Below are 57,671 nucleotides of genomic sequence, written 5' to 3' on the forward strand. Positions count from 1 at the left end.
GGGTACTGGTCTCTATTGTCGTATCCGGGAGCTAATCCGGAACGTGATACTTCCGGATCGGTTCCTTTGTATCCGGTAATCGTAAGTGTGTTCAGGCTCGATACATAGAAGCGACAGGTTTGCAGGTATTTGATGCCTGTATTCCGTAGCGTGTAACCTAATGTGATGTTATCGATCTTCCAATGGTCGCCGTTTTCCACATAATAACTGTTAAACTCTCCCGGAATGGAGGAGTCGAGCGGACGTTTGCCGAATACCTTGTCGGCTGCCGACTTCAGACGGTTCCAGTCTTGGCGATTGTTGTTCTCGTAGAACATGCGAGCCGAGTTGATGATCTGATAGTCGAAGGCTCCGCGCATGGTGATGAACAAATCGAAGTTCTTATATGTAAAGCTGTTGTTCCAGCCGGCATAATACTTAGGAAGTCCGTTTCCGATTACTTTCTTGTCTTCAAAGGAGTGGGAGAAGTCGTCGTAAGCTACGGCATTGCCGTCACGATCTTCATAGACCCACTTGCCATCGTCGCTAATGTCGATCACTTTATATCCGTAGAACTGACCAATGGGCTCGCCAACCTTTACAATATGCGACTCCACTTTGACGGGTTCTTGTATCCAACCGGTCATGATATAGTCGGTAGAGGTCTGGTAGAGCTCATTCGATAAACTCTTCAGCTTATTGGTATTGGTGGAGAAGGTAACGGTAGAGGACCAGTTGAAATCCTTGTTGCGAACCGGTACGAAGTTCAACAACACTTCCACACCCTTGTTGCTCATCTCGCCCACATTAGCGTGTGTTCTATTGAATACGTTGGGAGGAGATGGTACAGCGTAGTCGTACAACAGACCATCGATGTTGCGCACATAATAGTCGATGCTACCACCAATGCGTCCTTTCAGGATGCTGAAGTCTAAACCGACGTTCGTTTCTTTCTTTTCTTCCCATCTCAGATTGGGATTAGGGTTCCGCGAAGGAGATAAAGACTGTATCCATTTACCGTCGGAATAATAGTAGCTTCCGTAGCTCAATGTCGACACACCGAGGAATGAATTGCTGGGGAGACTACCCGTAACTCCGTAACCGGCACGGAACTTCAGGTCGTTGAAGATATCCTGTCCTTGCATGAATTCTTCTTCAGTAATTCTCCATCCTACGGATACAGAAGGGAATGTACCCCAGGGATTCTTTGTATTTACCAGCTGACTTCCTGCCTCGTGACGAAGGCTGGCCATCAAAAGATAGCGATTCTTATAAGCATAGGACAGACGTCCGAAGAAACCGATCAGATTGCTTTCCAAACGGTAGCTGTACATGGTACCCAAGCCGTCTTTCTGTGCATTTCCCATACCGATGTTGTTATAACTGTAGATATCGGTTGGGAAGTCATAGTTTCTCTCGTACTGATTGCTGTAATCTTTTCCCTGGTAGCTGTAACCGGCCAGGACGGAGAAGTTATGTCCGCTGATTTCTTTCTGATACTGAGCTGTCAGCTCCATTAGCTTCGTCATGTCGGTAGAGGCACCTATTGCGGCATATCCATTCCTTCCGTCGCGCAAGTTGGAGGCATGTTGTTTGGTTTCGTAATATCCTCCGTAACTGTGTTTCTTGTCGTAAGAGAAGAGAGCCTTCAATGTTAGGTCGTTGATCGGATTATAAGTGATATTTCCGGTGAAACGAGTCTGGGAAATATCCTGTTTTCCGTCTGTTTCGTACAACTGACTCATGGGGTTTTCATACTCGAAGATCCCTACGTTCTGATACCAGGTTCCGTCTTGCTTCTTGACGGGCTCTGTTGGATTGTGTATCAGTGACTGACGGTAGATGTAGTTGTTGAAGGAACCACCATCGGCAGTGGAGGTATAATCAGTCTGGTTGCCGATGATTGCTACGTTGAGCTTCAACTTGTTGTCGAACATGTTATGGTTCACTTCAGCTCTTCCCTGGAATACATTGTAGTCGGATTTCTTGAAGATACCCTGCATAGAGCGGTAGTTGAGGTTTACAATGTAGTTTGTTTCCATGTTTCCACCTTTCAGGCTGATGTTGTGAACGTGGCTGAAAGGGGTACGTGTAATTTCGTCTAACCAATCGGTGGTGGCTCCCAGATCCCAGGCTGCGTCGCGTGTGCCATCGGCAATTTGCTGACGATAGTCGGCGGCATCACACATTTCCAGCTTTTTGGCAATCGTAGATGTGCTTATGTAGCCGCTGTATTCTACTTGGTTGATTTTATCACCTTTAGCCTTTTTTGTGGTGATCATGATAACACCGTTCGTACCGCGTGTACCGTAGATAGCAGCAGCCGAGCCGTCTTTCAGAACGTCTATGCTTTCGATGTCTTCCGGCGCTACAGTTTTGAAGTCGCCCGGTACACCGTCTATTAAGATCAGCGGATTGGCACTGGTTCCTGCGATTGTTGTGTTACCGCGTAACAAGATTTCCGTGTCTCCGGCCGGATTACCGTTCGGGTTGGTAATCGTCAGACCGGCTACCTGTCCCATGATCAGCTGTCCGGCATCTTTTACGGCACCTTTCAGGAAGCTCTCCTGTTTTACCGATCCTACGGAGCTGGTAACATCGCCCTTGCGCTGCGTACCATAGCCAATCACCACTACTTCGTCGAGTCGTTGATTGTCTTCTTCCAGGGTAACGGACAGGTTGCTTTGATTGCCTACTGCCACCTCTTTGCTCTGATATCCGATATACGAAATAATAAGCACGGCACCAGGTGTAGAAGTGATGCTGAATCCTCCGTCCATATCGGTTATCGTACCGGTGGTAGAGCCTTTCACCATTACGGTAGCTCCGATAAGGGGTTCTCCGAACTGATCAGACACAATACCCGTGATGGTACGTGTGTTCTGCTGGGCGATCATCGCGTTGGGAATAAGGATGATGTTCTTATTCTCTACCTTGTAGGTACAATTCGGCAGCATTTCCGACAATACGTCTTTTATCTGCTTGTTGTTTGCTTTGATGTTTACCCGGCGGTTCATATCCATACTTTCGTCGTTATAGAAGAAAGTAAATTCGCTGTTGTTCTCAATCTCTTTTAAGACTTCCTTTACGGTGGCATTACTCATGTCGAGATTGATACGTGTACTTTGCGCATTCGTTTCAACGGCTGAAACTTTTAACAGCGCGATCGTTAGCAGTAATACAGTGAGTCTCATAACTCGGATGTGTTTTTCGGTTAAGAAATGGCATAGTGTACCATTCCTATAAAAAAAATTCATACTTTTACGTGGGTTTTAAATTAGTATTGTATCTCATTTTTTGCAGAAAATGAGATCGTTAATTGAATCTCCGAATAGGTGGGTGTTGCAGCATCCGCCTATTTTCTTTTTGCTTATCTCTTGTGTTTCATGCAGTATTGTTTTGTAGGGTTAATAAATCACGTACTTATTTTTAGGTATAATTTTCACATTTTCAGGGGTTATTTCATACCGGATGGGTATGATGAGGCTCATGGCATTTAGTATTTCGTCTATGCTTTCACCTCTGATGGTGAACGACATGCGAGTTTTCTCGGCAAAAGTTTTCGGGCAATCAATCGTCAGGTTGTACCATCCCCCCATACTGATCAGGATATCGGATAAGCGGTCGTTGTCAAAGACCAGGCGTTCCTTTATCCAATCTACGTGCAGCCGGGCAGTTGTCTGAGATATGGTAGCTTTGTTACTGCTTCTGTCGTATTCAAATATCTGATCGGGTTTCAGGATAATATCTTTATTGAAGCGCTCTCCGCTCAGCTTTACGCTTCCGTTTAGCAAGACCGTTTCAACCAGGTTTTGCGAGGGGTAGTTAGATATATCAAAGGCTGTACCCAGTACCTCTACGTCAATCAGTCCGGCCTGTACGATAAAGGGTTTTTCTTTGTTTTCGGTTACTTCAAAATAACCTTCTCCTTCTAGTGTAACCAGGCGTTTGTCTTTTCTAAAGGTTTCCGGGTAGGTAAGTTTGCTCTCGGAGTTCAGCCATACAATGCTCCCATCGGGCAATGTGAAGCGTCCTTTGCTTCCTTTGGCAGTGATTAGTTGGTATTGTGTTACAACTTCAGTAGCAGGCGAGAAGCGGGTAGAGAACCAATATCCCATACCTAATAATACCAACAGAACGGCTGCCGCTTGATACCAGCTATTCCATTTACGTTTGGGAGATTTGGAGAGTTTATACTCCTTAAGTATCCGGCTACGCAGACGCTCCAGGGCGATTTCTATGTCGAGTTCATTTTCGGCTACAGCCTCGTAAGAAGAAAGCCAAAGATCCCGTGTGTCGGTAAAATCATTTCTGTTTTCTTCCGAATATTTGAGCCATTGAAGAAGGATAGCTTTCTCCTCCAATGTAGCCGATCCATCCAGATAATGAATGATAATGAGGTTTATATCTGTCGTATTATAATTTTCCATGGTACACTTATCTAATAGTAATACAAAACAAAAAGTGTTTACCCTACCTCTTATTCGATTTTTTTTGAGAAAAAGATTTCAAAAGGAGGGATGATACAGGGGTAGTTATTGTATTTTATTTCTGTTTTTTTAAGCGGAAGTCACAAAGAGGAATTCGTGATGAAAATCAGTAGATTAGATATGTCTTCAAAAAGCACCCATGCGATTTTAGAAAAGTACCCATGCGTTTCATGGATCGCATGCATGCGTTTTAGCAAAAGCATGAGTGCAATTTTGAGGGCTTATTTCTTGTTGTAAAAAATGATGTAAAAAGTATTTTATGGTGTGTAGCACCATCATGTCAATAGGCAGGCGGCGCCAGCCCCTGCGTCCGTGTCGTTTAATATAACAATTCATTATTAGCCCCGATAGGGGGCGACATGTGCGATAATTATGTTATTTTTGCTGCGGAAAGATTTTAAAACCTATAACTATGGCAAATACGTATACTCAAATTTACGTTCAACTTGTATTTACAGTTAAGAATAAGTCTTGTTTGATTAATGAATCATTCAGGGAAGAGGTTCAAAAATATATCAACGGAATTATTGTTGGTAAAAATTGCAAGTTATATGCTATATATGCCAATCCAGATCATGTGCATATTTTGATAAGTATCAAACCGACTACTACAATTTCAGATCTTGTACGAGATATAAAAGCCTGTTCTGCCAAATTTATTAATGAGCGACATTTTATACCCTATCGTTTTCAATGGCAGGAGGGATATGGTTCGTTTTCATATTCACAATCTCAATTAACAAATGTTGTTCATTACATACTTAATCAACCGGAACATCATCGCGAAAAAAGCTTCAAAGAAGAATATCTCCATTTTCTTGAGAAATTCCACATTGACTATGACGAACGTTATCTGTTTGATTGGATTTGTTTATGATACCCAAATACATATCGCTCCTTCGGAGCTAGCATGGGGGCTATGTTGAAATGCAGGGGCTGGCGCCGCCTGCCTATTGACATATAATCGCTATGCGATTTTATAGATAACTATTATATATCTGTTTGGAGAGGAATTATGCAGATAATTGTCTGCAAACAATTATACGCTGGATTGTAGGTAGAGGAGGAAAAGGGTGAGTAATCCTTCTTTGTGGAGGTGGTTTTTTAGTTCGTGGAGGGCTTTGGTGATTTGTTTTTCAACGGCTTTTATGCTGATGCCTAACTGTTCGGCTATTTCTTTGTTTTTGAGCTCGTAACTGCGGCTCAGGATGAAGACTTTCTTGCACTGTGGGGGGAGTGTGTTGATGAATTTGCCGATCTCTGTTTTTAATTCTTTCAGCAATAAGGACTGTTCCTGGTTTTGCATATAGATACTTAGGTAGTCGTCCAGCAAGAGTGATTCGTTGGTGTTTTCTAGGCGTAGCTGTTCCTTTTGTGTCTGATGGCTTAGAGCATTCAAAGAGCGGTTGTAGACAGATTTAAAAAGATAAGACTTAACCACTTCAGGTTTGTCAAAGTAGATGGTATCCCGCTTCGACCATAATTCAAAGAAGACGTCCTGTACAATATCTTCTGCCACCTCTCTGTTATTCACAAAACGAAAGGCATACGCCCTGAGTGGGCGATAATGGCTTCGGAAAAGACTTTCCAAAGCCATTAGCTTATTGGTATCTTCATTTAAGGTCATATAAGGGTTGGACACTTTTTTCAATAAACAAAAGGTGTCATTTTTGCATAAACTTTAAAGTCTTTCACCATGCCGGGGTAGCCGTCTTCCGCGCGTGGCAGGTAACGGAAACCGCTGATTGTTACTTCTTCTCTGAGGTCTATTACTACCTGATGCGGGTATTTATCCTGTCGTGCGGTGCTCCAGTAGGTAGACTCCTGCAGGTCGAATATTTTATCAGCCGTAAAGTTTCCTCCATTTGTTTCTTCGCTGCTGGCATAGGCTATTTGCCAATGCTGACGCGATGAAGGTTTTCCGTTTTCATCCAGCAAGTAGAACTCAGCCAGTGCCGCATTGTTTTTACCGTCTTGTGCATTTAAGCCTTCAAAACAGAAATAGCGGGCTTTGATTGGAGTGTCGAATTTCACTTCTTTCCAGCCATTGCCGGCAGGCAACGTACCCTGAGAAGTTACTTTTTCATGCTGTAGTTTCAAGGCTTGTCCTTCTTTTCGGTGTGTTACCGGTTTCTCTGCCCGAAGCATATCCAGGATCGGTTGGCTAAGCCCTTTGATGCTTGCCTTATTGGGGCCTTTAAGGTCGAGGACGATGATTTCGTTTTCTCCTTCTCTCAGCCAGCAGCCCGGCATGAAGAGTGTTTGCTGAGGACCAATCTCCCAGAAGCGTCCCATGGCTTTTCCGTTTACCCACACCAAGCCTTTTCCCCAGCTTTGCATGTCAAGGAAGGTATCGCCAGTCTTGTCCAGATGGAAGGTGGCACGGTAATAGGCGGGTGCTTCCACCTTGCTTCCGGTAGCGTATTTTTTGTCTTTGGAGAAGGCATAGTCTACCGGGAAGCTGTACACTTTCCAGTTTTTTAGTTCTGTATTTCCGTTTTCGGCTACCAACTCTACTTTTTCGGTAATCCCTTTCCGGTCGTGAATGGCTACATCAAAGTTTACACGTCCCATGGCCTCTACCAGTATATCTAACTGTGTACCCGCTTTCAGCGCCGGAAGTTTCGTACTGTATTCGTCTCGGCGACGGTCCAGACGAGCCAGTAATTTGCCATTGGCATATACCTGAGCCCAATCATGTACCTCTGTAATCCGAAGGCTTGTTCCTTCCTTTACATCAGTTGGTAATGTCGTACGATAGAGAATAGTACCCCATCCCTGATCAAACTGTTCCATCGGTTTGATATCTTCCGACTCTATGGGCTGAGGCAGGTTCTCAAACAAAGGAGCTACCTGTGTAAATGTAATTTCCGGTATTTCAATCACCGGGAGCTGTTCCGGTATCTCGCCCAATGTTTCATCTGCTGAAAGATAGTTGGCCAGCAGCTCGCGGACAGCAAAATACTTGGGAGTTGTCCAGCCGGCTTCGCTGATGGGAGCGTCATAGTCGTATGAGCTACACATGGCAGAGTATGCCGGACTGTTTGCCCCGCCCCAATGGCCGAAGGTTGTTCCTCCATGCGTCATATATAAAGAGAAGGAAATGTTGCGGTCGAGCATATCCCGCATGCCTGTTACCATAGTTTCGGCATCGCGTGTTTCGTGTTTTCTTCCCCAATGGTCGAACCAGCCGCTCCAAAACTCGCTACACATCAGTGGGGTATTGGGGCGAACCTCTTTCAGTTTCTTGAATTGTTCGTCAATGTTGGCTCCTGTACCGAAGTTTACTGTCCATAGCAGGTCGTCCAGGGCATTGTTCAGGAAGTTGGAACTCCAGTCGCATTGGAATAAAGGTACTTCTGTAAAGCCAGCTCCTTTTACGATGTCGCGGATATTGGTTATGTATTCTTTATCAGTGTTATACGAGCCATATTCGTTTTCTACCTGTACCATGATGATATTGCCTCCCCGTGTGATTTGCAGGTCGGCCAACTGTTTGCCGATTTCATTCATAAACAGTTTGGTACGTTCCAGGAAGTAAGGATCGTTGCTACGCAGGGCAATATCTTCTTTTTTAAGCAACCACCAGGGAAGCCCACCCATTTCCCATTCGGAGCAAACGTATGGGCCGGGACGTAGCATAATGTACATATCATATTGCTGCGCCAGGCGGCAGAAAGCGGCAATGTCGTTATTTCCGCTAAAGTTAAACTCACCCGGTTTTTGTTCGTGTATGTTCCAGAAAGCATAGATGCAGATGGTGTTCATACCAAGGGCTTTGCATAGCCGGATACGATGCTCCCAATATTCGGAAGGGATACGTGTATAATGGATTTCTGCCGCTTTAATGACAATAGGTTTCCCGTTTACAAGAAATGTTTTATCCCCGATTTTAAAGCTATTTTCTTTGCCTTGTTTGCTGTTGCATCCGCAGAGTAGAAGGAAGGAAACAAATAAGAAAACTATGGTTTTAACTAAGCGTTTCATAAAGTATAAATTAACAAATGTTAGATTACAGATGTAAAAGTATTAAAAAAACACTTATCTGCGTATAAACATAGATCAATTTTGTACAATTATGTTCTGTTGGGGGGCTAAACCATTAGAAGCGAATGGTTACGTATACTTCTTTGTCGCCGGGTGTCCAGCTGGGACCTTCTTGCACCACACGGATGGCTTCCATATCTACTGTAGGGCAGAGTGATTTTTTTACATCCAGGTTATAAGGCCGTCCTTTGGCGTTGACCTGGAAGGCTACGATTACCTTGCCTTTGGCATTATTGCACTCGTCGAATACGGGATAGAAGATGTTTTCTTCCACATACTCTTCATAGGCTTTTTTACCGGTTACAGGTCGGGGATTTCCGGCTACTTTTATTTCGTTTGTGGGTATGGGTTCGGGAACCGTCAGGGTGCGTGATCTGGCAGACTGTTTAGCCATAGATTGCTCCTGAACGTCCATGTCAGCCGCTTCATTCTCAAACAGAAATTCGTCTGCCGGAGCTTCTTTGGTTACAATATCAATGGTTTGGGCAACCTGGCTTTCTTGTCTGAGAGGGCTGTCTTCCTGTAGCAGAAAATGAGCGCCAAGCCCAATGCAGGCCAGCAGACTGGCTGCTACGCCTATCGTTTGTATGAGTTGGTATTTCTTTTGTGTTTTGCGACTGATCTTTGTCCGGATATCTTCGATACGTTGTGCATGTTTTTCATCCTTTACCTGATCGTAACCTTCCAATGCATCAGCCAGAAAAGGATCTTTCATCGCCTCTTTTTCGATGCGATGTGCCGCTTTCCCTCTACGTTTGCCTTGTATGTAATTCAGAAAATTCATGCTTTATGTTTATCGATACATATCTTTAAATTTCGTTTCCCGTTCTGGATATAACTTTTCACCTGGCTAAGTGTATATCCTGTCACATCGGTGATATCAGCATACGACATTTCATCCATGAAAAAATGTGTAATACTGGTTCGTTGTGCTTCCGGAAGCCTCTCCATACAATGCTTCAAGGCTTCCAGACGCTCTTCATCTTCTTCTTCGCTTAATAGATGCAAAACTTCGTCGGATTCCATAATATTGACTCCAAAATCAACCGTTATTTCCCGACTTTCTTTCCGCAAGATCTGCAGACAGTGGTTTTTAATTACACTGTATATCCAGGTACGAAACAAGCCTATTTCATAATTGGAAACTTTGGGTAGCAGGTCTTCAAAGAGTTGCATAACGGCATCTTGCGACTTATCCGCATCGTGCAAATATTTCAAACAAACTCCGTACAAAAGGGGTATGTATCGATTGTACAACTCACCGAAATAGTCAGTTTTTCCGGAGCTTTTGTAGCTTGCCAGCAGCTCTTCATCGGTTAGTTTCGATATGTTTTTCCTTCCGAACAAGTGTTTGTTTTGAGGCAAATGTAGACAAAATATTCTTATTTCGTCTCCGGATTAACAAAAGCTACTTTCAATAAAGGAAGAAAATCCTTCTTGTTATCGCACTTGAAGAAAGCGCTAAACTCGTCCCGGTCTTCGTTTCCTATTTTGATAACTAATTTGTTCCATCCTTGTAACAGAGGCAACTCTTTGTAGACTATTTCGTTCTTTCCGTCATGAGATACGTTGCTATAGGGCTCATTGTTGATGAACAATTTACGATTCTTTGCTTTCAGCATCAGAGAGAGTTTAGGCATGTTAGGCTCTATCAACAAGTCGTCCAGCGGACGTGGACTGAATACATAGAATTCTAATGCCCATTCCTGGCTGTCTTTTGTCATTTTTTCCTTAGCGGCTACCGGGAAATTCACCTGTTCATCACGTAAGAAGAACACTTCGTTGATGCTGATTTCCGGCTTTTTGTAATTAATTCCTGCGTTTTTCAGAATAGAGCTTAGGGTGTTATACCCTTTCTCCGAATTAGCAAACTCCGTTAATGTGCTCAGGTAGAACGTAGAGGAGCCGTGTTGGTATTTTACAAACACCGGAGTGGCAGCCGTACATTCATATTCGCTACGGATTGTACCGGCAGTTTTGATCTCTTCGGGACGTTTGTTCCATTTGCGCCAATCGGTTTTGCAAGCGTTTAATAACACTTCACCTTCCTCTACTAATAGGCCTTTCAGTGAGTAGTTACAAGCATCCGTTCTTTGAAGTTCGCAGAAATAAAAATCGGAATTATTCAATCCGCGCATCCATGCTTTCTGTACAGGGAGGAAAGACGAACGCTTCAAGGCGTCTAAGGCTACCGGAAGTGGCAGTATTTCATTAAAATCAGCTACAGTTTCCGGCACAAGCCCCCATATCCAGATGTTCGCTCCTTTGCTTATTTGCTTCTGTATTTCCTTTTTAGTGTTTGCAGCTAATGCCTGATTACCATCTACGATATACAGCAAAGAGGCGGGAGTAGTTACTTTAGAGGCGAAGACTACGCCCTGTGCATCCAGAAGTTGTTTTACTTTACTATCCGGATCACCGATAAATACTACTTCTTTATAGTCTTTAGTTGCCGCCGGAGCTTGCTGAGCTTCGTACTGCGCTTTATCAATTACGGCGTAAGGAGACCAGGCAGGTGCTCCCGGAGCATTCACTGCACGTAAGGCAGCGAACATCGGCCATTCCTGATAGAGTGGCAGGGTAGGGTCATAACCTGGATTAAATGTTGTACTGTAAGGCCCCATGCGTTCGGGTTGTACACCTGGGATACCTTCACGATATTCAGCGAAGAAGATACCATCTTTATTGATGTCAGGCGCTTGGGTGATGTCTTTTTTACCGAGTGCTAAGGGCTTCAAAGCATACCATGCCATATTGAAGACTGTACTATATGACGCTCCCATTTTACGTTGTTCGGCTATCAGGTCGTAACTCTCGTTAGCCAAACCCTCCATGCGTCCTTCCTGTGATTCATAAGCACGTTCTCCGTTGTATATAGATACCTGTTCCGGTGTGCCGTAGTACGCCATACTGTGTTCACCGATTCCCCAGGGCTTACCGATGTTAATCCACTCTTTCATAGAGTTGATGTCTCCATAGTGGCCTACTGTTACCGGTAGAATACCGTCGCCATCATCCTCTCCGTCAGAGGAGATCCAGGGGCGGGTAGGGTCATGCAGTTGTACGATATCTCTCCATTCCTCCCATGCCTTTTGTTGGCCGGGTAGTAGGTCCGGACGGTTATATACATGCAGGATAACGGGTTTATTCTCGTTGCTTATACTCCAACCAAAGATGGAAGCATGGTTCCGGTCTCGCAAGACGAAGCGTCTCAAGTGTTCTTTCGATGCTTGCCAGAAGTGTTCAGAGTCTAGTTTCGGCCCACCGTCACTGGCCCAGTTGGCTGTTTCGTTCAGTACACAGATACCCATTTCATCGGCCATGTCCAGATAGAAACGGGGATAAATTTGCGCATGCGGACGTACGGCATTTCCATTCATCTCTTTAATGGCTGTAAACCAAGCCCAGGCGTAACGACGTGTCATTTGCGGAATACCCATGAAGTGCCAGGAGTCGCCATGCAAAGCATAAGGTTTGCCGTTTAGGTATTGTGTAGCCCCCACTAATGTCCATTCGCGCCAGCCAAAGCGTTCGTACTTTGTGTCAACGGTTTGTTTCTTGTCTTTTATAGACAGGAGTAAAGCGTATAGTTTAGGTTGTTCAGGAGTCCAGTATTGCAAGGTGTTTTCATTTACAGCTACCTGTAGCGTTACTTTCTGTGAGGTGTTGGCAGCAACAGATACTTTGGAAGGAGCTATTTGCAATGCTTCCGTGCCGAGCGTCCAGGCTGGAACGGGGGCGGAATGCATGTCGGTTCCTGCGCTATTGATCCATTCACGAACATTCCCTTGCAGTTGTATATCTGCTTTCTGGGCTGTTTTGTTCTGTACAGTTACTTCTATTTCCAATGTATTTTTCGACACCAATGGCTTTATGTATACGTCTTCTATATGTACTTTGGGCATAGCCAGCAGATATACATCCTGCCAGATTCCGTTGATATGGTATCCCCACATAGAACCTGCCGGAACAATGCGGCGGCCAATGGTTGAATTATCTTCAAATAAAGACTGGCAGCGAACACCTACCAGTATTTCTACCGTTTCTCCGGGAGCAACCTTATCCGTAATGTCGAAACTGAAAGGGAGGAACAAATCGAAGTTTTTGCCTATTTTTTCTTTATTTATGTAGACTTCGGAATATCCTGCAACCGCTTCAAAATGAAGCTTAATCTGCTGATCTTTCCAGTTGCCGGGGATAGTGATATTCTTTTTCATCCATGCCATTTTCACTTGTTCCCATTCTTTGGGATAAGAAGGGTAGTTGCGATGGTCGGGGCCTTCCAGATCCCGATTGGCAAAGGAATTTATGTTCCAGGGTGAGGGTATTTTAATGCGTGTCTTATCCCAGTTGCTATCATCCTTCGGCAGTAAGAGTTCGGGAGCTATTCCTTTCCCTCGTTTATAGTCTTTGGGCAAAGAAACGGCTTGGAAATCCCAATAGCCATTCAGGCAAATCTCTTGCCGATGTTCTTTTTCCGTTTTATTTACTAAGCCTTCCTGAGGAGCAAAGGTGTACGGGTAATTCAGTCTCTGATCGTTCGCTACTGTCTGCGCGTTTACCTTTGTAGATTGCAAAGTAAAACCAGCTAGCAGACTGCATAATAGAATTAAATTCTTCTTCATATTTTCAAATTAAAAAACTAGGTTTGTTTATTTCAAATTGCGGTATTATCAAGAGGCAAAGTAAAAAGAACAGTATTAAGAAGGAGGGATAAAAAGGCTTAATCTGGTATTAAAAACGGATTAATAAGTCTTGAAACCCTATTAAAAAGACGTTTTTTGCAGAATTCATGTTGCAGATGTGGAAAAAATATCAGCCGGTTTATGGAATCCGACAGGCAAAGTATATCTATTGGGAAAGGCCTGTTTATTCACATACTAAAAAAATGAATAATTATGAAAACAAGAAAAAATGTAGTATTCCTGCTTGCCTCTGTATTGGCTGTTGTATTGTTTGCCTGTTCGCAAACAAAGTCTGTAAAAACAAATACTCAGACAGAAGAACCTGTCGTGATAGAAGATGAATATCTTATCTCAGAAGATAGGGCAGAACCCTCTATCCAATATCAAAAGGAATTTGCACTAGAAATGGAGGCTCCGGTCTCCGAAGTGCTTTTTTGCATAACTGAGGATCAAGCCTATTATGCCAACACAGAGGAGTATGGCAAGATCGTAGAAAACCGCTTCAAACGGGCAACGGATGAGCCTCTTTCTACCTTCTCTATTGACGTGGATGCAGCTTCCTACAGCAATATGCGGCGCTTTATTAATCAGGGGCAAATGCCTCCGGCTGATGCGATTCGTACCGAGGAGTTAGTCAACTATTTCTCTTATAATTATGCCAAACCAAAGGGGAATGATCCGGTGAAGATATCAGCAGAAGTAGGTGCCTGCCCCTGGAACGAACAACATCGCCTGGTGCATATCGGCATCAAAGCAAAGGAAATAGCGGGAGATGAACTACCTGCCTCTAATCTGGTATTCCTGATTGATGTATCCGGCTCTATGTATGGGCCTACCCGTCTGGAGTTGGTGAAGTCTTCCCTTAAGCTGCTGGTTAATAATCTGCGGGAGCAGGATAGGGTGGCTATCGTAGTATATTCCGGATCGGCGGGAGAAGTATTACCATCTACCTCCGGAAGCGACAAACAAAAGATACGCGAAGCATTGGATAACCTGACAACCGGAGGCTCAACTGCTGGAGGAGCCGGTATTCAACTGGCTTATAAGATTGCCGAAAAGAACTTCATCCCCAAAGGCAATAACCGTATCATCCTGTGTACAGATGGTGATTTTAATGTAGGAGTCTCTTCTAATCAAGGTTTGGAACAACTAATTGAAACAAAGCGCAAATCCGGTGTATTCCTGACGGTCTTAGGCTATGGCATGGGAAACTACAAGGATAGCAAGATGCAAGTATTGGCCGAGAAAGGGAACGGCAATCATGCCTATATTGATAACTTGCAGGAAGCCAATCGGGTATTGGTGTCCGAATTTGGCGGTACGATCTATACAGTAGCCAAAGATGTGAAGCTGCAAATAGAGTTCAACCCTGCTTTTGTACAGGCCTATCGCCTGATAGGATATGAAAGCCGCCTGTTGAACAAAGAAGACTTTAACGACGATACCAAAGATGCCGGAGAAATGGGTGCCGGACACGTAGTAACAGCCTTCTACGAAGTGATACCGGTAGGTGTAAAGAGCAACGTTTCTGGAAGTGTAGACGACCTGAAATACCAGCAACCCTCCAAACCCGTTCAGCCCTTCCTGACTGGTTCAAAAGAGCTACTGACAGTCAAACTCCGCTACAAACAGCCGGACGGTGATGTCAGCAAAAAGATGGAACTTCCCCTCATTGACAATAAAAAGAATGATGTATCCTCGGACTTCCGCTTTGCCTCCTCCGTCGCCATGTTCGGCCAACTGCTCCGTAACTCTGACTACAAAGGCGAAGCCTCCTACGACAAAGTAATCGCTCTGGCGAAAACCGCTCTGGCCGATGACTCTCAAGGCTACCGACACGAGTTCGTCCGCCTGGCAGAAACCACCAAATCTTTAAGCCATTAAGGCTTAAAGATTAATTGCAAATGAGAAGTTGAAAATGAGTTTGAGACAATTCGTTTTCAACTTTCAATCCTTTACGTCTTGCGATTCATTACCCTTTAACATAATACCATCTTTTGCATTGAGAGGAGAAATTGCTTTCTTTCCTGTCTTGGATTCCAATTCAAGTCGTGCGTTGCGGGCGATTTCTCCTCCTTGTTGGGCTATGTTGGCATGATCCTCAAATGTTTCCGGATCGTTAGATTCTGATATTTCTTTTGTAGAGAGTTCAGCAAGCATGCTAAGAATCAGCTCTTTGTTTGTCATGTTATCTCGAAGGTTTTCTTTCTTCAGACCCTTGAACTGTTTGTATTCCTTAGCTGTCATCTCTGACCAACTTTGATAAATGATATCTGTCAATGAGGCGAAATGAATCCCTTCCTGTAATCCCCGTTTCTTCCATTCATCAGTCAGTTCTTTCCTAATTTCAATGGACTTTAGTCGTTGATTAATCCAATTGTCAGAATACCCCAGCCGTTTATAATCCATCATGGCTTGTTTTATAGAAAGTTCCGGGTCTTGAATTTGATCCAAACGCTCACTAGCAACTTTTGCCATCCATAGCTTGAAAGGTTCTGCTTTTGGTGAAGGGATGGATTGGATAAGGCGAAGAAGTTGCTCGGTATCAGCAACATCAGTTGTTCTCATTTTGCCATCCATTGCACGCATTTTTAAACCGTGACAATTTGTCACGGTTTCATTTCCTTCTTCTTTTAGTCGTTGCTTTAACTTTCTCCAATATGCAGTAGGATCAAGGCTTTCTGTTAAAATGGCAACTGCATCAACAATAGAGAAATACCATTTCTCTTGTTCTTCGTCCCATGCAGTACGGATTTTCTTTTCCTCGAAAAATTTAATCGCTTGTTTTTGTGTCATATAGTTAATATTTGGCTTATATAAATATGTAATTCAATATAAAGAGGATAGCGAGAATGTACATGGGAATGCTTATCTCTTTGTATTTGCCACTGAGTAGTTTGACGAGTACGAAACAGAGGAGACCCAGGATCATGCCGTCGGCGATGGAGTAGGTGAGGACCATCATGATGATGGTGACGAAGGCGGGGAGGGCTTCCGATATGTCATCCATGTCTATCTTTTTGATGGAGTCCATCATCAGTACACCTACCAGTACGAGGGCTCCTGTGGTGGCTGCTCCCGGTATCAATAGGAAGATAGGGGCAAAGAACAGGGCGATAAGGAATAGTATACCGGTGGCAAAGGAGGTGAGTCCAGAGCGTCCGCCTTCCGCTATTCCAGAGGCGCTTTCTACATATGTAGTGATGGTAGAACAGCCCAGTACGGCACCAACAGTTGTGCCGATAGCGTCTGACATCATGGCTTCTTTTACCCGGGGGATTTCCCCGTCTTCTTTCATAATACCGGTCTTGGTGGCAAGTCCTACCAGTGTGCCGGCTGTATCAAATATGTTCATGAAAAGAAGCGTAAAGATAATAACTGCCATGTCGAAGGTAAAGAACTCCTTAAAGTCGAACTTCCAGAAGGTAGGCTCCAGCGAGTGAGGCATGGAAACCGGCAGGAAGTTGTCCGGTATCTGGGTTACTCCCAGCGGAATACCAATCAGCGTACAGATAATAATGCTGAAAAACAAAGCGCCTTTTACCTTCTTTATCATCAAGGCTCCGCTTATGATAATCCCGATCATCGCCAATACCGAGGCGGGGGTAAACTCGCCCAGTTGTACGAATGTAGAAGGGTTAGAAGCAATAATACCGGCATTTTTCAGCCCTATAAAGGCTATAAACATCCCGATACCGGCGGATATGGCATAGCGCAGGTTCATCGGGATACTGTTTAATATAATCTCGCGGATATTGATAAATGTAATCAGGATGAAGATAACCCCTTCTACAAACATGGCAGTAAGGGCTGTTTGCCAGGAATAACCCATCCCTTCCACCAATGTAAAGGCAAAGAAGGCATTAAGCGCCATGCTGGGAGCCTGTGCAAAAGGCAGTTTCGCCATAAAGGCAAGTAATAGGGTGGCAATAGCCGAGGCCAAGGCTGTAGCCGTGAAAACGGCGCCTTTATCCATGCCGGTTGTCCCTAAAATAGAAGGATTGACGGCCAGGATATAACTCATGGTCAAGAAGGTAGTAAGTCCGGCGATCAGCTCTGTCCGGATGGTCATGGATTTCTTGTCGAAACCGAGGTATTTCTCTATCATAATTACTTAAATGTCCATTTAATAGCTACTGTAGGAATGGCATAAAAACCATCCCGGTTGGCAAAGTTATAAGTTAATTCAACTTCACTCCCTACGCTGAGGTTAAAATTCTCGTCTATACCTTTTATTTTGTTCAGGTTTACCCAGAACTGAGGCTCGGCCATAAAGATAAAGTCCCCTACGGAGGTCTTCTCTCTCCACCAGTCGGCAAACCCGCTGAACGTACAAAGGCCCTCTCTGGCAAAGTGCAGGTACCAGGTGGCTGTTAGCTGAAAGTTATGCGGGCTATCATGTTTCTGTATGTATTTGTACATGGGTGTAAAGGTAAATCCTTTCTTAAAATCCTGACTATTATAGGTGTAAGTTCCTCCTAATAAATAGGCATTCTGAAAGGGAAACGATTTGGTAAGCCCTCCGTTATATTCCACATGCACAGAAAAGGGGTTTTGCCAGAATTGCAGTTCGCGGGCTATTTCCCAATATCCGGATACTATTCCTTCGCTTTTGTAGTCCATGTCGATAAAGAAAAACGTACTTCCCCACTTGTCGGGGCGGAACATTTCTACGGTAGAGGTCAGTGCCGGACGCCCGTCCAGGTCTTTGCTGTAGATAGATCCCCCAAAGTCGTAGTGTAATTGGATGTTCTGAGCTGTTGCGCACAGAGATAGTAATGTAAAAGCTGTTAAAGCCAGATGTTTTCTCATCAGCGTTCTTTGTTTTTTTGAGCAACAAAAGTAATAAAAATACGCTACACCTACTTTAAAAATAATTTAGAGGTACGTCTAAATCAAATTACACGTACCTCTAAATTTATTTACACCTACCTCTAAATGAATTTAGACGTACCTCTAAATCATTTTTGGAAAAGATTTTCCCCCAAAGTGATGAACAGTGGCTGATGAAATGATCAAAGTGTTTCGGAAACCTGAGGGGGTAAAGTCGGAGGAGCCTCTACTACAGCCAGTTCAGGAGCATTTGTTATGATCTGTTTGCGTATCAGTTCCCGTATGTTTTCCCGTATGTTTGTTTTTTCGGCTATCAGATCTTGCTCTTTGGCAGGGTCGAAGGTGTTTTTATACTTGCATTTGGTGATTTTGTATTTGGGTTTGTCCAGGTCGCCGCTCACATCTATGCCCAGTTTGAAGGGGACGGGCGACTTCAGAACAGAGATGTGATAGTCGAACGTCATATCCAGGTTGTGCGTTCCACCTACGGCTACCCGGTATCTGTCGATTTCAAGCAGGAAGGGGAATATCTCTATCTTGTTATTGTTGATAGCCAGGTCTACCGATATGCTGTCTATTACGTTGCGTTCCTTGTTTTTAAACATCAGTGTTTTAGATATTTCGGTGAATGTTTCACCATCCAGCAATACCATGTTTTTGCCGTGCAGGAAGCAAGCTGTGTTGAGTGAGGGCAGTACGACTGACATGGTAGAGTCTATGTCGCAGGTTAGCGACATCTGGCAGTCTACAATCCCTTCAAACGAACGGAGCATCGGTAGCAGCGTGTCTATCGCCGGGTATAAGTCGATCAGTTTTTCCACCAGGATGCCTTGCACCTCCATATCGAAGCCGGCAGCTGCCTCTTGCTTCTCTTTATCAGAGGTGTAGAACATGGTTACGATGCCGTGGCCAATGTTGGAGTCGAAGTCCAGCTTTTTCAGGTTGGCGCTTTGATTGCGCAAGACTACTTCGCCTATAACATTCTTCATTTCCAGGTCTTTGTAGTCGATATGCTTCGCGTCCATCGTGAGTGTCAGATCCAGGAATGAGGGGACGATAAAGATACCGTCTGTAGAGTCGGCATCTGCTATATTGAGTGAGTCTTGAATGCTGCTAATGTCCATATCTACAGCACTTCCGGAGTTTATTTCGTGCATCTCCGAAGCGCTGAGGTGCTGCTCGGCATATTGCATACCTTTGTTTATCGCTGTCAGTAACTCGTTCATGTTAATGAGGTCGGAAGTGACTGAGAAATTGCCGGTTAGCTTGCCACCTCTCAGCATAGCCCGGCGCATATTCTTGAGTTCGCCGTTTAGCGTCAGACTGCTTTTTCCGGCATGGAAGCGGGCGTCCGAGAAGGTGATGTTGTTTGTATCGAATGAAACACTTGTCTTCTCCATTCGCATACGCAGCGGGAAGAGTCGGCTGAAGAGGGTAGCCTGATTGAAGGATGCTTTACCCCTTACCTCCCAGTTACGCAGGAGTTGGGAAGTTTCATTGGCTGAGGCAGTTTGCGTACTTTGTGTAGCTCTCAGACTGTCGCGTCGCGCACGCCATCCGGTGGTATCTCTTGGAGTGGTAGTCTGGCTGCTTTGCTGGTTATTAGCACTTTGTCGTTTGGCCCGTTGCTGGCGCATGGCGTCGCGATAGGGGAGGGCTTCTACGGTGAAGCGACTGTTTGCCAACATACCTCCCGTCCGCATGGGGATAGAGAAGTAGCGTAATGAGTCGGCTGTGATCGAGGCGATAACGTTGGGCGTTTGCTTGTTCGATTCGGCCGGACGTATCCCTCCTGCCAGATAGGCTTTTTTAGCTACTACCCAGGTAGAGTCGGGCAGGCGGGTACGTATGTTGTCTACCCGAATGTGGGAGGTAACGGAGATAACAGCTGCGGTATCTACTTCGGGGGATGTTTTGGCCGTCAATTCCAGTTGGCTCAGATTGGTATCGATGTCCTCCTTGTATTTTACATTCATACTGTCTATATTCAAGGCCATATTCAGTAGCTTATCCCCTGCGATAAAGCGGCTGGTAGAGCGGGTGGAGTCTACCGTGAAATGGGCATTGGATATAAATACGTTCACATCGTAAGGCTTGCTGTAGGCAATAAAGCTGTCGATGTCTAGTTTTCCTAAAGCATTGATGTTGTTGTATTTTCCTTTTGTGATATCGTCAAGGCGGAAGGATGTTTCAATATCCGCCAGTATATTTCCCTGCAACAATAGGGTATCGGGATGGAAGATATCCTGTGCAATGCGTGTGAAGTCTATATTCCCTTTCAGATAGGCATTTACGGCGGGTGACAGCATCAGGTCTTTTACCGATCCCTTTGCCTCGATGGAAGAGTTTAAACCTTTCATTTCCAGTTTGTCTATCAGTACATAAGAAGCGTTCAGGTCTTCCCCGTCGATATGCAGGTTGATGTCTGTTTCCAATTTGTCGATCCCTTGTTTCACATCCTTCATACGGAAAGAGCCGTTCTCTACCAGGCAGCGCAGGTCTACTGTCGGGATGATACTGTCGCCCAACTCCCCTTGGATTGTACCATCCAGAAGGATGGAGCCGGTGGCTGTTACATCCTTTAGACTGGCAGAATATGCTTCCGGCACGAACTGGAGAAGATCATTCAGGTCGGATGCCTTCAGGCTTGTTTCAATGTTGATACCCAGTCTGTTTGTTTCCGGAAAACGGGTGATGGAACCATCAGCAGAGAAGGGCAGGTTGTTGATCGCCATCTCCGTATCATGGAAGGTAACCGTCTGAAAATTATCCTTTAACTCTATGTCGCTTTTTAAGAAAAAAGCCAGTTCGTTTTTCAGAGAATATGAGGGGCTTTCAAACAGGAAGGCCTTTGATCCGGTGCGGATTTCAAAGGTGTTTTTTTCGTCAATCAGCGAGCCTTTGAGGAAGAGCTCGAAACCCTCGATTTCGGCATACATTTTCGCTTGCATATCGTCGTATATGAAATGCCCGTCTTCAATGCGTACCTTCTGTAAATCGAAAGAGGAGAAAAACGAATTGCCGGCAGACTCTACCGTGTCTTTTTCGCTGCTGTATATGTCCCAGTTGGCCTTTCCGTTCTCGTTTATATAACCATGAATATGAGGGTTTTCAAGGCTTAGTTCGCCAATGGTGATCTGTTTTTTGAACAAGTAATCCATCGGGCGGAATGTGACGGTAGCTTGTGCAAAATGAACCAGTGAATCAACCTGAGAATAAATGCTGTCCTTGGCTTGGTCTATGCTATCTCTGAATGCAAAAGAAACCAGACTGCCATTCACTATTTTAACTCCCAGATGGGGGTATGTTTCAAAGAAGGTAAGCTCTATCTTTTCGCACGTTAATTGGGCGTTCAATAGCTTGTTAACTTCTCTTTCAACAAGGGGTGTAAGTCTGTTGGGAGGGAGAATCCCCCAGTTAAGGATACAAAATCCAATGACAGGTAAAACGACAAAAAGGAAGAGTAACCCGATACCTGCACCAATGAATGCTTTTTTCCTGTTTTTCATGGCTCTTAAATCTTACATATCAACATCATATCTTCATCGAAAACGCAGTGCTAAGGTTAGAATTATTTGCCAAATTCTTCATAAAAACAACGTTAAGAAAAAGTAAATGCCACTAAACAATGGTACTTTGTGGATTTGTTTATTACTTTGTATGCTGAAAAATAAGGAAGTACACATGAAGTGGGAGAAGAATATCATAGACTCATTTCCTTGGAGTAAAGAGATTTCGAGAAGGGATGAAAAAGAAAAGGTAGCCGCGAAAATAGCCGGAATGGTGAAGGACGGGGATGTCATCGGAGTAGGCTCCGGATCAACATCCTACCTGGCTCTCCTGGCAATTGCCCAGCGGGTAAAAGGAGAGGGTTTGCACATCAAAGCCATCCCTACATCGCAGGAAATAACGATGACTTGCGCTCAACTGGGGATACCTGTTACCAGCCTGATGGAATATCAGCCGGACTGGGCATTTGACGGGGCGGATGAAGTAGACCCCAACCACAGCCTGATAAAAGGGCGGGGCGGCGCTATGTTTAAAGAAAAACTGTTGATAAATTCCAGCCCGCGAAACTATATTCTTACCGATTCGTCTAAGATGGTAAGCCGTTTGGGTATGAAATTCCCAGTTCCGGTAGAAGTTTTTCCTCAGGCACTTACATACGTAGGCAAGGCGCTTGAAGAACTATCTCCCCGCGAAATAAAACTACGCATGGCCGAAGGCAAGGACGGCCCCATCATCACCGAAAACGGCAATCTGATCCTCGACGTCTGGTTCGACGCCATCCCCGACACCACAGAAACAGCCCTCAAATCCATCACCGGCGTGATAGAAAGCGGGCTCTTTATAGGGTATCAAGTGAATTTAATCACTTAAAGAAACCCTTGTTTCTTTAATACATTCAGGTAGACTTCGGAGAAGTATTCGTTGTTCTTTTTGGTGTAGCGGATGTCTGTAAAGACTTGTGCCAGTGTTTCTTTGTTGTTTTCCTTTACGTATTGTTTGTTGACAGCTAATTCTTCCTTGGCTTTGTATAATGCGTCTATAGAGGCTTGTGTATAGTCTGTATATGTTTCATTGTGGATAACAGCTTCTAAAGGAAGACGTTCGGGCTGTTCCGGTGTTTCGGCAGGCCAGCCAACCGTTACAACCGTGATGGGGACTACCAGACGTGGAAGCGAAAGCGCCTCGATTATCGGATCCGCATTATAGGTAGTTGTCCCCAGATAGCATATACCCAGCCCCTTCTCCTCTGCCGCAGTGCAGAATGTTTGAGCAAAGATAGTCGTATCTATCGTAGCAGATATAAAGGTCTGAAAATTGTCGGAACCCGCTTCAGCCTTGCGTTGTTCCGCCCATTTGACAAACCGGTTAGCATCTACACAAAAAGTAAGTACCACGGGAGCTGTAGTAATCATTTTCTGATTAAAATGAGCCGGAGCCATTTTCTCTTTCATCGCCTGATCCCGCGTAACAACTACGCTATATAACTGCATATTACCGGTATTAGATCCCCGGGCAGCTACTTCCAGTAACTCATTCAACAACTCCTCCGGTATGTCCTGATCCGTATATTGACGGATACTTCTCCTGTCCTTCATCCTTTGTAATGCCATAGTGTTCTTTTGTTTATAAGATTATTTTGCATTTTACGAAATGCAAAAATAAGCATTTCAATTATATTTATTATTTTTGAGGCTTGTTTGAGCTTACATAAAAAGATGAATATGACCCTTTCAAAAGTTTATTTTACAAATTTACGTACTACTCCATCAAGCAATCTACTAAAAAAGATGGAACGACTGGTGAAACAAGCCGGAATAGAAACCATTGATTTTCAGAATCAATTTGTGGCGGTTAAGATCCATTTTGGCGAGCCGGGAAACCTGGCTTATATTCGCCCAAATTATGCGGCCGGATTGGTAACATTGTTGCAAAAGTTGGGAGCGAAACCGTTCCTGACAGACTCCAATACTCTGTATTCGGGAGGCCGCTCCAATGCAGTAGACCACTTACATAGCGCGATGGTGAATGGCTTCAACCCCATAGCTGTTCCCTGTAATGTGATTATTGCCGATGGGCTGAAAGGAACAGACTACCGGGAAGTGCCTATTGATGGGGAATATTGCAAAGCTCCCAAGATAGGAGCCGCCGTGGTAGACGCAGATATTGTGATAAGCATGAGCCATTTCAAAGGCCATGAACAGACCGGCTTTGGCGGAGCCTTGAAAAACCTGGGGATGGGATGTGCCAGTGTAGGCGGAAAACTGGAACTACATGCCGCCTCCAAACCTGTTGTAGACCGGGATAATTGCACCGGCTGCCGTATCTGTGTCAAATCCTGCGCACATGATTCTATCCATTTGGACGAGAGCAGGATAGCTGTTATAGATTACGATAAATGTGTAGGTTGCGGACAATGTGTAGCCTTGTGCCAGTATAGCGCTGCCGTATTGGGCGAAGGCGATACCTCTGAGCGACTGAACTATAAGATAGCCGAATATACCAAGGCTGTATTACAGGACAAACCCCACTTCCATGTGAGTTTTATCATGAATGTATCTCCGGAATGCGATTGCTGGAACCATAATGATGCCTCTATTATCCCGGACTTGGGAATAGCAGCTTCTTTTGACCCGGTGGCATTAGACCAAGCCTGTGCTGATCTGGTGACTAAAGCACCTGTTTTACACACAAGTGTATTGGGCGAGAAACATGCGCATGAACACCTGGAAGGTGAAGATAAATTCCACTTAATCCACCCGGAAACCAATTGGCAAGCCGGTTTGGAGCATGCTGAAAAAATCGGTATAGGAAGCCGGAAATATGAATTGATAATGACGTGACTTTTTACTTTGCTCCCATCTCCCTGAGGATCGGTATGGAGATGGTGAAGCCCAAACCGTCATATTTTCCTTTTTCGAGACTGACAAAAAGGCCTATGTTGCCTATATCTTGTATGCCGATGGAATAACCGAATTCAGTATGATTCTTCCCTGGTATCCAGAGTGTGCGGGCGTGTAGATACTCCTTGAATATATAGTTCTGCAGGAATGACAAATGCTTGATCAGCAGATAAGCCGTGGAGTAAGACAGGTGTGCTTCCAGCCATTTATCGTTGGTTGAGTAGGTGTAATTATCCAATAGGCTGAAGCTGTTTTCTGCAGAATATCCGGTCAGGAATAGCTCACTGGTTCGGAAGTGCTTATAGTCGGGGAAGAAAGTCGGATGTTTTCCGTTCAAAAAGACTCCGCCCTGTACCTGATAGCTCAAATGATCGAAGGCATGGAGTTGTATCTTTTGCCGGATGCTGGCATCCAAACGGTGATAATCAGGCGACAGATTATTCATGTTGGTGATAGCTCTTACATAGCCGAGCCCCAGTGTAGGGTATTTAGAATTGGCATACTGCTTCCTTCCGCCTTGTATGCGGTAGTAATAGCGGGGTGTATATTCCAGATGGGCTGCATATTTGGTGGTATGATTGTCGGGCATGGGTGCAACTTGCCGGCCAGGAAGGTTGGAATCCGGCGTTCTATTGAAAATACTCCAGGAAAGATTATTCTCCAACGCGTTTCTGTGTTCAATTGAAATAGAGGAAGTTAGCATAAGTCCATTGGCAACATCTATGTGGTTGATGACCTCGAAGAAACGTTTTTGATAGAATTTGATCGGATTCTCGGCAAAAAAGAGAGAAGACAGGGAGTTAATCAAGCGTAATTCTCCCATATTATTAAAGTCGGCGGATGTGTTTCCTCCCGATACGCTTAGCGAACCATTACGCAAAGGAGCATACCGGAAGTTGCCGTCTATTTGCCAGTTGATTGTTTTTCTGGCAGTGACATAATAGACGGAAGGCGAAACGGACAGGTGATTCCGCTTGTGCAGATTCGTGCCGAGAGTAAGGCGTTGTCCCAGCCAGATACCATCCACAAAGTTGTATTCCGGAACCACTCCCGGCAAACCGTTGTAACCCCAATAGGCTTTTTCTCCTAATGGGATACGACCTCCCATCAACTTACTCTTGCCTTCTATACCTGTGGAGACGATTATATTGTTGTTGTTCCGGTCTATGTTCAGATTCAGACTGTCAATTGCTTTGAAGCTTTCTATCTCTTCGTTCCGTAGCGGAAGGTTGCGTGTTGCTTCCCAATAGATGGAGTCGCGTGATTTAGCCATACTGTCTACCGTTAGCTTGATGTTGCTGTTGACCGGAAGCAGTTCCAGTGATCCTCTGCTTTGATGTAGTTCCTCCGGTTCAATGGTCTTTTCCATCAGTTTGGCCATCTTGTAAGCATCGCGGTTTGTTAGCTTCTCCTTGTTGGTAAGTTTATCCAGTTGTTTTTGAGCCTTTTGTTGCTTGGGTGTGGGTGTAGTGGGGGTTTCATTCAACTCTACGTCTTTGTATCGAACAGACGAATAATACTTCCCGGAGGCTTTTATACCTAAAATATCGATCTTCATATCCATATCGTACGAGGTAGGAAGGAATGTATAGGGCTTCACTTCGTTGTAGGTGGCCGTAAAACGAAGGGTCACCCCGTATTCGGTCGACGAGAGATCGGCACTTTGTACATTCCAGCTGCTCTCAATAATATAGAGCCAGCCTGTCATTAGCTTAGGGTTTTTCTTCTTGGGGGTAACGCGTATCTTGTTTACCGAATGATTTCCTTCTTTCGTTATGCCTTCCCATTTGAAATTGTAATAGTTAAATGCCTGCGTGGATAAGGGGGATATCTTTCCCAAGGCATTGGGGTCGTAGATGTTAGTGGTGATCACATCCAGCGCATCGGCAACATCTATTTCCGCAGGCAGATTGCTGTTGGTGGCTATCACATGCTGCTCGTAAGTGTTGGGAGCGGTGAACTTCACTTCATTCTGCGATTCGATCAGAAATAACTTATCCTGAAAACCACTTATCTGTTGACCTCCGGCTTGTATTTTCATATAACGGGGTATCTTCTCCATCTTGATAGTGCCTTTCAGATAGACTTCGGACTCATATCCTTTTACCTGATGCAGATAAAAGGGCGCCATAGAGATGGCTTTACGCATAATGGCATAAGCTGGATCTTCCTTGCCGGGATAAACGATGACTTCCTTCAACTCGTATGTTTTCTTTTCTACCGCCACGGTGAGCTGAATGGGTTCTTTGCCAACCGTTACGGCTATTGTTTTGCGCTCGTATCCCAACGAACCGAACTCGAAAGTGTAGTTGCCTTCTTTCAGGGTAGTTTGAAACTTTCCCTGATCGTTGCAAACAATACCCTGTGCAATCTCCTGAATAAAAAGCGATGCATACGGCACGGCTTCACCCAAACTATCCATAACTTGTCCTCTAACGGTCTGTTCACTAAGTAGAAATGAATTTGCGGTGAATGTAAACAGCAATAACAATAAAGAGATTCTCATATGCATAAACCGATAATGTTGATCGGGATAAAGATAGAGAGTTATACTCTATTTCTGTCGAATTTCGCTTGTCTTTGTGATAATCTTTGTATATTTGTCTCATATGAGAATGTCAGTAAACATAGTAACCCCTCGGTTATATCTCAATATTAAACGCCGCGACGAGTTTCTCCTCTGAAACTTCTCTCCTTTATTATTTCTTACTATATGCTTAATTTACAGATTAAGTAGAATTCTTGTATATGCCTATATGAGAAATGAATAACTAAATATAAACAATTAAAATTGATTATCATGGAATTACCTTTCGCCGAATCGTATAAAATTAAAATGGTAGAAACCATTCGTAAAAGCACACGCGAAGAACGTGAACGTTGGATAAAAGAAGCTGAGTACAACCTGTTTAACCTGAAAAGCGATCATGTGTTTATTGATCTGATCACCGACTCGGGAACGGGAGCAATGAGTGACAAACAATGGGCAGCCATGATGCTGGGAGATGAAAGCTATGCCGGTGCGCGTTCTTATTACAATATGAAAGAGGCTATCCAGAATATCCTGGGATTCAATTATTTTCTTCCGACTCACCAGGGAAGAGCGGCCGAGAATGTGCTCTTTTCCGCTATTATAAAAGAAGGGGATATACTTCCCGGCAATTCACATTTTGATACGACTAAAGGACATATTGAGTTTCGCAAGGCCGTGGCGCTGGATTGTACTATTGATGCCGCTTCTGACACCCAACTCGAAATACCGTTCAAGGGAAATGTAGATCCCGACAAACTGGAAGCCGTTCTGAAACAGTATCCGGTGGAGAAAATACCTTGTGTTGTATTGACAGTTACGAACAATACGGCAGGCGGACAACCGGTTTCTATGGCTAACATCCGGGAGGTATCGGCTATCTGTAAAAAGTATAAAGTACGTCTCCTGATAGACTCAGCCCGCTTTGCAGAAAATGCTTACTTTATCAAAGTGCGTGAAGAGGGATATGCCGACAAGACGATCAAAGAAATTGTAAAGGAAATGTTCTCTTATGCAGACATAATGACCATGTCGTCTAAGAAAGATGCAATTGTTAATATGGGTGGTTTTGTGGCATTTAAAGAAGAAGACCTCTGGCGGAAAGCACAAACATATTGTATCATGAATGAAGGATTTCTTACGTATGGAGGAATGTCGGGCAGAGACATGAATGCTTTGGCACAAGGGCTGGATGAAGGAACGGAGTTTGACTATCTGGAAACCCGCATCAAGCAGGTTGCCTATTTAGGAGCCAAACTGGATGAATACGGAATAGCCTATCAACGCCCTGCCGGTGGACATGCGATCTTTGTAGATGCTAAAAAGGTGTTACCCAATGTGCCAAAAGAAGAGTTTATTGCTCAGACATTAGGTGTCGAGCTGTATCTGGAAGCCGGTATCCGAGGAGTTGAAGTAGGTGCCATACTGGCTGACCGCGACCCGCTTACGCGTGAAAACCGCTATCCGGCATTGGAACTTTTCCGTCTGGCCATCCCCCGTCGCACGTATACAAACAACCACATGGATGTAATTGCCGCAGCCCTGAAGAATGTCTACGACCGCAATGGAGAGATCACTTCCGGCTACAGGATTACCCGCGAGCTACCGATCATGCGGCATTTCACGATCGGCCTGGAGCCAACTGGAAAATAGAGCAGCTCCGAGGGAAATCTATAAGTTTTAATTACCTTTGTAATCCATAAAAAGAGGATTATGACGGATCATTCCATTATTTGTGCCATATCAACACCTCCCGGTAGCGGAGGTGTTGCCATAATACGCCTGTCAGGAGAGAAAGCGATAGAGGTAGCCGAAAAAGTATTTGTTTCACGCCGGGGCAAAAAGCTGGCAGATTGCCTGCCCAATACCATTCATTTTGGCGAGATACGCAAAGATGATGCAGTTATTGATGAGGTGCTAGTCAGCCTTTTCCATGCACCTCATTCGTATACCGGGGAAAATACAGTCGAGATCGCCTGTCATGGCTCTGTTTATATCCAACAACAAATCCTTCAGTTACTGATTGAAAAAGGAGCCAGTCTGGCGCTTCCCGGCGAGTTTACCCAACGGGCTTTCCTGAACGGAAAGATGGACCTGAGCCAGGCGGAAGCCGTTGCTGACCTGATCGCTTCTACCTCTGCAGGAATGCATAAACTGGCGCTGAATCAAATGCGCGGAGGCTTCAGTAATGAGCTCTCCAAATTGCGCTCTCAGCTACTGGATTTTACCTCTTTGATAGAATTGGAATTAGACTTCAGCGAAGAAGATGTTGAGTTTGCCGATCGTACAAATCTGAAGCAGTTAGCTTCTCAGATAGAACAGCTTATTCAACGCCTGGCGGACTCCTTTAATGTAGGAAATGCAATTAAAAACGGTATCCCTGTAGCTATTATAGGCGAGACCAATGCTGGGAAGTCAACCTTGCTAAACTTACTGCTGGGCGAGGAGCGGGCAATCGTTTCCGATATACATGGAACTACCCGTGATGTAATAGAAGACACCATCAACCTATCAGGAATAACCTTACGCTTTATCGATACAGCCGGTATCCGTGAAACCTCAGATACAATAGAAAGCCTGGGGATAGAACGGACATTCAATAAACTAAAGCAAGCCTCCATCGTCCTATGGGTGATAGACTTGACCAGTCCTTCGGAGCAAATCGAATCGCTGGCTTCCGTTATCACCCCACATCTGACAGACAAGAAAACCATCTTAGTATTCAATAAATCAGACTTACTATCCCCCGCTGACCTAGAGATAAAAAAGGCCTTGTTGAACGAAATAGAAGCCGATCGCCTTTACATATCAGCCAAGAAAAAAGAAAATACAGAACTACTCAAACAGCAACTGCTACAAGCAGCCGCCATTCCCGAAATCAGCCAGAACGATGTAGTCGTAACAAACGCCCGTCACTACGAAGCCCTCACCAAAGCCCAATCAGCCATCCAACGCGTATCCGAAGGCCTGTCCGCAAACATCTCCGGCGACTTCCTAAGCCAAGACATCCGCGAATGCATGCACTACCTAGGCGAAATCACCGGCCAAATCAGCAACGACGAAATCCTAGGCAATATCTTTGAGCGCTTTTGCGTGGGAAAGTAAGTTGAGATTATCATCCACTTCCAACAATCATCATTAATAGCAAAGTATCTTACTGTAAATCAGTTATATTTTATCTAATTAATGCTTTCCTATTGTTAAATCCAATTGTTTCGCTTACTTTTGTACCGCGGCTGTACCGCTGTGTTTTTATGTTTGTTTTTTAAGTTCTGATATAAATAGACGATACATGATTGAAACATCATGAAACAAGATGAAACATAGTGATACAAAATATTGGCGAAATAAGATGAAAGAACAAAGAAGTATACTAAAAATCTGTGAGTTTTGTGGCAATACATTTAATGCTTACAAGACTACGACCCGTTATTGTTCACACACTTGTAATTCAAGAGCGTATAAGGATAATAAACGGCAGATGAAGTTGACGGCTATCAACTATCGCACGATGCAGGAGATGGAGATGATTAGTGATCAGTATGAAAAGATCAAAGACAAAGAATTTCTCTCTGTATCAGAAACAGCCTTTCTATTGAGTGTGGGAAGAGTTACGGTATATCGATATCTTCATTCGGGAAGTTTACCGGCAGTTCAAATAGGTGGGAAAACATTTATTCGCAGAAAAGATATTGATACCATGTTTGATGCAAGGGAAGAATACAAAGCGAAACCCTCTACCGATCGTAAGCCTATCTCTGAACTTTGTACGGTTGCTGAGATTAAAGAAAAATATAAGGTAAACGAATCATGGATTTTTAAAGTAGCTAAGGAAAACAACTTCCCTCGTACATTAAATAAAGGAAAGACTTATTTCAGTCGCAAACATGTGGACGCTTACTTTTCCAAGAAGAACCAATACACCGGCATTGCCGAATGGTATTCTGTAGATGATATAAAGGAAAAGTTTAATATGACTATCAATTCCGTATACTCATTCGTGTCTGAAAACTCAATCCCCAAAAAGAAAGAAGGCAAATATGTGTTTTACTCGAAATATCATGTGGATAAGTTAAAAGAAGAAGTAGAGCCGGAAAGACTGGAATACTATACAGTTCCGGAAGCTATGGAAAAGTACAACATGAGCCGGGATCAGATATATCATTATGTGAAGTATCATAAGATTCCTAAAGTAAAGATTGGGAAGTCAATCAAGATTGCCAAACAGGAATTAGACAGTGTATTAAACCCGATAATTATATAAGCCATGTCAATATCAAAAGTCACTTTACGCCGCCGGCCTATCAAAAATGATATGGAGAGTTTATATCTGGACTTCTATCCAGCCATCCGCAATCCCGAAACAATGGAGATGAGCCGAAGGGAGTATTTAGGAATCTACATCTACTTGCATCCAAAGAATGAAGTAGAACGTGAGTATAATAATGAGATGCTCCTAAAAGCTGAAGCTATCCGCTCTATCCGTGTGCAATCTATTATTAATGAGGAATACGGATTTTTGGATAAACATAAAATGAAGGGAGATTTCTTAGCTTACTTCAGTGAAATGAGTAAAACTAAAGATCAGAAATGGTTGAGAGTTTATGATCACTTTTATAAGTTTGTTAATGGCAAGTGTACTTTTGGTGATGTAAATGTAGATTTGTGTCGTAAGTTTCGCTCTTATCTATTGAATGCAAATCAACTGAATCGGCCCAAGCATAAGATCGCTCGTAATTCGGCTGCCGGATATTTCTCTACCTTCCGCGGCTTGTTAAAGGTTGCATATCGAGATAAGCGGATTAAGGAAAACGTAAATGACTTTTTGGAGAAGATAGAATACGAGGACGTTCGCAAAGAATACCTAACCCATGATGAGGTGAAACTATTAGCAAATACGCCATGTGATATTCCGGTACTTAAAAACGCCTCACTTTTTTCCTGTCTGACAGGATTACGAATCAGTGACATTCTCAACTTGACATGGGATGAAATTGTTCTTGGCGCCGACAATGGATACTGCTTACGGTTACGTACAGAAAAGACTGAAACAGAGACAACGCTCCCCATCAGCTTCGAAGCGTTGGAACTCTGCGGTGAACGTGGAAAAGGGAAAGTGTTCAAAGGATTGCAGCGTTCCATGACACAATACCCCTTAAAAAACTGGCTCAAGAAAGCCGGGATTACGAAAAACATTACCTATCATTGCTTTCGGCACACGTTTGCGACCCTTCAGATAGCCTTAGGCACAGATATTTACACGGTCAGCAAGATGCTTACGCATAAAAATGTGAGTACAACTCAGGTGTATGCGGAACTGGTGAGTGAGAAGAAAAGAGAATCAGCAAATAAGATTAGTTTGAAATAAACGGTGTCGACAGCGTAGACACAAAATAACATAAAATTATGAGCAAAGGAGAAATCGTAATATACAAAGCTCCAGACGGGAACACAAATCTGGATGTAAGACTTGAAAATGAAACGGTGTGGCTGGATCAATATCAGATGGCAGAATTGTTTAACCGTGAAAGATCGGTTATATCTAAGCACGTTAGTAATATTTTTAAGGAAGGAGAGCTTCCCAAGGAAAGCAATGTGCAAAAAATGCACATTGCTCATTCTGACAAGCCAATCATGTCATATAGTTTAGATGTAATAATCTCTGTCGGTTATCGTGTAAAATCAATTCAAGGTACTCAGTTCCGTATCTGGGCAAACAAAATCCTAAAAGAATATCTTGTTAAAGGCTACGTTGTTAATGAGAAAATTAAATTGCAGCAGTATGGTGATCTTAAACAGACCGTTAAACTTTTAGCCAATGTATTACAGGCTAAAGAACTGTCAGCTGATGAAGCAACCGGATTATTGCAAGTGATTAGTGATTACACCTACGCATTGGACACATTGGATAGATACGACTATCAGGAATTAACTGTGGAACAAACCACTCCCAAGGAGTCCTTTCGAGCGACTTATGAGAGTGCAATGGAGGCAATTGAGTATCTTAGAAACAAGTTTGGAGGAAGTGACCTGTTTGGAAACGAAAAAGACCAGTCATTCAAAAGTTCTATTAATACGATATACCAAACATTTGATGGGCAAGACCTTTACCCCAGTGTAGAGGAAAAAGGAGCAATGTTACTCTATCTGGTAACAAAGAACCATTCTTTCAGCGATGGGAACAAACGAATAGCCGCTTTTCTTTTCCTTTGGTTCCTGGAGAAGAATGGAATACTATATAAAATAGATGGAACAAAACTGATAGAGAACAATACGCTTGTAGCTCTTACTCTTATGATTGCCGAAAGCCGGACAGAAGAGAAAGATGTAATGGTGAAAGTGGTTGTTAATCTGATCAATAAGAACAATTAATAGTTGACTTAGTTTGTGACAACGCTGTTGTCATAAATAATAGTGGCATTGCCTTCACAAATTGTGTCATCACTGCTGACACAATTGCAAATATCAAAAACAAGAATGTTAGATGAAGAATAAATACCATGAATATATCATAATTTATCTATCAGTAGCGATTGGTTGCTTTGCTATTGGTCTTATTGTGAGAGCTACGGTTGTTGCTCAAGGGGTTGATGCATTCTCGGCTAACACTATCTTCTGGCTTATTGCCGGACTTGGGATAATATCCTATTGTGTTCTCACTATAGCAATAAAAGGATTATTGGATAAAACAGGTAAATTACTTTTCCCTAAACCCAAACAAATAAAAGAAGTGCCAAAGCCGGAGGAAGAACCGGTAAAGCAACTCTCTTTGGTTGAAATCCGGGCAGAAAAACAAAAGCAGCTCACCTTACAATATACTGAAAAGCTAAATACAGCAATCAGGTACACGCAAGAAACACTTGCCCTCTACGTGTCAGATGCCAACATGGACTTACTCTGTGAAAACATAGAAATTTATGCAGCCGGAAGCGACTTGAATACGCCCACTTTCAAGCCAGTAAAAGTAAAAGACCTGACCACCGTTGATATTTGCCACTTTGGTTGGAATATCTGGAATCACTTCGACGTAACAGACCAATGGGGAATCGCTCGATTCCTCAAAGCCGTGTTCAAAGAGAAACTGAAAGATATGGAGCTGAAAACCATTAAGAAAAAGCTAAAGATATTCGAACCAAATAGCACAATTCAAATACAGGAAAGTCTAAATAAAACTGACGACACAAAGTAAGGAACAGTATTAACCACTATCTCAAAATGTTTTTCTGGTGTTTCTCTGGTGATTCGTGTCACCGTTGAAACACCATTTTTATTTGCACTGAAACAATTAAAAATCAATTGAATTATGTGCAACGAAATCATTACTTTCGATAAGTTACCCGAGGCGGTTGCTTATCTTATTAAAGAAGTATCAGAACTGAAAAGCTTGGTTGAGACAAAGCAAAGTCAACCGACAGTAAAGCGAGTTCCGATAGAAATTGAAGAAGCGTGTCGGCTGATTATGAAAGCCAAACCAACCGTTTACGCTTTGGCGAGAAAAGGACTTATTCCTTGTTATAAACGAGGAAAGAAACTATTCTTCTTTGAAGATGAACTAATGGCATGGATTACTCAAGGTAAACGAAAAACCATTGAGGAACTGAAAGAAGAAGTTGAAGCCCGTGTTAACCAAGGAATCCGTCGCCGACCTTCACGCCGTAATTTTTAAAGCCAGCGATTATGGAAAATAAAATTACAGCAGAGGGCATCATCCACGAAGCTCTACATTGTAAAGGAAAGATGTATGGCTCAGATTATCCGGTTCAAGTGTTCCCACATCAGATTCAGGATATTATCTATGCGACAGGAGAATGTCTCAACTATCCCATTGATTACATTGCAGCATCACTTTGTTTTGTACTATCAGTTGGAATTGGGAATACGCATGTTGCCAAGTTGAAGGAAGGCTGGTCAGAACGAGCGATTCTTTATATCGCCCTGATTGGTCGTCCGGGAGTAAACAAAAGCCATCCACTTAGCTTTGCTTTTCATCCTTTGTTTGAACATGACGCAAAAAATGCAGTTACGTTTAAGAAAGAGATTAAGGAATACGAACAGCTTCTTTATCTCAGTCGGAAAGAGCGTGAGGAGCAAGGAATTAGCGAACTGCCAAACGAACCCGTTCTGAAAAAGTTTGTTGTTTCAGATATTACTCCTGAAAGCCTTGCCTTCATCCACGAAAATAACAAAAGAGGAATTTGTTTATACACCGATGAGTTAGCTTCTTGGTTTAAGAACTTCAATCGCTATACAAAGGGTTCTGAGGAACAGTTCTGGCTCTCTCTTTACAATGGTAAGCCGATAATTTTGGATCGACGTGGATCCAAAAACTCTGTATCAGTCAAAAATTCCTTCATTGGCGTAATCGGCACCATTCAGCATGGAGTATTGAGAGAGATGGCGAAAGGCGAACGTAATCAAAACGGTTTTTTAGACCGCATTCTATTTGTGTTACCAAACAATTTAGAGAAGCAGTATTGGAGCGAACAGCATTTATCTCGGCATGTAATCCCTACTTGGAATAATCTGATGCAGAAACTTATCAATCAGGAATACCTCACCGATGACAATGGCGATATAATTCCTGTTGAGTTATATTTTCAAGAAGATGCCAGGAAGCGACTCTACGACTGGCAACGAGAGAATACGGATCAATGTAATCGAGAAATCAACGAGACGTTGATGGGTATTTACAGTAAGTTGGAAATATATGCCATTCGCTTCTGCCTGATCTTGCAAGTTGCTCGCTGGCTCTGTGGAGAAGCCTCTAAAGATTCTATTGATTTAGTCAGCGTAGAAGGGGCTATCGAGTTGGTCGGTTATTATCAGAAGACCGCACGTAAGGTTCAACAAATTATCGCCTCTTCTACAACTTTGGAGCAGCTACCCTCCGACAAACAACGATTGTATAATGCACTTCCGTCAGACTTCTCTACAGCAGAAGGAATACAAGTCGCTTCCCTGTTTTCCATATCAGCAGATAGCTTCAAACGTATGCTTAGTGATTTCAAGGATGGCTTGCTTGATAACTACAAACATGGACGATACCGGAAATTGCTTTAGCGCATTTTCCGCATTCTCTACACTTTTGATTCTAAATCAAAGACATTCAGGTATATAACAATTTGCAAAACAATCCACTTTTCCGCTTTTTCATGCTTTTTACATACTTAAAGTGCGAGGTTGTGTAAACCGATAGGCACATTTCAACGAGAGTAAAGCATTGATTTACAGTTCTGTTTTTCGAGAAATGCGGAGAGTGTACAAAATGTAGAAAACATAATGAGCTATAGATATATATTAGAACCCTATAAAGGAATCGCAACGCGGCATACCTGCCCGGCTTGTGAACAAAAGAAGTGTTTTTCTCGCTACATCGACACCGAAAATAAGGTTTCGTTTCCAAATCATGTGGGTAGATGCGACCGGGAAGAAAAATGTGGATACCACTTCACTCCGAAGCAATATTTTGAGGAGAATCCGGATAGACGAGAGGAGTTTATTGATTATCATCCTACAATAACACCCAAAAACTATCCTCCCGTGAAAGAAAAAGAACCAAGCTTCATCGATAGCAACTTAGTGGCATCCTCGCTTGGTCATTATCAGCAAAACAAGCTGTTTCAATATCTATCCTCTCAGCTGGGAGAAGATGAAACGATGAAGCTTATGATGAAGTACAAGATTGGTTCTGCCAAGCACTGGGACGGAGCAACTGTTTTCTGGCAAATGGATATTGCTGGAAGAGTGCGCACAGGGAAGGTAATGCTATATGACCCTGAGACCGGCAAGCGAATTAAATATCCATATAATCATATCACATGGGTACACTCGCTCCTGAAGCAAGAAAACTTCAATCTAAAACAATGCTTCTTTGGCGAACACTTACTTACCAGTCAACCCAATCTGCCGGTAGCGATTGTAGAAAGTGAAAAGACCGCTTTAATCTCTTCTTTCTATATGCCCCAATTTCAATGGATCGCTACCGGAGGAAAGCATGGCTGTTTCAATGATGAAAATTTGCAGATTCTTAAAGGCAGAAAGACAATCCTATTTCCGGATTTAGGAGCATGGGAGGATTGGCAAGTGAAAGCCGATAAAATAAAGAGCCTAAACATAGAGGTCGAAATTTTCGATTTCTTGGAGAAACGAGCAACGCCGGAGCAACGGAAAGAGGGGTACGATATCGCCGATTTTCTACTTGAGGCGAAACAGCCGACAGCAATTCTTCAAGACATGATTAAACGTAATCCTGCCTTGAAAATACTAATGGAAGAATTTGGGTTAGTGCTTGACAATTCTTCTAAGAACAAGGTAAATCCTCGTAAGAAGACCGGATTTAGACTCTAATGGAAAATCTGTGATTTTTAGCGGAGCAAGTTTATGTTTTGGTCATACCAAAACGCCACTTGCTCCCCAAAATGGGAGGAAATCCCGCTGGTCTAATAGTAAAATAGCAATTCAAAATGGAAGATAAAAAACCGAGAAAAACAGGTGGTCGCCCCAGCAAAGGATTAGGCGAGAAGCGCACCTATATGGTCAGCCTTAAGATGGATTCTCGCGAGTACTTTTCGCTAAAGACGAAAGCCAAATCGGCAGGAATTAGCCGAAGCGACTTCGTTCGTCAATGTATAGCCGGGAGTAAAATTTGTCCGCGGCTCACGCCCGAACTGAACGATTATATCCGAAAGCTATCAGGTATGGGAAATAACCTGAATCAGATTGCCAGAAAAGCAAACGCTGAGGGGTATACCAGTACTCGCCATGAATACCTCTATCTGGCAGATAAGATTGATAACGTAATTGAAATGATTGAAGATGATGGCAAAAATAGTAAAGGGTAAAGCGTTCAAGGGTGTGGTCAATTACATTCTGGACAAGCAGAAGAATACGGAGATTGTCGATTTTGATGGACTTCGAGTGAAGAGCAAAGCGTCCATCATTCAGAGTTTCGTAACCCAAGCGAGCTTGAATAATCGTGTATCGAAACCGGTATGCCATATCTCGTTAGACTTTTCTGCACAAGACAAAGATAAGCTATCCAATCAGCTGATGGGACGGATAGCTCATGACTATATGAAACAAATGGGGATAGTGAACACACAGTATATCATTGCAAGGCATTTCGACAAGGAGCACCCACATATCCATTTGGTTTACAACCGGGTGAATAATAATGGCAAGACGATTACAGATAGCAACGACCGTTTCCGAAGTGAGAAAATCTGCAAGGAATTGACTGAGAAATACGGTTTATACTTCGCCACCGGCAAAGAGAACGTAAAAGAACACCGCTTGAAAGAGCCAGATAAAACCAAGTACGAGATATACAATTCTCTCAAAACATTGGTGCCGAAATGCAAGAGTTGGAAACAATTAACGAATGAACTGCAAAATGCAGGGATAAAAACCGAGTTCAAGACCAAAGGCAATTCCGATGAAGTGCAGGGAGTACGCTTTGAGAAAAACGGCTATTTGTTTAATGGTTCAAAAGTAGATAAGATGTTTAGTTACTCGAAAATTGATTATCAGTTGGAACAAAATGCCCGCAGTCAGTCGGCAAGCCAAAGTCAGGAACAATCCCACTCGACCAGTAATGCCATTGCATCAACAATCGGATCAGTCGGTTCTGCTTTGGGTGGATTGTTTGATATTCAGCCCGGAATCGGATACGATGAGAATGAGACCGAATATCTTCGCCAGCGGCGATTAAAGAAGAAACCGAAACGAAAGTTCGGACGACAAATGTAAGATTATTAACTAGTTAAATTATAAGAGTATGAGAAATATAGAGATAAACGAAGTATACACGCTTTTTGAAGAAATCAAGAAATTGATTAAAAAGGGAAACGATAATACTCCTACCGTTATTCAACCGGAAATAGACTTGCCGGACTTATCTGCAATCAGTGAGCTAACCGGCAAACTACAGGAAACGATCGAAGAAGTTCGTAAGCCGGTAAAAACAGAATGCCATCATATATTCAGCATTGCTTCCAACAAAATCTTCATTAGTGCAATAGGCATGGGTGTCGCCTTGCTTGTGTGCATGTTTGCGATATATTACCAGCGAGAGGAAATTGCCACCTACAAAGACAATGATCTGAAATATCGCTATGTAAAAATGCAAGGCATAACAACTCCTGAGAACATATCCAATCTGGAAAACATCTTTGATTACAAGCGAGATAGCGTGAAGATTATCCGAAGACAAGTAGAACATTATGAAAAGGTAGTATTTGAAGAAGCCAAGCGTTTGGAAAAAGCGAGGTTGAAAGAGTTAGAGGCAGAACGACTAAGGCGTGAAGCAGAGAATTTGAAGCAAAACAAGTAACATTCTGAAAGCGAGTGATAATAAAGCAGGGATATTTATCCTTGCTTTATTTTTATAGCAGATTTTTAGCTATATTTGTGCGTGCATTTTGTATGTTTCATAGAAAAACAATCCAATGGAATTGAACAGAATAAAAGAAGTCCTTGATGAAAAAGGAATTAAGCAGACGTGGCTGGCTGAAAAACTTGGCAAAAGTTTCAGTTCAATAAATGCGTATGCTTGTAATCGGCAACAACCTAGTTTGGAGATGTTGTTTGAGATAGCAAAAATTCTTCAAGTAGATGTTATAGAGTTAATCGATAATAGAAAAAAAGATGGTCAATAAAAGTCTTGTCGACATAAAAGAAAATGATATAATAGAGTTCGATAGTCAACTCTTGCCTATCTTGCTTAAAGATAATAGTTCGAAACGAAATATTATTTGGGCAACAGATAATTATGTCCAATACGGTTCAGCCTACACAAATAAAGAAGAAATTACTCCTAATTTGATTTCTGGTAATAATGGTAATATTATTAAGCCTCGATCTAAACGCACAAATAGTGAGCAGCAATTGAGAGTAAGAACTAATGCTGAGGTGTTTACGCCTGGCTGGATGTGTAATAGACAAAATAATTTAATTGATAATGCTTGGTTTGTTTCAGAAAACATATTCAACGTTGAAATAGAAAAGGGCTGGAAAACGAAATTTAATAAGATAACCTTTCCAACATCAGAGGGGAAAAGTTGGCAGGACTATTTGAGAAATGTTTGTTTAGAAGTAGCATGCGGAGAAGCTCCCTATTTGGTCAGCCGATATGACACTGTTACAGGTAAACCTATTCCTGTTCTAAATAGAATTGGGTTATTAGATCGTAAGCTTCGAGTTGTATCCGAAAATATTGAAACGGAAGCGGAATGGTATGCCTGGGCTAAGATTGCATTTCAAAGTGTCTATGGCTATGAATGGCAAGGAGACAACCTTTTGCTTGCACGAGAAAATTTGCTCTGCACATTTATGGATTATTACAAAGACAAATTTAACAAAATACCAGCTATCAAACATTTAATCGAAATAGCCAAGATAATTTCATGGAATATTTGGCAGATGGATGGTTTAAAAGGAGTGATACCTAATAGTTGTAGAGAACAAATTGTTTCAATTGATATGTTTGGAGAGTCAGAATTTAAATCATGCGAGGGCTGCAAAAATAACAATTATCAAAAGCACAATGGTATTCAGTGCTTGATTAAAGACTGGAATACAGGAGAGACTTTGAAGTACAATTCAATGCTAAAACGATGAAGTAAAGTTATGAGTAATATTAATACAGATATTTTAGATAATATTGTTATAGGAAGAGTTGAACCTCATATCTATGCCTTTTCCACTCAAACTATTCCTAACTATCTTAAAGTGGGTGATACCTATCGCCCATTAGAAAGAAGGCTAAACGAATGGCGTAAGTATTTCCCTAATTTGGAAAGATTATTTAGCGACGTCGCTAAAGCTGATGCGGAAACTTTTTTTAGAGACATTGCAATTCATGCTTTTTTGGAAAATCAAAAAGGGAAACAACGTCTCATTAAAGATACTCTGAAAGCTGATATTTATTATTCCAATGAGTTTTTTAAAGATACAGAGATAGATGATATTAAAGAGGCTATCGAAGATATAAAAAAAAGTTATTTACTAAATGATGGGAGATATCAATTCTATAATTTTTCTGACAGCCGTATACCCTTAGACTTTAAATGGGACAGAACAGAAGATTATAAGCCTCGCCCTAATCAACTAAAAGCAATTAAAGACTTCAACACAGCTCGGGAGAAAGGACGAACAAATCTACTTATGTATGCTGTGATGCGTTTTGGTAAATCTTTCACCTCTATGTGTTGCGCAACAGAAATGGGCGCTCGTTTTGTTGTGATTGTTTCTGCTAAAGCGGATGTTAAGATGGAATGGAAACATACCGTTGAGAGCCATATTAGGTTTGATGGATATGAATTTCTGGATAGCGAAGATTTACTTAAAGAAGAAACTATTATTACCGATAAACTTAAAGAGAGCGGGATTGTTCTTTTCTTAACTCTCCAAGATCTGCAAGGAGAACAGATTAAAAGGAAGCACAAAGAAGTGTTTGATAGTGTAATTGATTTACTTTTAATTGATGAAACTCATTTTGCTGCACGAGCTGAAGAGTATGGGAAGGTACTTAGTAGCATAGGATTTACGACTAAAAAGCAACGAGAAAAAGAGTTAGCTCAGAATGATGAGACTTTAGATAAATTAGATAAAACAATAAAGATATTAAACTCTAGAATTCGTATTCATCTCTCCGGAACACCATACCGCATCTTGATGAGTTCAGAATTCACAAAGGATGATATTATTGCTTTTTGTCAATTTACAGATATTATTGATGAACAAGAAAAATGGGATAGAGAGAATATAAATAAGGATGATAAGAAGGAATGGGATAATCCTTATTATGGCTTTCCGCAAATGATTCGCTTTGCATTTAATCCGAACCAATCAACTGTCAAAAAACTGGAAAAGTTAAGGAAGGATGGTGTTACTTATGCTCTTTCTGCTTTGCTGAAGCCAGAATCCATATCAAAAGATAGTACAAATAATGGTCATAAGAAATTTGTACACGAACGAGAAATACTTGAATTGCTTAAAGCTATAGATGGCTCACAAAAAGATGAAAACCTTTTGAGCTTCTTAGACTATGGCAAGATAAAGGAAGGTAAGATGTGTCGACATATAGTTTGTGTTTTGCCCTATCGTGCTTCTTGTGATGCCCTACAAAGCTTAATTGAAGGCTATAGTGATGTCTTCATTAATCTTAATGACTATGAAGTGATCAATATTGCTGGGGTGGAAGATGAACGCACCTATAAAAAAATCAAAACGGTTAAAGACAAAATCAAGGACTGTGAGTCTAAGAATAAAAAGACGCTAACCCTTACGGTTAATCGTATGCTTACAGGTACTACTGTGGAAGAATGGGATACAATGATCTATCTCAAAGACACTGCTTCTCCGCAAGAGTATGATCAAGCCATCTTTCGTTTGCAAAATCAATATATAAAGACGTACAAAGATGAGAATGGAGATGAGATTAAGTACAATATGAAACCTCAAACATTGTTAGTTGATTTTGAACCACATCGTTTGTTTCGTATGCAAGAACAGAAATCTCAAATTTATAACGTAAATACAGAGAAAAATGGCAACGATAAGCTTGAAGAGCGAGTTCGAAGAGAACTTGAAGTTTCACCGGTTATCATTTTGAATCATAATAAAATTCAGCAAGTTCACCCCACCGATATTCTTCAAGCAGTTAGTGATTATTCAAGAGCCAAGAGCGTCACAGATGAAGCATCTGATATTTCGATTGACTGGTCTTTACTCAATTATGAAGATATTCTTAATGAAATAGAAAAGCAAGCCGAAATTAATTCAAAGAGCGGATTAAAAATTAATGCCGTTGATAACGAAGAAGATAGCGATGATCTGGAGGTGCCGGAAGTAGAGCCTCAAGAAGATGCAAATAGCTCAAAGTCGGAACCACGCAATTCTCAAGATGATGAAGCCAGTAGAATTCGCAGAAAGTTTGCAACATACTATTCAAGACTCTTATTCTTTGCATTTTTGACAGATTTTAAGGTAAATTCAGTTGCAAATATTATCTCAGTAATAGACAACAATGATGATAATAAGCGAATAGCGAAAAATCTCGGAATAAAGCCAAAGATATTGATGCTGTTCAACAAAAAAATGAATCCATTTATTCTTAGTGAATTAGACTATAAGATTCAAAATCTCAATACTCTCGCAAATGATAAGTCATTAATGCCTCTTGATAGAGCATTAGTGGCACTAAATAAATTCGGTCGGCTCTCCGATTCGGAAGTAGTTACGCCTTCTAAAGTAACTGATGATATGGTTGCTATTTTGCCTGAAGAAGCAATAACTGATAAAACAGCTATTCTTGATGTTGCAGCCAAACAAGGCGAGTTTGCGATTGCACTTTACAAACGATTTGGAGATAAGGTTAAAGGTAATATCTATTCATCTACAACCTCAAAGGTTGCTTATGAATTTACACGAAAGATATATGAGATGCTCCAAATGCCAATAGAGAACATCTTTACTGACTTTAACTCCTATGATATTATAGGAGCAAACAACGAAACAATAATAAAGAAACTTGAAGATATGAAATTTGATGTAATCATAGGAAATCCACCATATCAGGAAAACTCAGATGGAGGCTCCCGTGACATGCCTATCTATAATAAATTTGTAGAGCAAGCAAAAGCACTTAATCCTCTTTTGCTTTGTATGGTTATCCCTGCAAGATGGATGGCAAGCGGTTTGGGGCTTAATGAATTTCGCAACATAATGCTTTCCGATAAGCATATCAGAAAATTAGTGGATTATCCTGTGTCTTCAGAAGTCTTTTCTGGAGTAGAAATAAAAGGAGGCGTTTGCTATTTTCTTAGAGAGAGAGATTATAATGGAGTATGTGAAGTTGTCTCGTTGCGAAAAGACAAAATCACCGGGCATTCAAATCGTGATTTAGGAGAATTTGATATTTTAGTTAGAGAAAGCCGTGCGTTACCTATCCTGAGAAAAGTACTTAGCCATAATGAACCATCTATTATTGACATATTATCTGTAGATAAGGAGTTTGGTTGGACATCGAATTTCTCAGGCTTCCATGAAATCAAACAGGAGGACGATGTACCATTATACTATATTAAAAACACAAAACGAAATGCAGGTTGGATCTCACGAAATGAAATAACGAAAAGTGCCCATCTAATCGACACATGGAAGATGATGATTCCACAGGCCGGGTCAGATGGTGGAAAAAAATTACCCGATTTAGTCTTAGGGAAACCTTTAATAGTATCGTCTCCTTCTGTTTGTACACAATCGTATTTGTTTTTTTATGTCAAAACTAAAAAAGAAGCGCAGAGCATCGAAAGTTATTTACAAACTCGTTTTTTTCGCTTCTTAGTATCTCTTCGTAAGATAACTCAACATGCCACCCGTTCGACTTACACTTGGGTTCCTCAACAATCATGGGATAAAGCCTGGACTGATGACGAGCTTTATGTTAAATACGGGTTAAGTCCAGAAGAGATTGAATTTATTGAGAGTATGATTCGCCCGATGAAATAGTTTTTCGAAAAAACTAAATATAAAAATAAATTAAGGAATAAATACCATTAGAACAGAATATATGAAACCAATAAGTAGCTCAATAAGTGATGTATTGACCAGAAATGCAACATCGTTCTTTATTCCTCCTTTTCAAAGAGCGTATGCATGGGGAAGACTGGAGATAGAACGTTATTTTAACGATGTATTGCGTATAGTTAGATCTGAGTTAAATCCCCAGGAACAAGATAAATTGGAGCACTTCTTTGGGACCATTGTTTTAAGAGAAGAGCGTGATGGTTTTGCCAATAAATCGATCGTAGTTGACGGTCAACAACGTTTGACCACCACATTATTGTTTTTGATAGCTTTGCGTGATATAGAAACTGATTCAACCTTCAAGGACAAAATAACAAACCGTTATCTGAGAAATGAGGATTCTGATTTTGATGATAAGATAAAACTAAAACAAGTAACAAAGGATTGGGATGCGTATAGAGCGTTGGTAAATGAAGAAGAACCAAATACTGGAATAATAAAGGCTGCTTATCAGACCTTTATTCGGTTAATAAATGACACCTTAAGAACCTCTCCGGAGATTAAGTTTAGTCATTACACTTTGGCACTTCAGCGAATGAATGTTGCAGTTATATTTTTAGACGAGCGCCCGTACAAAGGAGAGGATCCACAAATCATATTTGAAACACTTAATTCATTAGGAAAGGCATTAACCCTTGCCGATTTAGTTAGGAACTTTATATTGTTATCTCTTGATAGCAAAAAACAATCTAATTTATACGAAACAAAATGGCAGCCTATTATTGAAATGCAGCTGAATGAAGACACTTCAAAATTTTATAGAGACTACTTACAGTACAAAACAGCAAGCTCCATAAAAGTAGTGAGCGATGAAAAGGTAGATAGTAATACTAAAGAAGTCTATCAGTTATTTAAAGAGTATGTAAATGATAATTTTTCTAATCGTGAAGATTTTGCAAATGATGCCATTTGCTTTGCCCCATGGTATCGGTGGATTATTACAGAAGATGTAAAAGAGCAGATATCCTCGTCTCCTATAAATGATATTGAAATTAAAGAGCTTTTGCGAAACATCTTTCATGATATAAAATCAGAAGCATTTAAGCCATTCGTACTTGGTTTATTAGAATATTATCAAAAAGGAGTAGAAGGTATAAAATTGAACGAAGAGAGACTAATCGATATATTAAAAGATATTAGAACCTATCTTATTCGCAGACGTATTCTTGGATTAGCACAAGGCGAAAACAAAAATATTGTTTTACTATGTGATAAAATTGCAGATTTAGCCAATTCCAATACTACAATGATGGAATTGCTTTCTAATATGTTTTATAAATTAAGAATCCCTAATGATAATGAAGTTTCAAATCAATTGAAAACCATGAATTTTTATGAAGGTTCAAAAAAATATGCAAAGTTTATTCTAGGAAAAATAGAGGAGAACAATGCAAAGGTATCAGTAGATTTTAGAAACCCTAAAATAAGTATAGAACATGTTATGCCACAAAATATTTCTGACTCTTGGAGAAATGAGTTGGGCGAACTTCATGAAGAGATCCACAAACAATATCTCCACAATATCGGCAATTTGATCCTCACCGAGTTTAATGGTGAAATCGGGAATAAACCATTTGGACTAAAAAAAGAGAAACTCAATAATTCTTCCTTATATTATCGTATAGATATCATTACAAGGAAAACATGGAACAAAAGCGATATTGAAAATCACCGAGACAACATGACAAGATGGTTCTTAGACACATTTCCCTTGCCAGAGAGGAATAAAACTATTGACAACTGGAGTACAAAAAGCATAGATACTACTATATTTTCTCCATTAGACGAAGAGGCTGGGGAAATTGCGGAAGGAAACAAACCGAAAGAACTTAAAATAGGTTCGGAATATTTTAAGACAGGATCTTGGCAGTATCTATTCATTAAGCTTCTTAAATGGATTAAGAATAGTAATGTTTACGACTATGATGTTATCGTATCAAATCAAGATCGGCTATTTGGGAATTCAGATATTATAATTACCTGGAGGAATCTAAAGAGAAAAATAGAAGAAAATGACAGTTTGAAGAAACGCTATAAAACTTTTGATGGTAACTTTTTGTATAGTAAGCAAACTATTTTAGAAGATAATTTGGAGCTTGTTCATGTAAATGCTTCTGCTAGAACCTTTATAAATAGGATTTCAGGTATTATGAATCAGCTGGGAATGCCTGAAAACTTTGTGGAGATTATTTTGAAATAGAAAAACAAATATGCCATTGAAATCGATGCTACAAAAAGCCATCCAAATAGCGACTAAAGCCCATGAAAGTCAATTCGATAAAAGCGGAATGCCTTACATTGGTCATGTTATGCGTGTCATGGAAGCTGGGAAGACTAACGATGAAAAGATCGTTGGTGTTCTTCATGATATTGTAGAAGATACCAATTGGACTTTCGATAAACTAGAAGAGGAAGGATTCTCAACGCATATTGTTGATGCAATACGATGTTTAACTAAGACATCAGAAGATGAACCTTATGAAGAATTTATAAAACGGGTTCAGACAAATCCATTGGCTGTTCGAGTAAAGATTAATGATTTAGCAGATAATATGGATATACGAAGATTTTCTGCTATTTCAGACAAAGATGTTGAGCGTTTAAGAAAGTATCACAAAGCACATAAAAGGCTAACCACATAAGCAAATCAATATCGCATGAAAAAGACTAATAAAGAGCAACTTCTCCAACTTATTGATGAATACAATCAATTAGGGATTGGACAGCAGATAGATCATGATAAGTTCTATCTCTATTCTCTTATTACACATTCTACTGCTATAGAAGGCTCTACGGTAACGGAGGTAGAGAACCAATTGCTCTTTGATGAAGGTATTTCTGCAAAGGGGCGGACAATTGGCGAGCAGATGATGAACCTTGATTTGAAAGCGGCTTATGAATACAGTATGAAGTTGGCAAAACAACATACTGAATTCAACACAGAAATGCTCAAATCCCTTTCTGCAATTGTGATGAAGAATACTGGTAGCGTCTACAATACTTTGCAAGGTTCGTTTGATTCTTCTAAAGGTGATCTTCGTTTAGTTAATGTAACAGCAGGAATAGGTGGAAGCTCTTATATGAATTATCTGAAAGTTCCGACACATTTGGAAGCGTTCTGCCAACAAATGAATAATCGTAGAAATACTCTGCTGCAAAGCGATGATATAATAGAAAAATATCTATTGAGTTTTGATGCTCACTATTTACTCGTAACTATTCATCCGTGGGTGGATGGCAATGGCAGAATGTCGCGTCTTGTGATGAATCACCTGCAGTTCGAACTTGGTCTTATTCCTACCAAAGTGGAAAAAGATAACAAAGCGGAATATATACAGGCATTGATAGACTCTCGAGAGCAAGAATCATTAGAACCTTTTCGTGAGTTTATGTTGGCTGAACATATCCGCAATTTGCACAAAGAGATAGAAGCCTATAAAAAATCAAATGAATTTGATCCACTAAAAACGTCAAGTGAACCTCAAGAACCCCAAGGTGAACCTCAAGAGATAACAATAGAACAGATTATACTGGAAGAGATTCGGAAAAACAATAAAATTACAAGGGAAGGATTGGCTAAAATTACCAATACTAGTTTAAGCACCATTAAACGTAGACTTAAGAAGATGAGTGACAAGGTAGTCTTTGTTGGTAGTGGATATAGCGGGCATTGGGAAATAAAAAAATAGAATTATGAGAAAATTAGAAGAATTAAATGGAAAATACACATGGATTCTACGATGCGATACATGTGGTAGTGATGACCAGTTTGAAATCTCAGAAGATCAATCTTACATTAAATGTATCTGTTGTGATCGTGAGTATTTGGGCGGTATAGAAGAACTCAAAGAATATAACAGCGCATCATTAGAACAGATTAAAACCGATTTGGCAAAAGATGCAAAGAAGGTTGTAGAGGAAGAGTTACGAAAAGCTTTTAAGGGATTTCTCAAATGAATGAAAAGGTTATTTCATTGATAAATTGGATTATTTCCCATTGGGAGATTACTACTTCCATAATTGTAGCCATTACAGCTGTCATTTCTTTTCTGTATAAATGGAGAAAGAAGTGGGTTGCCAATAATCATGCTGAATTACGAGCTAATATTTTCCCTCAAAAACCAAGCCGTATAATCCGTATTTATAATCCATCAGAAGCTGAGGCGACAAATATTAGGGTTGAAGGTTTGGAAATTGATAACATAGCAGTATATCCTATTGACTTACCTTTTCCATCATTGAAGTCTAAAGCTCGGTTTGATATTAAGGTATCACCATTCAATTCATCTCCTGACTATCTTAAAATTAAAATAATTTGGGATGATAAATCTGGTAAAAACCATGAAGCTTTCGAGGTACTACAACTGTAAAAACACAAAAGAACTTAGCAATGCAAATCTTCGAAGAATACCTCCAACACCCCGACCCAGAAAAGCGAGAAAGAGCCGCTAACTGGAGTATGGCAATTGGTCTGCAAGCAGTCGATGGCTTGAAGACCTCGAACTACTTGGTTGAAATTGCTCGAAGACAGATAGAAGGGGAGATAACAATGGATGAAGTACAAGAGTTAATTTCAGTTCATTATCAGGCAAAAAAGAAGCAGAAGAGTGATGCGGATAAAGCAGTAGAAACAGAAGAAAGGCTATAAAACGGGATTTTCACTCTCCCGTAATTTCGCTAAAGCATTGCAATTGTCAATATTTCAGCAGGTTAATGCTTCTCCGATTTGGAGAATTGAAGAAAAACAGTACATTTGTGCCGTACAAAACGCTAAATAATTGGTTTTCAATACATTCTACACACTTGTTTTTTGAGCTTTGTACCGCCAAAAATACTATTTAGCTGATAATATGAAATATACATATCCTGTATCGGCAAGTAGGTGCGCCCCTTTAAAGCGCAAAAAACAAAACAAAACGCACTGTTAGAGTGCAAAATATATTATCTTTGTGAAAAACAAAGATGTATGGATAAATTATTTGAATATTCCAATAGACTGATAAAAGAAACTGATACGAAGTTTCTTCGATATATGTACGATGAAATAAATTGGAAAAACAGGATGATAGGCCTTATTGGACCTCGTGGTGTTGGTAAGACAACATTAGTCTTGCAATATATCAAGCAAAATCTCAATCCAGCCGAAACGCTTTATGTAACGGCAGAAGACTTTTATTTTGTTGATAACAAATTTGTCGATTTGGCTGATACTTTTGTTAAGCATGGCGGTAAGTACCTGTTTATAGACGAGATCCATAAATACAAAGATTGGGCAAAGGAATTAAAGTTGATTTACGACTATCACAAAGATTTGAATGTGGTATTTACTGGCTCTTCGGTTCTGGATATAAAAAAAGGAGCTTCGGATTTAAGCCGTAGGGCAGTTATATATAACATGCAAGGGTTGTCTTTCCGAGAGTATTTGCAATTGTTTCATGGTATTTCCGCAAGAACCTACTCGTTAGAAGAAATATTGCAGCACAAAGTTGAATTGCCTGTACAACACCCACTACCTCTTTTCTCTGAGTATTTAAGAACCGGCTATTATCCGTTCGCCTTAGAAGAAGACTTTGGGTTACGATTAGGGCAGATAATTAATCAAACATTGGAAAATGATATTCCGATGTATGCCGACATGAATGTGGCTACTGGAAGAAAATTGAAACAATTATTAGCTATAATATCCAAGAGTGCACCATTTAAACCTAATATGAGTAAGATAGCAGAAATGTTATCTGCGAGTCGGAACAATATCGCAGACTATTGTCTGTATATTGAGGAAGCGGGCATGATAGCCCAATTAAGAGATAATACAGGTGGTGTTCGAGGATTAGGAAAAGTCGATAAAATATATTTGGACAATACTAATCTTATTTATAGTCTTGCCGAAGATACATCCAACATTGGCAATATTAGGGAAACATTCTTTTTAAATCAAATGCGGGTGAAATATGATGTACTATCATCGTCTGTCGCTGACTTCTTAATAGATGATAAAACGTTTGAAGTCGGAGGTAAGCACAAAGGACAGAAGCAAATTAAGGAGGTTGAGAATGGATATATTGTAAAAGACGATATTGAGAGTGGATATTTGAATATTGTACCATTGTGGCAATTGGGGCTAACGTATTGACTATACAACAAGAATATTTAACTTTAGAATAAGACACAATATGAATTTAGCAATTTTAATAGGCGTATCAGAATATTCAAACGGCATATCTAATCTTCCTGGATGTAAAAATGATGTAAAAGCAATGGAAGAATTACTTTATTCAACATCAAAGTATAAGGATGTTCTTGTTATGTCTGAAAATGAAAAAAGTTTAGATATAAAAGAAAAAGTCGCATCTCTTATAAAAAAATATAAAGGAGAGGATGTCGAAGAGTTATTCTTCTATTTTTCTGGGCATGGGGACTTTTCAGAGAATGAATTTTATTATATTTTATCTGATTTTGACACAGAAAGAAAAACTCAGACTAGTTTACAAAACTCAGAATTAGATAATCTAATCAAAAGTTTATCCCCCCAATTAGTTATAAAGATAGTTGATGCTTGTCATTCGGGAGTGAATTATATAAAAGACATTTCTTCTGTTAATAAGTATATTGAGAAAACCTCACAAGAATATAAGTCTTGTTATTTTTTATACTCATCATTAAACACACAGTATTCATTTCAAAACAAAAATTTCAGCTTTTTCACAATCAGTTTTCTGAATGCAGTGAAGAACATAACTTCTATTGTTAGATATAAGGATATTATTTCTTTTATATCTGATGAATTTTCATCATATCCAGAACAAACACCTTACTTTGTTACTCAAGCCGATTTTACAGATGTCTTTTGCAATAAGAATGAATCTGTTGATGATATCTTAAATAAGTTAGATTTGGAGTTTCCCCTAAAAAATCAAGATAAAGAAGTCGGAAATGACAAACCTAATTTAACGACCATTGAAGAAATAATCAGATATGAGTCGAATAGATATGTCACTCTTGATTATTATAAAAACTTACTCCAAGAAATCAAACAGAAAATTGAGGGACTAAAAATTACAGACGAATTAAAAAATATATATACAATACGATCCGTTTTTTCTAAAAACAAAGATAAATCGATTGATTATAAAATAATTGGAAAATTTCTTGCATCTCAAATGAATGAGTGGTTTGCAGCCCCCTTTATACTAAAGTCGGAAGGAAAAGGAGAGTTAATCCTAGTGCATTTGAAAGAACAGCAAATCCAAGTGCTCAACCATACGAAGAAACATATGAAGAACTCGTTATTGATGGCTACTCTGTTAGAACTCCAGTTTCATATACTCAAATATTCCTCGAATATGAAACAGCGTTTCCTAATATTTCAGACTATAAATGTGTAATTGCTTTCATTTCTTCAGACACGAAAATTAGATTGTATTATTTTATTACAAATTACTTCAAGAAAGATTGGGGTTCACAGGAAATCAATTCAAGATATGAATGGAATGTCGAAGAATTCGACCTCATTAAAAAAAAGGATATTCTAAATTTCTTAGAGATGACAAATGACAAGGTTAATAATAGATTATTAGAAGATATCAAAGCTATGTATATAAATGAGACTTAAATTATTATATCATCTCGGCGAAATTACAGGCGAAATTACCACGTATATTAACAATAGATTTTCTTCATCAGGTTGCAAAAACACATGGTACACCTATAATACATCTGATTAAATATAAACATCTGATAATCATAAGCAATTTACATAATGTATCGGCAAGTAAATAATAAAGACTGTATCGTAAAGGAGAATTTTAAAGAAGGATAACTATCTAAATGGCCAATACTTCAAAAATAAGCTTTAGAAGAATGAGAACAATTACTTAATTTATGTTATCTTTGCTTGTAGGGTGTGAAGGGGAATTTTTCTTGTTTGTTAATCTTTATTATGAAAGATGATGAAATTTAGAGTATTAGTGTATGTTTTCTTTTTTGTGCCATGTATTTCTTATGCTCAACATTCATTGGATTCTTTATTGTTTCAGTTGGATGAGGCGATAGAGAATCATGAGGTTTATGTGAATCAGAAGGAAGAGCGTATCAGGCATCTCAAGAAAAGATTGAATACTGTAACTAAAAACACAGTAGAAGAATATAATCTGACTGCTGCAATCTATGATGAATATCGTCCTTATATCTGCGATTCTGCTATCTATTACAAGAATAAGAATGTGCAAATAGCCAGGCAACTGAAAGATGTTGAACGTTTGTATGAAAGCAAATTAGAGATGGCTTCTCTGATGGCTTCTACAGGGATATATATGGAGGCTGTAGAGTTTTTGGGACTTATAAACCGAGCTAAAATACCTGCGCATTTACTGACAAACTATTATCATACGTATGAACGGGTTTATTCGGAGTTGGCTTATTATACTCAGGATACTCAGGGTGCACAACGTTACCGGCAAATTGCGAATCAATATCAGGATTCGTTACGGCAAATCCTTACTCCGGATAATGAACTCTATTATACATTGGAAGAGACAGCTTTGCGTTATTCTAATAATGTAAACGAAGCCCTTGCCATAAATTTAAGGCTCTTGGAAAAGCATGAGTTAGGAACTCGTGAATATGCCATTACCGCTTATAACCGGGCGCTGGATTACAGACAGGCCGGAAATACGGAAGGAGTGAAATATTATCTGGCGCTTTCTGCTTTGTCGGATATTCTTTCTGCTACAAAAGATCATGCCTCTTTGTGGATGTTGGCCGAGATCCTGTATAATGAGAATGATATGGAGAGGGCGTATAATTATATTCGTTATTCCTGGAGTGAAACTGTATTCTATAATGCCCGCCTCCGGAGTCTGCAAAGTGCTGTGATCCTTTCTTTGATAGATAAAACGTATCAGGCAACGATTGAAAAGCAAAATGATAAACTTCAGAAGTATCTGTATTTGATCAGTATCCTGGCTGTCTTATTGATTATTGCGTTTTTCTATATTTACAGGCAGATGAAACGTATAGCTATCGTACGACGATATTTACAGAAGGCCAATGCAAATCTGAAGCAATTGAATAAAGAGCTAAATCAAGTTAATGAACAATTGAAGTCTGTCAATATAGACCTTTCCGAATCCAATAATATAAAAGAAGAATATATTGGGCACTTTATCAAGCTTTGTTCTACTTATATTGATAAAATGGATGCTTTCCGGCGTATGGTACATAAGAAAATCAGTACAGGGAAAACCGCAGAGTTGCTGAGAACAACAGCTTCTCATGAAATGATGGATAAAGAAGCAGAAGAACTCTATGTTAATTTCGATAAAGCCTTCTTACAGATATTTCCGGATTTTGTAGAAAAAGTCAACGATTTATTGATCGACGAAGAAAGAATCATATTAAAGAAAGATGAATTACTGAATACGGAATTACGCATCTTGGCTCTTATTCGCCTAGGTATTAACAACAGTTCACAAATAGCCGACTTTCTTCGCTATTCGGTTAATACAATTTATAATTATCGCGCCAAAATAAAAAACAGAGCCAAATCACGTGATGATTTTGAGGAGTTAATAGCATTAATTAGATAGGTTCTCTAACCTGTTGTTTTTCATGTTGTTATTTTGATTTTAAATTGCATGCATGTAATTTGCAAAACGTATGCATGCGATTTCGAAAACCCACCCATGCGATTTTTTAAACGTATGCGTACGTTTTTTTTCTTCATGCAGCAGCCTCTCTTATATACTGTAATTTACTTGAATTTTAACAACCTTTTGTGTTTTAAAATCTTCATTTTCCTCCACTTTCTTTATTATCTTCCATTTATTTAAACGACTGTATTACAGGTCGATAATATTGTGTTTGTGTCCAAAAAATCCACTTAATGACCACCCTTGCTTAAAAGTGAAATAGTGTTTAATTATATTTGTGATGATTAAATAAATGTTTTGTTAAACCTTTAAATGTTAGGTAATGCCAAATATTCTAAATCCATTGAAATATTCTTTTTCAACTAATACTAAATTAAACTATTCATGTATGGGAACTAATTTCTTTAAAATGAAAATCCCTCTTATGTTAATGTTACTGATAGTAGGGTTTACTCTGTCAGTACAGGCACAGAACGCCAAAAACGTCAGAGGTGTGGTAACTGACTCTGCAGGAGAGCCATTGCCAGGTGTAAACATTATTGTAAAAGGAACAACACTGGGTACAATTGCGGACTTTGACGGCAATTATGAAATCAATGTACCGGGTGATGATGCTGTTTTGGTGTTTTCTTATATCGGCCATGCTACATCAGAAGTAAAAGTAGGTAGCCGTGTTATGGTAAATGTGGTGTTGGAAGAAGACTCCAAACTGATTGAAGAAGTTGTAGTTATAGGTTATGGTACGGTTGCCAAGAAGGATGTAACAACGGCTGTGTCTGTTGTTTCCTTGAAAGACCTTGACGAGCGTCCAATCATTTCTGCAGCCCAGGCTATCCAGGGAAAAGCGGCTGGTGTTAACGTTTATCAGCCTAATGGTGCTCCGGGTCAGGAAATCGTGATCCGTGTACGTGGTACTACCTCTTTTAAAGGTAGTAATGATCCGCTGTATGTAGTAGACGGTGTTCCTGTGGACAACCTTAACTTCCTTTCGCCTAATGATATTGCCAGCTTGCAGATCTTGAAAGATGCGTCTTCGGCAGCTATTTATGGTTCGCGTGCCGCTAATGGTGTAGTACTTATCACCACCAAGCAGGCCAGCGCAGGAGGAGCTAAAGTAGCGGCTAGTATACAAGTGGGAGTTAATAATGTATCCAACCAGATCGAGTCGTTAAATGCACGGCAATACAAAGAATTGATGGACGAACTGCGTCCGGGCTCCATACCGGAAGGTATAACAGACCAAACCGATTGGTTCAAAGAAGTATACGGAACCGGTGTTACACAGAATTACCAGTTACAAGTATCTGACGGTAATGAGAAATTACGCTATTTCGTATCGGGTGGTTACCTGGATGAGAAAGGGGTGCTTAGCTCGGCTTTCTTCCGCCGCTATAACCTTCGTGCTAATATAGACAGCCAGGTGCGTAAGTGGTTGAACGTGGGTTTGAATATGTCTTATTCAGACAATTCAAGTAATGGTGTATCAACAGGCCAGGGTTCCAACCGTGGCGGTGTGGTATTGGCAGTTGTAAACTTACCGACAGCTTCTACTATTAAAAACAGTGAAGGTTTGTACAATCGTACGTTCTTCGGACAGAATATTACCAACCCGATAGAGTCTATTGAAAATGGAAAGAACAACTCAAACAAAGAGAATCGTTTGATTGCTTCCGGAAATATGACGATTACGTTTATGCCGGAACTGAATCTTAAGTCTTCTTTCACGCTGGACCGTCGCAATGGTAAAGAGACAGGTTTTACTCCTCCGGTACATAGTTCAGACCGTGATGACTGGGGAAGTGCGTGGGATAACCGTACAACAAACACCTTGTTGATATTTGACAATGTATTAACGTATAAAAAAACATTTGCAGACAAACATAACGTAGAAGCAATGGTGGGTACCTCATGGACCGATTCGGAATGGACAAGGAGTTATATCAATGGATCACACTTTAAAGATGCATCCATCCACACTCTCAATGCTGCCAATAAAATTGCCTGGAACAATACCGGTTCACAAGCGGCTGAGTGGGGCATTATGTCTATGTTCGGGCGTTTGTCTTACAATTATGAAAGTAAATATTTGCTGACTGTTAACATCCGTCGTGACGGTTCATCTAAACTGCATCCGGATCATCGCTGGGGTATATTCCCTTCGGCATCAGCCGCATGGCGTATCTCAGCAGAAGGCTTTATGAAGGATATAGAATGGCTGGACGACCTGAAGCTCAGAGCCGGTTGGGGACAGACTGGTAACCAATCAGGTGTGGGCGATTATGCCTATCTGCAACGTTACAACATTGGTCGCCAGGCTTGGTTTGAAACAGGCAAAGAAGATGCGCTTCCAACTATTACACAGGCAAACCTTCGTACGTCCGACCTTACATGGGAAACGACTACTCAAACAAACGTTGGTTTGGACATTACGCTGTTCAAAGACCGCTTAAACCTGGTAATGGATTACTATTACAAGTACACAACTGATATGTTGATGGAAGTATCATTACCTTCCGGAGCCGCTGCTGCAAACAGTATCGTAAGAAATGAAGGAGAAATGATGAACCGTGGTTTTGAATTGGCTATTAACTCACGCAACCTGGTTCGTGAATTCCAGTGGAATACCGACTTTAATATCTCTTTCAACAAGAACAAACTGGAAAAACTGGAATTGCAACAAATCTATTATGATGCGGAAACAACCCAGGCTTTCCACCAGACCCGTGTAGTACGTAACGAACCGGGACGTTCATTGGGTGGCTTCTATGGCTATATCAGTGACGGCGTTAATCCCGAAACAGGCGAATTAATGTATCGCGACATCAATGAAGATGGCAAGATCACAGCTTCGGACAAGACCTATATTGGCGATCCGAACCCAACGTTTACGTATGGACTTACTAATACATTCTCATATAAAGGATTCAGTCTGAGCCTCTTTATTCAGGGATCAGTAGGCAATGATATCTTTAATGCCTCCAAAGGGGATACACAAGGTATGTATGACCTGAAGAACCAGTCGACAGAAGTATTGAAACGCTGGCGCACACCGGGACAAATCACTGATGTACCTAAAGCCGGATTCAACCTGCAACCATCTACCTATTTCATTGAAGATGGCAGCTATTTGCGTTTGAAAGACATCTCACTTTCTTATAATTTCAGAGGTGGTATCCTAAACAAGCTAGGCGTTTCTCGCCTGCAACCTTATGTAACGGCGCGTAACCTGCTTACAATAACGAAATACGACGGCATGGACCCAGAAGTAAACCAATGGGGAAGTAATGGAGCTGTACAAGGTATTGACTGGGGAACGTATCCGCATAGCAAATCATTTGTATTTGGATTAAATGTTGAATTCTAAATAAGTAAATAAATGAAAACGAAATATATTATATCCATTCTGTCTGCCTGTCTGATGGCGTCCTGTTCGTTGGGCTATGATCCGTTAGATACGT

43 protein-coding genes (2 of these 43 running past the window's edge) are annotated in these 57,671 nt (G+C 40.9%); 30 read left to right on the forward strand and 13 right to left on the reverse strand.

Annotated features, from left to right (window positions below; genetic code table 11):
- Together M2470_RS10240 and M2470_RS10245 are read right to left on the reverse strand one after the other, a co-directional pair.
- Window positions 1–3,173 carry the 5' portion of a TonB-dependent receptor gene (locus tag M2470_RS10240; RefSeq protein WP_280744907.1) on the reverse strand. The gene continues 43 nt to the left of window position 1, outside the view, so only the first 3,173 of its 3,216 coding nucleotides appear in the window; it begins with the start codon at window positions 3,171–3,173; the stop codon falls past the left edge of the window.
- Window positions 3,174–3,386: 213 nt separating this feature from the next.
- Window positions 3,387–4,409 carry a FecR domain-containing protein gene (locus M2470_RS10245; protein ID WP_280744906.1) on the reverse strand — a complete coding sequence of 341 codons (1,023 nt, stop codon included), beginning with the start codon at window positions 4,407–4,409 and terminating at the stop codon, window positions 3,387–3,389.
- A gap of 472 nt (window positions 4,410–4,881) precedes the next feature.
- On the opposite strand from M2470_RS10245, the gene tnpA reads away from it, so the two are divergent.
- Entirely contained in the window at window positions 4,882–5,346 is a 465-nt protein-coding gene (gene tnpA / locus M2470_RS10250) for an IS200/IS605 family transposase (RefSeq protein WP_280744905.1), read from the forward strand.
- A gap of 162 nt (window positions 5,347–5,508) precedes the next feature.
- Here the strand turns inward: tnpA and M2470_RS10255 are convergent, their stop codons facing one another.
- The 5 genes from M2470_RS10255 to M2470_RS10275 form a co-directional block, all read right to left on the reverse strand.
- Window positions 5,509–6,096 carry an RNA polymerase sigma-70 factor gene (locus M2470_RS10255; RefSeq protein WP_280744904.1) on the reverse strand — a complete coding sequence of 196 codons (588 nt, stop codon included), beginning with the start codon at window positions 6,094–6,096 and terminating at the stop codon, window positions 5,509–5,511.
- Between the two features lie 20 nt (window positions 6,097–6,116).
- The gene (locus M2470_RS10260) at window positions 6,117–8,456 is read right to left on the reverse strand and encodes a beta-galactosidase (protein ID WP_280744903.1); all 2,340 of its coding nucleotides are present in this window, start codon (window positions 8,454–8,456) and stop codon (window positions 6,117–6,119) included.
- 115 nt (window positions 8,457–8,571) lie between these two features.
- Window positions 8,572–9,300, reverse strand: a complete 729-nt coding sequence (locus tag M2470_RS10265; RefSeq protein ID WP_280744902.1) for an energy transducer TonB — start codon at window positions 9,298–9,300, stop codon at window positions 8,572–8,574.
- A complete protein-coding gene (locus M2470_RS10270) occupies window positions 9,297–9,863 on the reverse strand; it encodes a sigma-70 family RNA polymerase sigma factor (RefSeq protein ID WP_280744901.1) in 567 nt (188 codons plus the stop codon). The genes M2470_RS10265 and M2470_RS10270 overlap by 4 nt, the downstream gene beginning before the upstream one ends.
- Before the next feature lie 35 nt (window positions 9,864–9,898).
- Window positions 9,899–13,141, reverse strand: coding sequence for a sugar-binding domain-containing protein (locus M2470_RS10275; RefSeq protein WP_280744900.1), 3,243 nt, complete (start codon window positions 13,139–13,141; stop codon window positions 9,899–9,901).
- Window positions 13,142–13,414: 273 nt separating this feature from the next.
- Here M2470_RS10275 and M2470_RS10280 point away from each other — a divergent pair, with 273 nt between their 5' ends.
- The gene (locus M2470_RS10280) at window positions 13,415–15,085 is read left to right on the forward strand and encodes a VWA domain-containing protein (protein WP_280744899.1); all 1,671 of its coding nucleotides are present in this window, start codon (window positions 13,415–13,417) and stop codon (window positions 15,083–15,085) included.
- A 63-nt stretch (window positions 15,086–15,148) separates the two neighbouring features.
- Here the strand turns inward: M2470_RS10280 and M2470_RS10285 are convergent, their stop codons facing one another.
- The 4 genes from M2470_RS10285 to M2470_RS10300 form a co-directional block, all read right to left on the reverse strand.
- The gene (locus M2470_RS10285; RefSeq protein ID WP_280744898.1) at window positions 15,149–15,997 is read right to left on the reverse strand and encodes a Bro-N domain-containing protein; all 849 of its coding nucleotides are present in this window, start codon (window positions 15,995–15,997) and stop codon (window positions 15,149–15,151) included.
- A gap of 16 nt (window positions 15,998–16,013) precedes the next feature.
- Complete coding sequence (locus M2470_RS10290) at window positions 16,014–17,309, reverse strand: NCS2 family permease (protein WP_280744897.1); 1,296 nt, start codon at window positions 17,307–17,309, stop codon at window positions 16,014–16,016.
- Window positions 17,310–17,311: 2 nt separating this feature from the next.
- The gene (locus tag M2470_RS10295) at window positions 17,312–18,013 is read right to left on the reverse strand and encodes a DUF5020 family protein (RefSeq protein ID WP_280744896.1); all 702 of its coding nucleotides are present in this window, start codon (window positions 18,011–18,013) and stop codon (window positions 17,312–17,314) included.
- Between the two features lie 203 nt (window positions 18,014–18,216).
- Window positions 18,217–21,543 carry an AsmA-like C-terminal region-containing protein gene (locus tag M2470_RS10300; protein WP_280744895.1) on the reverse strand — a complete coding sequence of 1,109 codons (3,327 nt, stop codon included), beginning with the start codon at window positions 21,541–21,543 and terminating at the stop codon, window positions 18,217–18,219.
- A 175-nt stretch (window positions 21,544–21,718) separates the two neighbouring features.
- Here M2470_RS10300 and rpiA point away from each other — a divergent pair, with 175 nt between their 5' ends.
- Window positions 21,719–22,414: a ribose 5-phosphate isomerase A gene (gene rpiA, locus M2470_RS10305; RefSeq protein WP_280744894.1), complete on the forward strand. Its 696-nt coding sequence runs from the start codon at window positions 21,719–21,721 to the stop codon at window positions 22,412–22,414.
- Here the strand turns inward: rpiA and M2470_RS10310 are convergent.
- Window positions 22,411–23,154: a nitroreductase family protein gene (locus M2470_RS10310; protein ID WP_280744893.1), complete on the reverse strand. Its 744-nt coding sequence runs from the start codon at window positions 23,152–23,154 to the stop codon at window positions 22,411–22,413. The genes rpiA and M2470_RS10310 overlap by 4 nt on opposite strands.
- Window positions 23,155–23,265: 111 nt before the next feature.
- Between M2470_RS10310 and M2470_RS10315 the strand changes: the two genes are divergently transcribed.
- Window positions 23,266–24,384, forward strand: a complete 1,119-nt coding sequence (locus tag M2470_RS10315; protein WP_280744997.1) for a DUF362 domain-containing protein — start codon at window positions 23,266–23,268, stop codon at window positions 24,382–24,384.
- A gap of 4 nt (window positions 24,385–24,388) precedes the next feature.
- Here the strand turns inward: M2470_RS10315 and M2470_RS10320 are convergent, their stop codons facing one another.
- Window positions 24,389–26,956, reverse strand: coding sequence for a DUF5686 and carboxypeptidase regulatory-like domain-containing protein (locus tag M2470_RS10320; protein ID WP_348524215.1), 2,568 nt, complete (start codon window positions 26,954–26,956; stop codon window positions 24,389–24,391).
- A 288-nt stretch (window positions 26,957–27,244) separates the two neighbouring features.
- Between M2470_RS10320 and M2470_RS10325 the strand changes: the two genes are divergently transcribed.
- The 26 genes from M2470_RS10325 to M2470_RS10450 all read left to right on the forward strand — a co-directional run.
- The gene (locus M2470_RS10325) at window positions 27,245–28,627 is read left to right on the forward strand and encodes a tryptophanase (RefSeq protein ID WP_280744891.1); all 1,383 of its coding nucleotides are present in this window, start codon (window positions 27,245–27,247) and stop codon (window positions 28,625–28,627) included.
- Window positions 28,628–28,687: 60 nt separating this feature from the next.
- Entirely contained in the window at window positions 28,688–30,079 is a 1,392-nt protein-coding gene (mnmE, locus tag M2470_RS10330) for a tRNA uridine-5-carboxymethylaminomethyl(34) synthesis GTPase MnmE (protein WP_280744890.1), read from the forward strand.
- A 247-nt stretch (window positions 30,080–30,326) separates the two neighbouring features.
- On the forward strand, window positions 30,327–31,238 hold the full coding sequence (locus M2470_RS10335) for a helix-turn-helix domain-containing protein (RefSeq protein WP_280744889.1): 912 nt from the start codon (window positions 30,327–30,329) through the stop codon (window positions 31,236–31,238).
- A gap of 3 nt (window positions 31,239–31,241) precedes the next feature.
- Window positions 31,242–32,342: a site-specific integrase gene (locus M2470_RS10340; RefSeq protein WP_280744888.1), complete on the forward strand. Its 1,101-nt coding sequence runs from the start codon at window positions 31,242–31,244 to the stop codon at window positions 32,340–32,342.
- Between the two features lie 38 nt (window positions 32,343–32,380).
- Window positions 32,381–33,346 (forward strand): RhuM family protein, encoded by a 966-nt coding sequence (gene rhuM, locus M2470_RS10345; protein ID WP_280744887.1) that lies wholly within the window; start codon window positions 32,381–32,383, stop codon window positions 33,344–33,346.
- 112 nt (window positions 33,347–33,458) lie between these two features.
- The gene (locus tag M2470_RS10350; RefSeq protein ID WP_280744886.1) at window positions 33,459–34,163 is read left to right on the forward strand and encodes a mobilization protein; all 705 of its coding nucleotides are present in this window, start codon (window positions 33,459–33,461) and stop codon (window positions 34,161–34,163) included.
- A gap of 114 nt (window positions 34,164–34,277) precedes the next feature.
- Complete coding sequence (locus M2470_RS10355; RefSeq protein WP_280744885.1) at window positions 34,278–34,640, forward strand: helix-turn-helix domain-containing protein; 363 nt, start codon at window positions 34,278–34,280, stop codon at window positions 34,638–34,640.
- Between the two features lie 11 nt (window positions 34,641–34,651).
- The gene (locus M2470_RS10360) at window positions 34,652–36,034 is read left to right on the forward strand and encodes a DUF3987 domain-containing protein (protein ID WP_280744884.1); all 1,383 of its coding nucleotides are present in this window, start codon (window positions 34,652–34,654) and stop codon (window positions 36,032–36,034) included.
- Window positions 36,035–36,250: 216 nt separating this feature from the next.
- Window positions 36,251–37,321, forward strand: a complete 1,071-nt coding sequence (locus M2470_RS10365; protein ID WP_280744996.1) for a DUF6371 domain-containing protein — start codon at window positions 36,251–36,253, stop codon at window positions 37,319–37,321.
- Between the two features lie 116 nt (window positions 37,322–37,437).
- Entirely contained in the window at window positions 37,438–37,815 is a 378-nt protein-coding gene (locus M2470_RS10370; protein ID WP_280744883.1) for a MobC family plasmid mobilization relaxosome protein, read from the forward strand.
- On the forward strand, window positions 37,790–38,722 hold the full coding sequence (locus M2470_RS10375; RefSeq protein WP_280744882.1) for a relaxase/mobilization nuclease domain-containing protein: 933 nt from the start codon (window positions 37,790–37,792) through the stop codon (window positions 38,720–38,722). Before M2470_RS10370 ends, M2470_RS10375 begins: the two co-directional genes overlap by 26 nt.
- Window positions 38,723–38,750: 28 nt before the next feature.
- Window positions 38,751–39,305 (forward strand): hypothetical protein, encoded by a 555-nt coding sequence (locus M2470_RS10380; RefSeq protein WP_280744881.1) that lies wholly within the window; start codon window positions 38,751–38,753, stop codon window positions 39,303–39,305.
- A gap of 115 nt (window positions 39,306–39,420) precedes the next feature.
- Window positions 39,421–39,630: a helix-turn-helix transcriptional regulator gene (locus M2470_RS10385; protein ID WP_280744880.1), complete on the forward strand. Its 210-nt coding sequence runs from the start codon at window positions 39,421–39,423 to the stop codon at window positions 39,628–39,630.
- Window positions 39,620–40,591, forward strand: coding sequence for a restriction endonuclease subunit M (locus tag M2470_RS10390; protein ID WP_280744879.1), 972 nt, complete (start codon window positions 39,620–39,622; stop codon window positions 40,589–40,591). The genes M2470_RS10385 and M2470_RS10390 overlap by 11 nt, the downstream gene beginning before the upstream one ends.
- 9 nt (window positions 40,592–40,600) lie before the next feature.
- Window positions 40,601–44,485 carry an Eco57I restriction-modification methylase domain-containing protein gene (locus M2470_RS10395; protein WP_280744878.1) on the forward strand — a complete coding sequence of 1,295 codons (3,885 nt, stop codon included), beginning with the start codon at window positions 40,601–40,603 and terminating at the stop codon, window positions 44,483–44,485.
- A gap of 61 nt (window positions 44,486–44,546) precedes the next feature.
- Window positions 44,547–46,763, forward strand: coding sequence for a DUF262 domain-containing HNH endonuclease family protein (locus M2470_RS10400; protein ID WP_280744877.1), 2,217 nt, complete (start codon window positions 44,547–44,549; stop codon window positions 46,761–46,763).
- Between the two features lie 10 nt (window positions 46,764–46,773).
- Entirely contained in the window at window positions 46,774–47,205 is a 432-nt protein-coding gene (locus M2470_RS10405) for a phosphohydrolase (protein ID WP_280744876.1), read from the forward strand.
- A gap of 15 nt (window positions 47,206–47,220) precedes the next feature.
- Window positions 47,221–48,252, forward strand: coding sequence for a Fic family protein (locus M2470_RS10410; RefSeq protein ID WP_280744875.1), 1,032 nt, complete (start codon window positions 47,221–47,223; stop codon window positions 48,250–48,252).
- 4 nt (window positions 48,253–48,256) lie between these two features.
- A complete protein-coding gene (locus M2470_RS10415) occupies window positions 48,257–48,520 on the forward strand; it encodes a hypothetical protein (protein ID WP_280744874.1) in 264 nt (87 codons plus the stop codon).
- On the forward strand, window positions 48,517–48,933 hold the full coding sequence (locus M2470_RS10420) for a hypothetical protein (protein WP_280744873.1): 417 nt from the start codon (window positions 48,517–48,519) through the stop codon (window positions 48,931–48,933). Before M2470_RS10415 ends, M2470_RS10420 begins: the two co-directional genes overlap by 4 nt.
- Before the next feature lie 20 nt (window positions 48,934–48,953).
- Entirely contained in the window at window positions 48,954–49,211 is a 258-nt protein-coding gene (locus M2470_RS10425) for an antitoxin VbhA family protein (protein ID WP_280744872.1), read from the forward strand.
- Between the two features lie 318 nt (window positions 49,212–49,529).
- Window positions 49,530–50,696: an ATP-binding protein gene (locus tag M2470_RS10430; protein ID WP_280744871.1), complete on the forward strand. Its 1,167-nt coding sequence runs from the start codon at window positions 49,530–49,532 to the stop codon at window positions 50,694–50,696.
- Between the two features lie 40 nt (window positions 50,697–50,736).
- Window positions 50,737–51,948 (forward strand): caspase family protein, encoded by a 1,212-nt coding sequence (locus M2470_RS10435; RefSeq protein ID WP_280744870.1) that lies wholly within the window; start codon window positions 50,737–50,739, stop codon window positions 51,946–51,948.
- Between the two features lie 564 nt (window positions 51,949–52,512).
- Complete coding sequence (locus tag M2470_RS10440) at window positions 52,513–54,150, forward strand: DUF6377 domain-containing protein (RefSeq protein WP_280744995.1); 1,638 nt, start codon at window positions 52,513–52,515, stop codon at window positions 54,148–54,150.
- 493 nt (window positions 54,151–54,643) lie between these two features.
- Window positions 54,644–57,577, forward strand: a complete 2,934-nt coding sequence (locus M2470_RS10445) for a TonB-dependent receptor (RefSeq protein WP_280744994.1) — start codon at window positions 54,644–54,646, stop codon at window positions 57,575–57,577.
- A gap of 12 nt (window positions 57,578–57,589) precedes the next feature.
- Window positions 57,590–57,671, forward strand: partial view of a RagB/SusD family nutrient uptake outer membrane protein gene (locus M2470_RS10450; RefSeq protein ID WP_280744869.1) — the beginning only. It continues 1,457 nt past the right edge of the window; 82 of the gene's 1,539 nt are visible here — the first part of the coding sequence; it begins with the start codon at window positions 57,590–57,592; its stop codon lies beyond the right edge, outside the window.

The organism is Parabacteroides sp. PH5-46 (assembly GCF_029892785.1).
In the GTDB taxonomy this organism is placed as follows: domain Bacteria; phylum Bacteroidota; class Bacteroidia; order Bacteroidales; family Tannerellaceae; genus DFXE01.

What these genes read in the sequence shown, in the direction of transcription:
- M2470_RS10275 (WP_280744900.1), bottom strand. Translation starts at nt 13,141, where the DNA reads ATGAAGAAGAATTTAATTCTATTATGCAGTCTGCTAGCTGGTTTTACT.
- rpiA (WP_280744894.1), top strand. Translation starts at nt 21,719, where the DNA reads ATGAAGTGGGAGAAGAATATCATAGACTCATTTCCTTGGAGTAAAGAG.
- M2470_RS10295 (WP_280744896.1), bottom strand. Translation starts at nt 18,013, where the DNA reads ATGAGAAAACATCTGGCTTTAACAGCTTTTACATTACTATCTCTGTGC.
- M2470_RS10375 (WP_280744882.1), top strand. Translation starts at nt 37,790, where the DNA reads ATGATGGCAAAAATAGTAAAGGGTAAAGCGTTCAAGGGTGTGGTCAAT.
- M2470_RS10300 (WP_280744895.1), bottom strand. Translation starts at nt 21,543, where the DNA reads ATGAAAAACAGGAAAAAAGCATTCATTGGTGCAGGTATCGGGTTACTC.
- M2470_RS10410 (WP_280744875.1), top strand. Translation starts at nt 47,221, where the DNA reads ATGAAAAAGACTAATAAAGAGCAACTTCTCCAACTTATTGATGAATAC.
- M2470_RS10260 (WP_280744903.1), bottom strand. Translation starts at nt 8,456, where the DNA reads ATGAAACGCTTAGTTAAAACCATAGTTTTCTTATTTGTTTCCTTCCTT.
- M2470_RS10380 (WP_280744881.1), top strand. Translation starts at nt 38,751, where the DNA reads ATGAGAAATATAGAGATAAACGAAGTATACACGCTTTTTGAAGAAATC.
- M2470_RS10420 (WP_280744873.1), top strand. Translation starts at nt 48,517, where the DNA reads ATGAATGAAAAGGTTATTTCATTGATAAATTGGATTATTTCCCATTGG.
- mnmE (WP_280744890.1), top strand. Translation starts at nt 28,688, where the DNA reads ATGACGGATCATTCCATTATTTGTGCCATATCAACACCTCCCGGTAGC.
- M2470_RS10245 (WP_280744906.1), bottom strand. Translation starts at nt 4,409, where the DNA reads ATGGAAAATTATAATACGACAGATATAAACCTCATTATCATTCATTAT.
- M2470_RS10360 (WP_280744884.1), top strand. Translation starts at nt 34,652, where the DNA reads ATGGAAAATAAAATTACAGCAGAGGGCATCATCCACGAAGCTCTACAT.
- M2470_RS10395 (WP_280744878.1), top strand. Translation starts at nt 40,601, where the DNA reads ATGAGTAATATTAATACAGATATTTTAGATAATATTGTTATAGGAAGA.
- M2470_RS10280 (WP_280744899.1), top strand. Translation starts at nt 13,415, where the DNA reads ATGAAAACAAGAAAAAATGTAGTATTCCTGCTTGCCTCTGTATTGGCT.
- M2470_RS10255 (WP_280744904.1), bottom strand. Translation starts at nt 6,096, where the DNA reads ATGACCTTAAATGAAGATACCAATAAGCTAATGGCTTTGGAAAGTCTT.
- M2470_RS10425 (WP_280744872.1), top strand. Translation starts at nt 48,954, where the DNA reads ATGCAAATCTTCGAAGAATACCTCCAACACCCCGACCCAGAAAAGCGA.
- M2470_RS10430 (WP_280744871.1), top strand. Translation starts at nt 49,530, where the DNA reads ATGGATAAATTATTTGAATATTCCAATAGACTGATAAAAGAAACTGAT.
- M2470_RS10405 (WP_280744876.1), top strand. Translation starts at nt 46,774, where the DNA reads ATGCCATTGAAATCGATGCTACAAAAAGCCATCCAAATAGCGACTAAA.
- M2470_RS10400 (WP_280744877.1), top strand. Translation starts at nt 44,547, where the DNA reads ATGAAACCAATAAGTAGCTCAATAAGTGATGTATTGACCAGAAATGCA.
- M2470_RS10390 (WP_280744879.1), top strand. Translation starts at nt 39,620, where the DNA reads ATGGTCAATAAAAGTCTTGTCGACATAAAAGAAAATGATATAATAGAG.
- M2470_RS10320 (WP_348524215.1), bottom strand. Translation starts at nt 26,956, where the DNA reads ATGCATATGAGAATCTCTTTATTGTTATTGCTGTTTACATTCACCGCA.
- M2470_RS10385 (WP_280744880.1), top strand. Translation starts at nt 39,421, where the DNA reads ATGGAATTGAACAGAATAAAAGAAGTCCTTGATGAAAAAGGAATTAAG.
- M2470_RS10340 (WP_280744888.1), top strand. Translation starts at nt 31,242, where the DNA reads ATGTCAATATCAAAAGTCACTTTACGCCGCCGGCCTATCAAAAATGAT.
- M2470_RS10335 (WP_280744889.1), top strand. Translation starts at nt 30,327, where the DNA reads ATGAAAGAACAAAGAAGTATACTAAAAATCTGTGAGTTTTGTGGCAAT.
- M2470_RS10350 (WP_280744886.1), top strand. Translation starts at nt 33,459, where the DNA reads ATGAAGAATAAATACCATGAATATATCATAATTTATCTATCAGTAGCG.
- M2470_RS10445 (WP_280744994.1), top strand. Translation starts at nt 54,644, where the DNA reads ATGTTACTGATAGTAGGGTTTACTCTGTCAGTACAGGCACAGAACGCC.
- M2470_RS10370 (WP_280744883.1), top strand. Translation starts at nt 37,438, where the DNA reads ATGGAAGATAAAAAACCGAGAAAAACAGGTGGTCGCCCCAGCAAAGGA.
- M2470_RS10435 (WP_280744870.1), top strand. Translation starts at nt 50,737, where the DNA reads ATGAATTTAGCAATTTTAATAGGCGTATCAGAATATTCAAACGGCATA.
- M2470_RS10265 (WP_280744902.1), bottom strand. Translation starts at nt 9,300, where the DNA reads ATGAATTTTCTGAATTACATACAAGGCAAACGTAGAGGGAAAGCGGCA.
- M2470_RS10325 (WP_280744891.1), top strand. Translation starts at nt 27,245, where the DNA reads ATGGAATTACCTTTCGCCGAATCGTATAAAATTAAAATGGTAGAAACC.
- M2470_RS10285 (WP_280744898.1), bottom strand. Translation starts at nt 15,997, where the DNA reads ATGACACAAAAACAAGCGATTAAATTTTTCGAGGAAAAGAAAATCCGT.
- M2470_RS10355 (WP_280744885.1), top strand. Translation starts at nt 34,278, where the DNA reads ATGTGCAACGAAATCATTACTTTCGATAAGTTACCCGAGGCGGTTGCT.
- M2470_RS10315 (WP_280744997.1), top strand. Translation starts at nt 23,266, where the DNA reads ATGACCCTTTCAAAAGTTTATTTTACAAATTTACGTACTACTCCATCA.
- M2470_RS10290 (WP_280744897.1), bottom strand. Translation starts at nt 17,309, where the DNA reads ATGATAGAGAAATACCTCGGTTTCGACAAGAAATCCATGACCATCCGG.
- M2470_RS10310 (WP_280744893.1), bottom strand. Translation starts at nt 23,154, where the DNA reads ATGGCATTACAAAGGATGAAGGACAGGAGAAGTATCCGTCAATATACG.
- M2470_RS10415 (WP_280744874.1), top strand. Translation starts at nt 48,257, where the DNA reads ATGAGAAAATTAGAAGAATTAAATGGAAAATACACATGGATTCTACGA.
- tnpA (WP_280744905.1), top strand. Translation starts at nt 4,882, where the DNA reads ATGGCAAATACGTATACTCAAATTTACGTTCAACTTGTATTTACAGTT.
- M2470_RS10440 (WP_280744995.1), top strand. Translation starts at nt 52,513, where the DNA reads ATGAAATTTAGAGTATTAGTGTATGTTTTCTTTTTTGTGCCATGTATT.
- rhuM (WP_280744887.1), top strand. Translation starts at nt 32,381, where the DNA reads ATGAGCAAAGGAGAAATCGTAATATACAAAGCTCCAGACGGGAACACA.